This window comes from Desulfopila aestuarii DSM 18488 (assembly GCF_900143695.1).
In the GTDB taxonomy this organism is placed as follows: domain Bacteria; phylum Desulfobacterota; class Desulfobulbia; order Desulfobulbales; family Desulfocapsaceae; genus Desulfopila; species Desulfopila aestuarii.
Genome location: NZ_FRFE01000003.1, coordinates 1 through 57,671, shown reverse-complemented (window position 1 = coordinate 57,671; position 57,671 = coordinate 1). Strand labels below are relative to the sequence as shown.

Sequence of the window (57,671 nt, the reverse complement as noted above, 5' to 3'; positions counted from 1 at the left end):
ATCTGCTGCTGGCCAGTTGTGATGCGCTGATTGCTGCCCAGAATGCCGTGATTGCTGCCGAGTCGTTGGGGATCGGGTCCTGTTACATTGGCGACATCATGGAGAACTACGAAATCCACCGTGATATGTTCGATTTGCCGTCGCTGGTCTTTCCTGTAACCATGCTCTGTTTTGGTCATTACCGGCAGGTGCCCGATGCTCCTTCCGTGATTCCGCGCTTTGCTGAAAAGGCGATCCATTTCACCGATCGCTATCAACGTTTCTCCAATGAGGAGCTTGGGGAAATATTTGAAAATCGCTACGCCATACAGTTTGCAGCCGAAAAATATCTGCAGAACGCCACAAATATCGGGCAGCATTTTTATCTAAAAAAGACCGGATCCGACTTCTTTAAGGAGATGCGACGTTCGGTCGGGGTGGCGGTGGCAAACTGGTGTGGCAGGAGCGGGGAATAACATCGCCCGGCAACACATGCAGAAAGACCGATAATCCCGTATTATGCGGCCTTTCGTTTTGGCTGGGAAGGTGTTGTTGCCGGAGAATCGGGCGGCAGGTCTATCTCTTCAGTCGTCGCAACCGGTACGATTTCCAGATCAAGGATGAGTCCAACCTTGGCCAGTGCCTGATGGAGTGCCTCGTTGATTGGCATGCGCTGCGTGCCAAGGCTCGGGTGGATGGCGGTTATCGCAATGCCGTATGCATGAAAGAGAGGCATGGCCTCGCTCTCTATATCTTCTTGCGTTTTGCCTGATTCATCCTGAAGTGGCATATTTCTGCATCTGGCTAGCTGTGGTCGCCCATTGCGATCGATATTCCCGGCAAACCCGAACATTCGGCAGATCAGGGCGCGAAACGGATACTGGCTACAGCCTCCGCTCTCGGGAGAGCTGAGATCCGGCCGGAAAAGGATGCATTGGTGTGATCTGTGCTCTTTTTCAATCCGTTTTAATATGAGCTCGGCCTGACATGTTCGGAACAGGTGAAAGGCGAGGGGGACCATTTCCAGCACTGTCGCTTCAACTTTTTCCGAAAAGCAGCACTCTACGCAACCGCCGGGACAGTTCAGGCCTGTGGCTGCCTGATAGGCGGTTACGGCACGGTCTACCTCATGATACAACTCCAGAACCTGGAACTCCAACTCCTGCAGCATAAATCGCTATGATCTCAATGGTGAATTGTGAAAATTCGGTTGGCCCGGACGGGTCTGCCAGCCTGCAGAATGCAGGCGTCTGCGCTATATACGGTCGAAGTTGAAAAATTGCTATTGGAATTTGTCTGCCCCGTTGCATTTCTGTTGATCGCGAGAGGTTATCACTCGGCAAATATCTGTTCGACAGCCGTCAGCAACTGCTCTTCGGTTTTGGCCTTTTTCAGTTTTTTGAATGGTTTTTCCTTCCCCGGAAAAGAAGAGATGAGATACAACCACAGTTGCTTTGTTTTGCCGAGAAGATGGCCGGGGCCGGAGAGCCGCTGTCGATATGCCTCAAGCAGTTCGTCATGAAACGCGCGAATTCTGGCTTTTCGCTCTATCTGGTCGGTGGTCAACACACCTTTTAGCTCTTCGGCGAGAAAAGGGTCGGCCAGCACACCGCGGCCGATCATCCAGCGTTTAATGGAGGGAAAACGAAGGGCCAACGCATTGTAAACATCCCGTGAGATGATATCACCGTTATAGACTACCCGATGGCGGGTCAAGTCCAGGCAGGCGGCGAATCCATCCTGGTCGGTTGTCCCTTTATACATCTGCTTGCCAATACGGGGGTGGATGATAATTTCATCCAGGGGATAGTCGTTGAAGCGCGGCAGCAGATCGATACTTTCACCCTTGTCATGAAAGCCGAGGCGCATCTTGATGGAGAGGGTGGCGCTCAGCTGCGGGATGACGGTATCAAGCAGCCGGATGATGTCGTCAGGGAAGGGCAGAAAACCTGAGCCTCTGCCTTTGTTGGCCACCATGGGGGCCGGGCAGCCAAGGTTCCAGTTGATTGAGGTGTAACCAAGATCTTCCAGTCGTTTGGCGAGGTGGAGAAAATCTTCAGCGCGGTTGTCGAGCAGCTGGGGGATGACCGGAAGCGCTGTGTTCTCTTCGGGAAAGAGATCGGCCAGCATTTTTTTCTTGCCGCTTGGGCTGCGCTGGGGGTTGATAAAAGGGGCGACCGCCATATCGAATCCGCCGAAATGGCGGACAAAAACATTGCGGAACAGGACATCGGTGATGCCTCGTAATGGTGCGAGATAGAGAAAGGGCTGTTCGGTCATGGCTTCATGAAGGATCGGGAAATAGGGCTGTCGGTTTTGGTGCTGATGCCTTGCGAGTGGCTTGAGCCTTCCACAGGTCAAAGACTATCCTTATCGTGCTGACTATGGTATACTGTGAGGCTCACCGGCAGCAGGACCCGATCATACACTATTTCGTTGCGGCTGTGAATGGTGGAATGGCATGTCTGCTGTTGCTGGATGTCGAGTGAGGGAGAATGATCAGTGGAGAATTTGACGCAACATGAAATAGCAACGAGACAGAGCAATCTTCGCGGACTGATCTCCTGTTTTGTCCCGGAAATTGTCCGAGCGCTCATCAGTGTTGCGAAAAGACGGTCTGTTGAGCTGTATGTGGTCGGAGGAACGGTGCGTGACTGGCTGCTTGGCCGCTCCCCCAATGATCTTGATTTGACGGTTGCCACCGGTGCACAATCTATCTGTCGTGAGCTCATGAGTGAGCTGGGCGGTGGTGCCTTGGTACTCCTCGGTACAGAAGAGGAAGAGGCTGCGAGAGTGGTCTGGCAGGGGCAATGTGTTGACATTTCCGCCTTTCGCGGCGGTGTGCTAAGCATAAATGATGATCTTCGTTTGCGGGATTTTACGATTAACAGTCTGGCGCTACCGTTAGGGTCGCTCCTGGATGAAACCGTAACACCGCAACTGATTGATCCAATGAACGGGGCGACCGACCTGTTGAGTGGACTGCTGCGTCACTGCCCCCGCGCATTTATAGATGATCCCTTGCGCTTGGTCCGGACCTTTCGCTTCATGGCGACCTTGGGTTTTGAGCCGGTTGAGGCCACGCTGGCGGCTATCAGGGACAATGCACCAAAAATACAGAAGGTGGCTGCCGAGCGGTTAAATTATGAGCTTGATCTCATCATGCAGACGGATGCTGCGGCACCAGTTTTGTGGGAGATGCATCAGTCCGGCCTGCTGCTGCAGATTTTTCCTGAGTTATACGACGGTGAAGGTGTTGAGCAGCCTTCGTTTCATCATCTCGATGTCTTTAACCATAACTTTCAGGCATTACGAGAGATGGAGATGTTGCTCGCCGCTCCGGAAAAGTATTTCGGTGAAGGTGGATTGGCGGGAGATATCCCGGAATATCTTGCCGATAACCAGGCAAAAGTTTGGCTCAAGTGGGCGGCGCTTCTTCATGATGTGGGGAAACCGGCCGCGAAAGGCCAACCAGCCGCTAAAGACGGGCGGATCACCTTTTACGGACATGATGAGATTGGACGTAAACAGGTTGAGCGAATTGCCCGGCGCTTAAAATGGAGCAATACCCAGCGGGAACGGGTTGCAGACCTTATTGGAATGCACATGCATCCTTTTCACCTCTGTAATGTGCGCCGGGAACAACAACTCTCCGCCCGTGCTGCATTAAAGCTCTGCCGGCGAGCAGGTGAGGAGCTGCCCGGCCTTTTTCTCCTGGCCATGTCGGACAGTCTTGCCGGAAGCGGTGAACTGAAACCGGAAAATATGGAACAGGAGCTTGTTGACCTGTATCGTGAAGTGGTGACGATACAGCGGGAGCATATCCGTCCTGCGCTATCCGGCCCACCGCTCGTGAATGGCAGAGACCTGATCGAAGGGTTCGGCCTCACTCCAGGGCCAGTCTTTTCGATCATTCTCGATGAGCTGCTGGCGTTACAGGTTGAGGGTGCAATAACAACACGGGAAACGGCTTTGGCGTGGGTCGGCCGTTATCTGCAGGAAAAAAACCTCCAGGGGCGAACAGAGGGAAAGCGGTGAGGATTCACCGGGCCTTTTCGGGCTTGTCAAAGAATAGCAAATGGACTAAAAAGTGCGTAAAGTTAGAGATTATTATGCCCAAAAGGCAAAAAAGGACAAATATCCGGCACGTTCCATCTATAAGCTGGAAGAGGTTCAGAAGAGATACAACTTCTTGAAGCGGGGCGACAGTGTGCTGGATATAGGCTGCTTTCCCGGCAGCTGGTCGTTGTATGCTGCGGAAGTGGTAGGGCCCAAAGGTGTGGTGGTGGGTGTCGATCTGCAAGAGGCCGATCAGGCGCCGCGGGCCGACAGCGCCCTGATCCATTGGCTTTGCCAGGATATCCGGGAAGACGATTTTATTGCCAATGTTCGCAGGATCCGTCCGACTTTCCGGGTTCTCATTTCGGATATTGCTCCCAAAACCACCGGCAATCGTTGGGCCGATGCCCAGCAGTCACTCAATCTGGTGCGGGAGACCCTGCGTATCGCCGAGGTGCTGCTGTTGCCGAAGGGACATTACCTTGTCAAAGTGTTTCAGGGCGTTGATTTTCCCGATTTCGTCCAGGAGCTGAAGCAGCGGTTTGAAATGGTGAAGGTTCTGAAGCCGCAAAGCTCGAGGATTGAAAGTCGGGAAGTGTTTGTGCTGGGAATGGGTTTTAAAAAGCTCCCTCCTGCGGCGCCTGCACCGGAATAAATATCGCGTTTAGAAATTACGTTCGTACAATGCTCCAGGCCGGAGCTCCACACGGTCAACCTGTTGCCAAGGTAGCATGTTGGTTCCGGTGGTTTTATTTATCAACACAAAAGATACAGGAAAACATATGGCTGGCCATTCTAAATGGGCGAACATCAAGCACAGAAAAGGTGCTGCGGACGCCAAGAGAGGAAAAATATTTACCCGACTCATCAAGGAAATCACCGTTGCCGCCCGGATGGGCGGAGGCGATATTGATGGTAATCCGCGTCTTCGCGCCGCGGTTACTACGGCCAAGACCGTCAATATGCCAAAAGACAATATTGCCCGAGCCATTAAAAAGGGTACCGGTGAGATTGAAGGTGAAGTCTATGATGAGATCCTCTACGAAGGATATGGACCCGGTGGCGTGGCGGTGCTGGTTGAATGTATGACCGATAATCGCAACCGGACGGTTGCCGACATTCGTCATTTTTTTGCTAAATCGAACGGCAATCTCGGTGAATCCGGTTGTGTGGCCTGGATGTTTGACAAAAAAGGTACTATCCGAATCGAGAAATCGGATATCAGCGAGGAAGAGCTGATGGACCTTGCCCTGGAGGCGGGTGCCGAGGATGTGGTTGAAGAGGATAACGGCTTCCAGGTATTGACCGCACCGGAGGAATTCGAAACCGTGCGGGAAGCTTTAGAGCAGGCCGGCGTAACCATGGGTGACGCTGAAATCTCCATGGTGCCGAAGAACACCATTGAAGTAACCGACGAGAACGTTGCAAAGTCATTAATGAAGCTTCTTGAAAATCTTGAGGACCACGATGATGTGCAAAATGTCCATGCCAACTTCGACATGGATGATTCGCTGATGGAAAACATCTAATCAGCTATATCAACGAGGAGCCGCATGTCGGCTCCACAGGCCGCCGGATGGAACGTGTCATTGGTATTGATCCCGGTTCACGAGTAACGGGATATGGGGTTATCGACAGCGCTCCCGGCGGTTTGCATTTTGTTGCCTGCGGTACCATTAAAACCACGGTGAAAGCGCCATTTTCCCACCGGCTGAACGAGATCTTTGATGGGATCAACGAAGTAATTCAGCTGCATGGGCCGGCGGTTGCGGCGGTTGAGGATGTCTTTCTGGCCAGCAATCCCCGTTCGGCCCTCAAGCTTGGACATGCCCGGGGCGCGGCTGTGGTAGCGGCCATGCAGAACGGGCTGGTCGTACACGATTATAGTCCACGGGCGGTAAAACAGGCCGTGGCGGGCTATGGGCAGGCCGAAAAAAGCCAGGTGCAGCATATGGTGCGGGTTCTGCTTGCACTCTCCGCATCGCCCAGTAGTGATGCTGCCGATGCTCTTGCTGTAGCAATCTGCCATGCCAACCGGTTGTTCGTGTGAAATGGGCATGGCTTGTGGCGGTATTACCGTGTTAGTTCAATTTGTTGGCAAAATAGTTATGAGTCGATCATGATTGCGACGTTATCAGGAAAAGTACAGTTCATCCATCCCGACCGGGCTGTTATCGATGTCGGTGGCGTGGGCTACGAGGTGTTTCTTTCGGCGGACGGTATCTCCCGTTTGCCGGAGCGGGGTGGTGAGGCTTTTCTCCATATCCATACCCATGTACGGGAGGATGCCTTTATCCTGTTCGGTTTTCCTGAAGAAGACGAGAAAGAACTGTTTCTTATTTTGAAAACGGTCTCAGGTATCGGGCCGAGGCTGGCGCTCGCGATACTTTCCGGGATGCGGGTTCCCGATCTTTGTCAAGCAATTGGCGAGAACGATGTGAAGCGGCTCACCACCCTCCAGGGGGTTGGAAAGCGGACTGCCGAGAGGCTCTGTGTCGAATTAAAAGACAAGGTGTCGCATCTTGGCGGCGCTGTTGTCGCTAAAGGTGCAGCGCCTGTTTCAACCGTCAGCGGTTCGACGGTTATGGATGCAATCTCGGCACTCTATAACCTTGGCTATGCTGACCCCGTGGCTCGCGAGGCGCTCACTGTCGTCAAACGGCGCCTGGGGGATGAAGCTTTTGCGGCACTCTCTGTTTCTGAAATGATCAGGGAAGGATTGAAGGCACTCGCATGAATTATGAGGAAGATATCTCTTCAGGCCGTGACCGGCTGGTAGATCCCGAACCTGTACCGCGCGAAAACGTCAATGATAACGCGCTCAGACCTAAACGGCTGGGCGAATACATCGGCCAGGAACAGGTGCGAAAAAGCCTTGATATATTCATCAAAGCCGCGCTTGGACGCCGTGAGCCGCTGGACCATGTGTTGTTTCATGGTTTTCCGGGACTGGGCAAGACCACGCTTTCCTATATTATTGCCAATGAAATGGGGGCGGGCATCAAGGTGACCTCTGGCCCCGTTATCGAAAAACAGGGCGACCTCGCGGCAATTCTAACCAGCCTGCAAGAAGGTGATGTACTTTTTATCGACGAAATTCATCGGCTGAATCACGTGGTCGAGGAAGTACTCTACCCGGCCATGGAAGATTTCCAGCTCGATCTCATTATTGGCCAGGGACCCGGCGCTCGCTCCATAAAAATGGATCTGCCCAGGTTCACCCTTATTGGTGCCACCACCCGTACGGGGCTGCTGACCCCGCCCTTGCGTGACCGGTTTGGGGTGATTCTGCGCCTGGAGTTTTATTCGCCTGAAGAGCTGGTAGCGATTGTGCAACGTTCTGCCGCTATCCTCGGCATGACTATTGACCCATTGGGTGCACTCGAGCTGGGACGGCGATCGAGGGGGACACCTCGTATTGCCAACCGGTTGCTGCGGCGGGTCCGTGACTTCGCCGAGGTCGGGAACCATCCGGTGGTGACAGTGGAAGTTGCCGATGCGGCGCTCAATATGCTTGGGGTTGATCGTTTTGGCCTTGATGAGATGGACCGGCGGATTATGCTCACCATTATCGATAAATTCCAGGGCGGTCCAATCGGTCTGGAAACCCTGGCAACAGTGGTGTGTGAAGAAAAAAATACCCTTGAGGATGTCTACGAACCGTTCCTGATCCAGTCTGGATTCTTAAAACGGACTCCCAGGGGGAGGATGGCGACAGTGGTCGCTTATGAACATTTTGGGCGGAAATTCCCACGTTCCGGCACCATCCAGCCCAGTCTGTTTGGTGATGATGAGTAAGCCATCCAGGTGTTTGTTGAGGCTGGCGATTGATGGGAAGAGGTGTGCTCCAACGTTTCTGAATTCCATTTAAGGGAGTAGCCATGAAAAAGACGATTAAAGATTTCCTCTCGATGAAAGTCGATCGGGAACGGATCTCCATGTTGACTGCGTATGACGCTCCCATGGCTGGCCTGATGGCCGACTGTGGAGTCGATATGCTGTTGGTAGGTGATTCGCTGGGTATGGTAGTGCTAGGCTATGACTCGACCGTACCGGTAACTATGGAACAGATGCTCCATCATTGTGCTGCAGTGCGCCGTGGGGCCCCTGAAGCCTTTGTGATTGGCGACATGCCCTTTGGCTCCTACCAGACCGGGGTACGGGATGCGGTGAAAAACGGTATCCGGTTTGTCAAAGAGGCGGGCTGCGATGCGGTTAAGCTTGAGGGTGGCAGTGAGGTGCTTGAGGTGGTTGAAGCGCTGGTCGCAGCCGGGGTCTCGGTTATGGGGCATTTAGGACTGACACCGCAGACTGCCGCCCAGCTTGGCGGCTATAGGGTGCAGGGCAAGGATCTTGACGGTGCCCGCAAGATGCTGGCCGATGCCCGGGATCTCCAGGAGGCTGGGGCTTTTTCTCTGGTATTGGAATGTGTGCCGGCAGAGCTTGCTGGAATTATCTCAAGTGAACTGCGGATCCCCACCATCGGCATAGGCGCCGGAGCCGAATGTGACGGGCAGGTCCTGGTGATAAATGACATGCTCGGCATGTTTGAGCGATTTCTTCCAAAATTTGTTAAGCAATACCAGAATCTTGCGCCGATGATGCGGGAAGGCGTGAAAGGCTATGTGGCTGAGGTGAAATCTGGTGATTTTCCGGCTGCTGAACAGAGCTTTTTTACAAAGACAGATTACAGCACACTGCAGAGCGACTGATCTGTGGATTTGAATAGTGGATGTGAGAGCCGGTGGGGTTTTGCCCTGACCGGCTCTTTTTTTATCCAAGAGATGAAGAAAACGAATGCTGTTCCATTTTCACTGTCTGATATTTCAGTCAGAAAATTTCCAAATTTGCATGTTTTTACAATGAAATGAGCCGGTCCAGGCTCATTTAGTCAAAACCGCCTTTTCCCCACCTGGTAACCACTTCTCAATATATTTTCTTTCATTCCGGTATGTTAATCCAGTAGTTGTTAGACGCTTTTTTCTATTGAAGTTGTGGGGTTTCAACTGCTTTCAGTTTGTGTGTCGTAAAAGGCGATAAATGCCAAACGGCACATTATATTGTGCTGTTGCTGTTAAATGTTTCCATATGTTGTACACATGCTGCTTTGGTTTCTGAAGCTTAGGTACGCGATCTTACAGTTGTTTTTACTTGACATGGCTATCCCTGCTGTTATAAATGAAGACATGGTGGTGTAAAGTGGGGCCAGAGGGTGTAATGTGGTGTTGAGTGCCTGAGGGGGCAAAAATCAAGAACAGATTCCGCAGCAGATCTGATCACACGCTGGACGGTAAAGGGCGGCTGAATTTCCCAAGCCGTTTTCGTGACGTGTTGAGTCAGTATGAATCCGAGGTGCTGATGGTAGCACCCTGGGGCAGGACACATCTGCGCGCATTCCCCATCCCCGAGTGGGAATCTTTTGAGAATACCCTGATGACCGACGGGCGGAAGCAAAAAGGTATGGCTCGTCTGATGCGTTATATCGTCGGCAGTGTGGCGGAGTGTCCTCTCGACAAGCAGGGACGAATCCTCCTGCCGCAGCATCTGCGGGTGGAGGCAAACCTTCAGAAAGAGATAGTTCTGGTTGGCATGCTCAGTCATGTAGAGATCTGGGACAAGGATCTCTGGGCCGAGGAGAACCAGGCCACTAGTGAACATTTTGCCGAATTTGACGACCAGTTTGCCGAGATGGGGATCTTCTGATGGACTCCATCCGGTCGATCGAAAATATCCATCAGTCGGTTTTGCCGGCGGAGGTGTTGGCGTATCTGAATCCCCAGTCCGGCGGCATCTATATGGACGGGACACTCGGGCTCGGTGGACATAGTCTGGCAATTCTGGAGAAGTCATCACCGGACGGGCGGGTCATAGGTTTTGAGTGGGATGAAAATGCCATTCGCCTCAGTCGGGTTCGGCTGGAGTCGTTTGGAGAGCGGCTGACTATTGTTCGCCGCAACTTTGCCGAAATCGCCGAAGGACTGCAGGAGGCAGGGGTCGATAAACTGGATGGGATCCTGATCGACATCGGTCTTTCTTCCCTTCAGCTTGATATGGGCGAGCGGGGCTTCAGTTTTCAGCGTGATGAACCACTGGACATGCGTATGGACAATAGGCGTGAGATAACCGCAGCCTCCATCCTTGCAAAATGCAGTGAGGAGGAGCTGGCGGATATCTTTTTTTACTACGGCGAAGAACGGCAGGCCCGACGCATTGCCAATGAAATAGTTGAAAAACGAAAGAAAGAGACGATCCTGACCTCGAAACAGCTGGCGCTTCTGGTGGCAAAAGCAGTGCCTAGGCGTTTTCACCCTCAGAAGATTCATGTCGCGACCAAGGTTTTTCAGGCGCTCAGGATTGCCGTAAACACAGAATTGGAAAATCTGGCCCGCATCCTCGATGCGGCACCGTCGTTTCTCCAGCCGGGGGCCAGCTTTTGTGTGATCTCTTTCCATTCCCTTGAGGATCGGATGGTGAAGAGAAAGTTCCGCGATAATCGGGAACTTGAGGTTGTGACGCAGCGACCGGTTGCGGCGGGACCCGAAGAGATCGCAGTAAACCCGCGATCACGAAGCGCCAGGCTGCGGGTTGCCCGGCGCCGCTAAGGCAAAAGAGAGAACGAGCGTGGGTGTGCGTGAGGGTGGGGCGGAAAATCGCTTATCCGGCCAGCTGGTTCTCGACGCTCATGACGAGGCCAGCAGATAACAGAGACAGATCAGGAGGGAACAATGATTATACATAATTCGACAGAATCCTATACGCGTCCGGTGGTGAATATCGGTGTTCGGCAGCAGTCGGTACGGAGCAGCATCTGGGATATTCCCGGTGGATCAGTGCTTTGGAAGGCGATTGGCCGGTTGGCTGGTGGGGTATGTGCGGCCACAATCGCCATTCATCTGATGCTCGGCGCATACTCGAGCCATTTGAGCGAGAAGGTGACAGCATTTGAAGGGCAGCGACATCAGCTCATGGACCGGAACATCACCCTGCGGGCCACTCGGGCCGGAATGCTAACCAAGCAGGCGGTTGAGGCGGCGGCAGGCAAGGCACTTTCCCTTTACTCTCCCGGAAAAGGGCAGCGTTTCGTCTATAATCGCAACAAAGGATGGTTTGACAGCCTGTAATATTGAAAATGGCAATAGGAACCGGTCTGCGAAAAAAGCAGAAAAAGAAACGTGGACTGGCTGTCGTTCTTGTCATTTTGGTCTTGATAGGGATTGCCGCCGGTTGGCGGCTGTTTGATGTAAGCGGGGCTGTGGAAAAGCTCAAGGCGTACTTTCCCTCGGCTACGCCCAGTTCGGTGTCGGAAGAAAATGTCAGGGGGACGATTTACGACCGAACATATAAGGAGATGGCGGTTTCCCTGCCGAGAGTGTCGGTGTTCGCCCGCTCCCGGGAGATCAAGTCTGTTGAAACCGCAGCCGCAACCTTGGCACCGCTCCTTGGTGTTGATGATCAAAGCATCCTGGAAAAATTGAGGGGAGACGAACTGCGCACCTGGCTTGCCAGGGACATAAACCAGAAACAGGAAGCCGCGGTCAAGGCTGCCAGCATAGAGGGCGTTTACCTGCATACAGAATATTCACGATATTACCCTTTAAAAGAAGTGGCAGCCCATCTTGTGGGGTTCGTGCAGGATGATATTGGCCTTTCAGGTGTCGAGTATTATTATGACCGGTTGGTCCAGAAGATGCTTGGACAGTCCGGTTCCGCTGAGTTTCGAGGCAGTGCCGGCCAGAATGTGCTGCTGACCATCGACATGAAGGTGCAGAATATTCTGGAAAAACTTGTTGAGTCTATTTCGGAAGGCAGGCAGAATGTTCGAATCGGGGCCTATGCGATGGATGCCGGTTCAGGAGCATTGATTGCCTCGGTACAGAGCCCGTCATTTGATCCTAATAGATATCGTGTGTATTCCCAGGCACTTCTTGAAAATGTGATGGTGCGGCCTATGCTTTTGCCACCGCTCTTTCGTACCCTTCTCCGTGACAGTGCCGCTATCCAGAGTCAATATGAATTACGGGGACGGGTTCACCCCTGGAGTGTCAGTGCCCAACAGTTGAGCCTTGGCAGTGAATTGCGTTTATGGGAAAGACTTGGTTTTGCAGCGAGTGTGCCACAGGAGTTTGGTAACCATGCCGAACAGTCGTTGAAGGTTGCCGATTATTTTGTAGTGGCAGGACAGGCAAAAGAGGATTTTGGTACGGTTCCCGATTCTCTTTCACCGCTTGCCTTGCTTTCTGCTCTCAGTGCAATAACCAACGGCGGCGGCAAGGTTGAGCCCTATGTGGTGCAGGCGGTAACCGATCCGCACAGCGATGAAGAGTTTCAGCTGCATCCGGAACCGCATGGAAAATCAACTGTCGAGGTGATCAGCCCTGAAGCCTCCGCAGAAATTTCGAAAATGATCTCTGTGCTTGGCACAGCCACCAAACTTGGTGGAACAATCATCCAAGACGGGATTCAGGTGGAGGTTGGCAGCAGTGATGGGTTTTCCCATATGAGCAATGAACTCTATTTTGCTGCTGTACCCATTGCGCAGGCTGAGCTGACAGTACTGTTGACGATTCAGGGCGGGAGTCGGCATGTAGAGAAACAAAAGGGGTCGTCTCTCGTTGATCCGGCCAAGGAATTGGCTGGTGTGTTGCCGCGTATCGCTGTATTGCAGGAGGTCGGCAAAAGTATTATCGACGTTGCCGAGCCGGAAGAAGGGCAGAGCGGTAATTATCCGGTACGTCTTGATCGGGTGCGGGAAGTTGTCCGTTCATCGCTGAATCAGGACAATACCGAACTGGTAGATCCCGGCGATATGCCTGATTTGGTGGGGTTAAGTCTTCGTAAGAGTCTCCGCTTGCTGCAGCATGCCACTTGCAAAATCCTTATTTACGGCACCGGCAGGGTGGTATCGCAAAAGCCGACCTCCGGCACTTCACTTGTCGGAGTGAAGGAATGTGAAATTCGGATGCAGAAGCAGGAAGACGTATCGCTGGAAGCACTTGAAGAAAAAACATCGGAACGAAAATGAGCCACCATCACTCACCTAGAGAAGAGATTCAACCGCCGGGCGTCGGCGCCAGTATTACTGAGCTTTTAGCCGGTCTCAGCTATAGGATAGCCCAGCAGGGTGAGGCTGGGGATGAGACGATTATCGCTGGCGTGACTTGTGATTCACGTGCGGCTGCTGAGGGCATGGTATTTGTCGCGTTGCCTGGCACCGTGACAGATGGACATTGTCACGTCTGGGATGCAGGGCTTCGTGGATGTGCGGCGATTATTGTGCAGAAGGGCGCAGAGTGGAAGCTGATAGCGGAATGGCCTGGCTGCGTGGTCGAGGTTGACGATTGTCGAGAGGCGTATGCCCGAGTTGCGGAAAACTATTTTGGCCGGCCTGCTGAACGTTTGCAACTTGTCGGTATTACAGGAACCAACGGCAAAACCACTATTACCTATCTGTTGGAAGACGCTCTGACCCATATCGGCTATCGGGTCGGGGTTATTGGAACCGTAAATTACAGGTATGGAAGCGATGGTGGCAAGGTTGTTTTGCCATCGCCCTTTACTACGCCCGAGGCCATGCAGCTGCAGAAGTTGTTGTTTGAGATGGTGCAGGCGGGGGTTGAGTTAGTGATAATGGAAGTTTCATCCCACGCCCTCGCTCAGCAGCGAATTGGCAATGTGCGCTACGATGTTGCGGCATTCACCAACCTTTCCCGGGATCATCTTGATTACCATCAGACGATGGATGAGTATTTTCAGGCGAAACGGATATTGTTTGCCGATCATCTGAAGGATACCGGTAAGGCGGTCATCTCAACACCCCAGCAACCGGAAGGTGACACCGACTGGTCAAAGAAAATGGCAGACTCCTGCCGGGAAAGCTCAATCCAACTCACCTTATGCGGAAAAGACGAACAGGCAGATATTCGCCTTATCGAATATGTCTCGACGTTAAATGATACTCGGCTCAGGTTCAGAGCGGGGGGCAGTGATTATAGCCTCACAACACCGCTTGTTGGCCATTTCAATATGGACAACCTGTTGACGGCCTTTGGTATACTTTCTGCCCTTGGTCTCGATCCGGCAAAAACGATTGAACCGCTTTCTCACTCGGCCGGTGCTCCGGGACGGTTGCAGCGGGTGCAGGCCGACGATGGAACCGGCCAGGCTGGGCCCGTAGTTTTTGTCGATTACGCCCACACACCCGATGCCTTAAAGCAGGTGCTGGCAACTCTCGCTGCGCTGCCGCATCGAGAACTCTATTGCATTTTTGGTTGTGGCGGTGATCGTGATGCGGGTAAACGACCGGTAATGGGGAGTTTTGCCGCCACCTTTGCTGATGTGGTGGTTGTTACCGACGACAATCCGCGCACCGAGGATCCAGACAGGATTCGCAGTCAGATCGTGCCGGGTATTATCAAGGCAGGCCTCCTGGAAAAGGATGTGAACTGGCTTGCCGGGCGGGAAATTGGCGAGCGAGGTTTTGTCGCTATTGCTGGCAGAAGTGAAGCGATTGCCAGAGGTGTACGCAGCGCGGGTAGCGGTGATATTGTTCTGATTGCCGGTAAGGGTCATGAGAAATATCAGCTTTCCCTTGCCGGCAAACGTTTTTTTGATGATTGCCTTGAAGCTCAGTGCGCACTTTTAGCATGGAACCTGGAGGCGGTGGCTCGCGCTACAGGAGGGAGATTGGTTGCTCCTTCCCAGGCTCAACGCGTTCTTGGCGAAGTTTCAACTGACAGCAGGACAATACACGCCGGAGATATTTTTGTACCGTTAAAAGGAGAGAAGTTTGACGGTCATGCATTTCTCTCTACAGTTGCCGAGAAGGGTGCCGGTTGTCTGGTAGTTGAGAAATCCTCAACCTTTGTTCCGCCGGAAAATATTGCCAGAGTCGAAGTGGATGATACTCTGCGGGCGCTGGGGGATCTGGCTCGTTTTCGCCGACGGCTTGTAGCGACGATGCAGGATCAGGTTGTTATAGGTATTACTGGCAGCTGCGGAAAGACCACGGTGAAGGAAATGACCGCAGCTATCCTTAAGCGCAGATGGCCGGCAGGCCCTGATTACCCTGAGGGTGCAGTGCTCTATACCAAAGGTAATCTCAACAACCTTATCGGAATGCCGTTGTCATTACTGCCTATCACACCACGTCAGCGTGCAGCTGTACTCGAAATGGGTATGAATGCACCGGGTGAGATCCACGCCATGGCCTTGAGTGCAGAGCCAGACATCTGCTGCATTACCAACGTCCATGGGGTGCATTTGGCAGGACTCCACGATCTAGACGGTGTGGCCAAGGCCAAGGGCGAATTATTTGCAGCAGCGAAGGACAGCGCACTGCTGGTTGTGAATCTTGATGATGAGAGAATACGGGTGCTAGCTGATGGTATTCAGCGAAAAAAAATTACCTTTGCAACCGTCGATAGTGGTGCTGATATGTATGCGTCCGAGATCGAGGCTGAGCCGGGAGGAGTGATAACATTTCTCCTGCACAGAGGCAACGAGACGGTTCAGATCCATCTCTATACCGTTGGCCTGCATAATGTGACCAACGCCGTGACTGCTGCAGCCATTGGCGCGGCGGCCGGAGCAACTCTTGCCGAGATTGCGGCCGGTCTTGCCGATTTCAGGCCGGGTGACAGGCGTATGGTTCAATTACAAACTGCGACCGGCCTTGGGGTGTTAAACGATACATATAACGCCAACCCTGCCTCCATGGAAGCGGGATTGAAAACGCTTGCTCAGATGGGTGGTAAACGAACCGCGGCCCTTCTTGGTGATATGCTGGAACTCGGAGACAGTTCGGTTGCTGCTCATCACCAGCTTGGCCGGCAGGCGGCCGAACTGGGAGTCGATTTTCTCGGTGTAGTCGGAAGTTTCAAGGACAAAATTGCCAGTGGGGCGCTTGAATACGGAATGTTGCCTGACAGAGTGAGGCTGTTTGAGGAAAAGGCAGCAGCTGCTGCCTGGATAGAATCGCTGCAGGAAAGCGGAGAACTTACTGCCGGTGACTGGCTTCTTGTGAAGGCATCACGCGGCTTAAGAATGGAAACAATTGTGGAGCGGCTGACAGGAAACACTTGAGGAAAGATGTAAGGCGAGGTAGAAAGCCACCTCAAAGTCTTCCTTTCAACCCGCAACACATTATCCGAGATTGACAGATGCTGTATCATTTACTTTATCCGCTGCATACAACCTTTATTGGTTTTAACGTTTTTCGTTATATTACGGTGCGTTCCATCGGGGCGGCCGTCACCGCTTTTCTCGTCATGCTGATTTTTGGACCGATGTTTATCCGGGCTATAAAGCGAAGGCAAATCGGTCAGGTAGTTCGCGATGACGGGCCAGAAACCCACTTGAAAAAACAGGGTGTCCCCACCATGGGCGGCTTGTTGATTCTCTGCTCTATCTCGGCCTCGACCCTTTTGTGGGCCCGACTGGATAATCCGCTTGTCTGGCTGTTGCTCTTTGTAACGCTTTTCTATGGGATGATCGGTGCCTTTGACGATTACCGTAAAGTGAGCCGCAACAGCAGTGCCGGAATTTCCGCCCGGGCGAAACTCGCTTTACAGGTCCTGGGCGCCATGTCGGTCGGGCTCTTTTTATTGTCCCATCCAGGATATGACGGCCAGTTAAGCCTGCCTTTTTTCAAGAATATCCAGCCCGATCTCGGCTGGTTTTATGTGATTTTTGCAATCATAGTCATTGTCGGCTCGTCCAATGCTGTGAATCTCACAGATGGTCTCGACGGTCTGGCAGCCGGGCCAACGGTGGTCTCGGCGGCTGTTTATCTGGTGTTCAGCTATCTTGCCGGCCATGTGGTGCTGGCCGATTACCTGCAAATTCCCTATGTGAAAGGAAGCAGTGAGCTGGCCATTTTCTGTGGCGCGATCTTTGGAGGCTGTCTCGGCTTTCTCTGGTTTAACGCATATCCCGCCCAGATTTTCATGGGTGATACTGGCTCGCTGGCACTTGGCGGCGCCCTTGGTTCTATTGCTATCATTATTAAGCAGGAATTTCTGCTGGCCATTGTGGGCGGCATTTTTGTGATGGAAGCCTTGTCGGTGATCATGCAGGTCGGCTATTTCAAGATGACCAACGGCAAACGAATCTTCTTGATGGCTCCGTTTCATCACCATTTTGAGAAAAAGGGCTGGCACGAGCCGAAGGTCGTGGTCCGGTTCTGGATCGTCTCGATTATTCTTGGCCTCTTTGCCATAGCCACCCTGAAACTGCGCTGATGCAAAAAGAATCCAAGATATATAAGGGCATGACAGTAGCCGTAGTCGGACTGGGGATAACCGGCCAGGCGGCTGTGCATTATTGTCTTGAATGCGGAGCGCAGGTGATCGTATCGGACAGTCGCCCGCGCGCGCGCTTTCAAGAGGAGATGGCAGCTTTTCTTCAAAAAACCGGAGTGGAATGGGAGGCAGGCGGCCATACTTTCGAGTTTCTGAACAAGGCCGATTGCGTGATCGTCAGTCCCGGCATTCCGGAAAGCCATGAAGCAATCATCCGGCTGAAGGCCGCGGGAATACCTGTCGTCGGTGAGCTGGCCGTGGCCGCTCCCCATCTGAACATGCCGGTGGTGGCTGTGACAGGCACAAATGGCAAGACCACGGTGACCTCTCTTATCGGTGAGATTGTAAAAGAGGACGGGAGATCGGTCTTCGTCGGCGGCAATATAGGAACCCCTGTTTTTGAGTTTCTGCGAAAAAAAGACAAAGCCGATGTCATGGTGCTTGAGGTATCGAGCTTCCAGCTGATGGCTGCTGGAGACTTCGCTCCAGATGTCGGTGTGCTGTTGAACATTACCCCCGATCATATTGACCGGCATGGCTCCTTGAGTGAATATGCAGCAGCCAAAATGCGACTGTTCTGCCACCAGAAATCGGCCCATACTGCGGTCATGTGCAGCGATGATCCGGAGTGTATGGCCAGGGTCGGGCAGTTGCCCTCTCAATGTGTTACTTTCGGCAACGTTCCAGGCTCCACTGCCCGCATTGAAGGCCAGGTGGTGAGGAGTATGGTGGCTGGTCATGAAGTCGTTTATGACCTTACTGGAACTGCGTTTATTGGCCGTATCGGCGCAAGCAATGCGGCTGCGGCGATCCTGGCCTGTCAGGCTCTGGGAATTGCGCCTGATGTGATTATGGCGGCGTTGAAGAAGTTCCAGCCGGGTCCACATCGTATTGCGCTGGTAGGCGAGTTGCATGGTGTTCGTTTTATCAATGATTCAAAAGGGACCAATACCGGTGCGGTGATTGCCGCTTTGCAGCAGCTTGATGGTAAAGCATTGCTCATAGCCGGCGGGCGGGACAAAGGCGAAGATTACCGCCTGCTCCGGGAGCAGGTGCAGGAAAAAGCAAGAACCGTCATTGTGATTGGTGAGGCGGCCGCAAAGATCAGCGAGGCATTGCAAGGTTGCACCGAGCTGCGGTCAGCCGAAACGCTGGATGAAGCCGTGCGGTTGGGATACAGTCTGGCCGAGCCAGGTGATGCAGTGCTGCTTTCACCGGCCTGTTCCAGTTTCGACATGTTTACGAGTTATGCTCATCGTGGTGAAATGTTTGCCGCGGCAGTGCATAAACTGATCGCAGAGGATTCGGCTGGCGACGGAGGTGGGCGGTGAAAAACGCTACCGGAAGACCGATACGGCTCCTCATAACCGGCGGCGGCACCGGCGGACACCTTTTTCCAGCTGTGGCAGCTGCTCAGGCCCTTCGTTTACGCCAGCCGGAGAGTGAGGTGCTTTTTATCGGTACCCGTAGAAAAATTGATACTACCACCCTGGACGGGTACGGTTTTGCCAGCTGTTCAATACACAGCTATGGCTTAAAAGGCAAAAGTCCGCTGGAACTACTCAAGGCCATTGCGGCGTTGCCCGTGTCGATATTTCAGGCGGCAGTTCATATTCGACGCTTTCGCCCGGATGTGGCGCTCGGAGTTGGTGGCTATGTCACCGGTCCGGTAATGGTCGCGGCGAAACTGATGGGGGTGCCGACCATTATCCATGAGCAGAATTCGGTACCGGGTCTGGCGAATAGAAAACTGGGCACACTGGTGAATCGTATCTGTGTTTCCCTGCCGGGGAGTGAACGTTTTTTCCCACTGGAGAAAACGATCTTGACTGGTAATCCTGTCCGGCAGAATATCCTGGCGCTTGCCCGTGAGGAGAAAGACAAATCAGGGGTATTCACCATTATGATTCTGGGCGGCAGCCAGGGGGCACACGCCGTGAACCGGTTAGTGACCGAAGCACTCTGCGATTATGGCAAGGAAAATTTGCCGGAGTTTGCGGTCATACACCAGACGGGCCAAAAAGATGCAGAATGGGTTGAAAACCGTTATCGTGAAGCTGGAGTCAATGCGACAGTAGCACCATTTTTTCGCGATATGGCCGAGGTGTACAGTAAGGCTGATCTCTTGGTGTCGCGAGCCGGGGCTACCACCTTGACCGAACTGGCAGTACTGGGCAAGCCGGCAATCCTGGTGCCCTATCCCTTTGCTGCAGATGATCATCAGACAAAAAATGGCGCCTACTATGTCGATGGCGGAGGGGCTGTACAGTTCATAGAAAAGGATTTGCACAGTGAATTGCTCTTTCGTACCATTGAAGATTTAATGAAGAGCGGTGACCGTCGTGCGGTTATGGCCGAGGGAATGCGCGGGCTTGCCATTCCCGATGCAGCGGAAAAAATCGTCGATGTCTGCCTTCAGGCTGCAGGTGGAACAATGGAACCTGCCATTGATACCATGCGGGGAAATTAAGGATGTACAGAAAAAATAAACATATTCATTTTGTAGGAGTTGGTGGAATCGGCATGAGCGGTATTGCTGAGCTGCTCCTCAACCTCGGGTACACGGTTTCCGGTTCTGACCTGCACGGCTCTGCCATTACCGACCGATTGGCGAAACTCGGCGGTACCATCAGTATAGGCCATAAGGCGGAAAATATTGAGGGTGCCGACGTCGTGGTTACCTCTTCAGCTATTTCGGACAAAAATCCTGAAGTGGTAGAGGCCAGGCGTCAGCATATCCCGGTTATTCAGCGGGCAGAGATGCTGGCAGAACTGATGCGGCTCAAGAAATACGGCATCGCCATTGCCGGGAGCCATGGTAAAACCTCCACGACCTCTATGGTCAGCTGGATGATGGCAGAGGCAAACTTTGATCCAACAATCGTGGTTGGCGGCAAGGTTGATAGTCTTGGAGGCAATGCGAAACTGGGGCAGGGTGAATTTCTGGTCGCCGAAGCGGATGAGAGTGACGGCTCTTTCTTAAAACTCTCGCCGGTGCTCGAGGTTGTAACCAATATCGATTTGGAGCATCTCGACTACTATCGAGATATCGAGCACATCAAAGAGACCTTTCTGGCGTTTATCGATAAGATCCCATTTTACGGTGCCGCTATTGTCTGTCTCGACGATCCCAACGTTGCTGACATTCTGCCTTTGATCAGTAGACGCAAAATCACATATGGGTTGACACCTCAGGCGGATATGCATGCGGAGAATATCCGTTTCGAAAATGGCAGGGTTCTTTTCACCGTGCACCGCCAGGATGAATACCTGGGCGATATTGATCTGGCGCCGCCGGGTATGCATAATGTCTATAACGCCCTGGCCGTCATCTGTGTGGGGTTGGAGTTGGAGATTCCCTTTCCTGTCATTGCCAAGGGACTGCAGAGTTACCAAGGTGTCCAGCGTCGTATGCAGAAAAAAGGTGAGGTGCGGGGCATAACAGTTGTGGACGATTATGGCCACCACCCCACTGAAATCCGCGCGACTCTTTCCGCAATCAAGACCGCCTGGCCCGAAAAGAGGCTGGTGGTACTGTTCCAGCCGCATCGCTATAGCCGGACCAAAGGACTGTTTAAAGATTTTCTCACCGCTTTTCATCAGGCGGACTATCTCATCCTGACTGATATCTATGCGGCCAGTGAGGAACCAATCGAAGGCGTCAGCAGTCAGGCGTTGTTGGCAGAAATCGAACAGCACGGTCAGCGCTATACCCATTATATTGCCTCTGTTGATGCGATGGCTGAAGAAGTGATGGGGCTGGTTGGTGAAAACGATCTTGTGCTGACGCTTGGTGCAGGCAATATTGTACGGGTCGGTGAGGAGCTTTTAACGCTTCTTGAGAAGCAGGTGTAGAATAGTAGCGCAAACTCTATTATAGTATGCTGCGTGATTTTGAGGAGCGGGATAAAGACGAGCTACTGCAAAAAATGGATATGGGCGGAACAAAACTGAAAGCTCTGAAACTACAGCACAGAGCACGTGCAACCGGGATTTTTCTGCGACAGTGTTTGCGAGAGCTGTCCGGTAAAGGCCGGAAACGTACGACGCGCAACAGCGACTTGCGGCAGCACAGTTTTGCCTCCATGCCCGAGCCGGCAAAGAAGAGCAGAAAACGGCTCTCTTTGAGCAGGGTGCGCAATAAAATACGGCAGAATCAGAGGGTCCGAAAGGATACCTTTGATACGCAATTGAACAAACGGCCATTTCCGGTGCGAATATTTCCGCTGGCCTTGACGGCCTTGGCCATATCGATGTTTTTCACCTTTGACGGTGAAAAGATGATCGGGAGGCTATTCAATGACATCTCGATCTTCAAGGTACGGGAACTCGATTTTATCGGCTGCGAATCCACCTCGAAGGATCGACTGCGTCTGCTAACAGGAATAAATCTCTACCAGACCAGTTTGCTGGGGCTTGATACCGATATTGTTGCAACCAATGTCGAGCAGGATCCGTGGGTGAGCAGGGCGGTGGTCAAGCGTAACTGGCCGAGCGAGATCGTGATTGAGGTTGTGGAGCATCAGCCGGTGGCGATGATCAACAGGAGTACTACTTCTCAACCGCAACTCTTTTATGTTGATAAGACCGGCACCGCATTTTTAGAGGTCAATCCTGGACAGGATGTCGACTATCCTGTTATTACCGGTCTCGATCGCTTTGCAGAAGAAGAACAGCGTCAGGCAATCTTTGCAGATATTTATTCCTTCCTCAGATATGCTGGCAGGAATAATCCAAACTTGCCGGCCCAGTCGGTTTCGGAAATTCATATCAACGAGCAAGGTGAGATGGTGATCTATCTCGTGGATCACACTTTCCCAATCTTTTTTGGTAAAGGTGATATTTATGAGAAATACATCCGGCTGGTGAAGGTACTTGAGGCGCTGTACAAAGAAAAACGAAAAGGAATGCTGATTTCCGGAGTTGAATATATCCGGATGGATTATTTGAACGACAAGGTGCTGGTTGCACAAAGTGAGTCTGGTTGACGGATATGGATGAAATGATTGAGATAGAGCCTGAAGAGGAACAGGAAACTGGTGAGCATGAACCCGGTGAACTTGTCGTGGGCCTCGATATTGGTACCACCAAAATCTGCTGTATCGTTGGCGAGGTCTTTGAGGATCGGGTCAATGTGATCGGTACCGGCACCGTACCATCCAACGGGCTTCGAAAAGGGGTGGTTGTCAATATCGAGAGTACTGTCAGCTCCATCAAGCAGGCGGTTAAGCTGGCTGAGGAGTCGGCTGGTTGCGACCTCAGTTCCAGCTATGTGTATGTCGGCATAGCCGGTAATCACATAAAGGGATTCAACAGTCCCGGTATCCTGGCGATTAACAACCGGGAGATTAAACAGGCCGATATTGACGATGTGATCAATGCGGCCCGTACCGTCAAGATCACCGAAAACCAGCGGGTTATTCATGTGATGCCGCAGGAATACATGGTTGACGATCATACCGGTATCCAGAACCCCTTGGGGATGACCGGAGTGCGTCTGGTGACAAATGTCCATATCGTTACCGCCGATATCGGCGCTGTCCATAATCTTGTGACATGCTGCAATAAAGCAGGTCTGGAGGTGGCTGAACTGGTCTTGGAATCCATTGCTTCGGCCAACGCGGTACTGAGTCCGGATGAGATGGAACTTGGGGTGGCGCTGGTGGATATCGGCGGCGGCACCACTGATTTAGCCGTATTTTGTGATGGCACTATTCGCCATACCCGGGAAATCGGGCTGGGCGGACACAATCTCACCAACGATCTATCTGTCGGCCTCAGAACACCTCTGCAGGAAGCGGAACGACTCAAAGAGGATTACGGCGGGGCTATTTCCTCGGTGATCAAGCCCAACCTGGTGGTTGATGTACCGACCGTGGGCGATCGTGAACCGCGGAAGGTGACCCAGAAGATTTTGGTGGATATTCTTGAGGCTCGAATGATCGAGATTCTTGAGATGATTGACCGGGAACTCGTGGCAAGCGGCCAGAAGAACAAGATCAACGGTGGTGTCGTCATCACTGGTGGTACGGCGTTACTTGCCAATCTTGTAGATTTGGCCGAGCAGATTTTTGATTTGCCGGTGCGAATTGGTTATCCCACCGGTGTTGGCGGCAAGCTGGAAGAGATCTACAGCCCCCGTTGTACCACCGCTACGGGACTGGTGCTTTTTGGCAGAAATAAGAGCCGGGAAAACCAGAACCGTGAGCCATCCGCATTGGATAAGTTAAGGGGATGGATCAAAAAAATTATGTAAGACCCCAGATATTTTTGTTTATGGGGCAATGGGCAGATGATATATTTGCAGGAATTGAATGTTCAGCCGGCGGGTCCGCAGGGGATGCCGGTTTAATATAGCAGCAGGGAGAATGGTATGCCGTTTAGAATGGCAGAATCAGAGGGCGTGGCGGTTGTCAGGGTGATTGGAGTCGGCGGCGGTGGCGGTAATGCCATCAACACCATGGTAGCCAATCGATTGCAAGGGGTCGAATTTATCGCGGCGAATACCGATAAACAAGCGCTGTTGCAGTCTCAAGCTGATATTTGCCTGCAGCTCGGTCCCAGCGTGACCAAAGGTCTTGGTGCCGGAGCGACACCTGAAACCGGTGAACAGGCGGCTATTGAATCTCTTGAGGAGATCAAAGAAGCCCTAAAAGGCAGCGATATGGTCTTTGTCACCGCCGGTCTAGGCGGCGGTACCGGTACCGGTGCTGCTCCTGTGGTTGCCAAAGCCTGTAAGGAACTTGGCGCACTGACTGTTGCAGTTGTCACCAAGCCCTTTAGTTTTGAAGGCAAGTTTCGGATGCGCAACGCCGAGTACGGCTGGGAGCAGCTGCAGAAATATGCCGATACCATTATAACCGTGCCCAATGATCGCCTGCTGTCACTCATGCAGAAAAACAGTAAGTTGGCCGATATGCTGACAATGGCCGACAACGTACTTTTGCAGGCTGTAAAAGGTATCACAGACCTGATAAATGTTCCCGGACTGATTAATGCCGACTTTGCCGATCTTCGCACTGTCATGCGTGAAGTCGGGCCAGCTATCATGGGTAGCGGCAGCGCTGTCGGGGAAAACAGGGCGGTCGAAGCGGCCAGGAAGGCTATCGACAATCAATTGCTTGAGGATTTCGGAATCGATGGTGCCCGTGGTCTGTTGATCAATATTTCCGCTTCCGAAGAGACTTTTGCCATGTCTGAGTTCATGGAGGCTTCTTCACTCATTCAGGAACGGGTGGATGAGGACGCCAAGGTGGTCATCGGCGCCCTCTATGACAATTCCCTGGAGGATGAGCTCAAGGTTACCGTTATTGCTACGGGTGTTGGTGATATTGCGAGCAAGAGAGAGGCTATCTCCCAGGTTAATGATCTCTACCGTAAACGACCGGAGACTGAAAACGGTAGGAATCGCGAACGTGAGCGTGAACGTGAGAGTGATCCTGTCAATTCAGCCAAGCAGGCCCCGGTCAACAGACAACCGAAGGTGACTCGCCTGCCGAATTCGAATTTTGAGACGCTGGATCACTTTGGTGGCAATTCCGGCGATAACGACGGCAGAAAACGCGATCTGCCAACCTGGCACGAGGATCATCTGGAAACCCCGGCCTACCTGCGCAAGAAGGCCAACTAACCAGCAAGGCTGGACCACATTGGCCGGCCACAACGAAACATGAAAGGTGTGTGGGCCGGTGTGGTATTGCCGCGGAACCAACCTTTTTCATATAAAAGGGGTCCGTAATCAGGAAGCAGCACAGAACATCATCCGGCTTGGTCGGTAAGGTTACCTCCAGGCTGGATACGGAAAAAGGCAGTTATCTCAAAAAGTGGACCGGGCGTCTACCCGTGGCGTTACTCTATCCCAATACGTATGGGGTGGGGATGTCAAGTCTCGGATTCCAGCTGGTGTACGCCATGCTGGGCAATGAAGACAGCCTGGTCTGCGAGAGATTTTTTCTCCCGGAAAAAAAAGAACCATTGCGTTCTGTCGAATCGCAGCGGCCGCTTACCGATTTTCCCATCATTTTTATCTCCATCAGTTTCGAGCACGATTATCCCCACCTGGTGCAATTGCTCCGGATGGCAGGGATTGCTCCCTTCAGCTCCGACCGCGATTCTGCTATAGCACCCGCCCAGCCACTGGTTATCTGTGGCGGGGTGGCTACTTTCATGAATCCTGAGCCGCTTGCGCCGTTTGTCGACCTTTTTGTCCTAGGTGAAGCCGAGCCGGTTCTGCCCAGCCTCGTTGCATCATTGTTGCAAGACCACGACCGGTTGGCGCGAAGCGATTTGCTGCTGCATTTGAGCCGGAACCTGAATGGCTGCTACGCACCGTGTTTTTATACCCCGGAATATGATAATGAAGGCGAGCTGCGATGCTATCGTGCAAGCCACGATCTGCCGGAGAGGGTGGTGAAATCGGTGCTTCACCATTCTCCCGTTGCTGCTCATTCACAGCTGTTGACCCCGGAAGCCGAGTTTGCCGAGATGCATCTGACCGAGCTTGGCCGCGGTTGCTCACGTGGCTGCCGATTTTGCGCGGCAGGCTTTATTTATCGTCCCCCGCGTCTCTGGGATGGGGACGCTGTGGTGGAGGGTCTCAAGGCCCGTTTTACCGGTATTGACCGGGTTGGCCTTCTCGGTATGGAGATGGCCGATAGCGCAGCGCTGGAGCAAATCAGCACGTATCTCAAGGAAAGCGGCTGTGCCCTCTCTTTCTCCTCGCTACGGGCCGATCGGCTCAGTGATCATCTAATCGACCTGCTTGGCGCCAGTGAACTGAAAAGTGTGGCCATTGCTCCTGATGGGAGTTCTGAGAGGTTACGAAGGGTCATCAATAAGGGACTGGATGAGACTGACCTGCTGGAGGCTGCCGAGCGGCTGGTAGCGGCTGGTATTTTCAAACTCAAGCTCTACCTCATGATTGGTCTGCCCTCTGAAGCAGATGAGGATCTGCTGGAGGCGGTTACCTTAGTTGGCAAAATAAAAGAACGTATCGATCGTATTGGAAAGGTGCGGGGACGGCTTACGGAAATCGTCATTTCCGTGAACTGCTTTGCTCCGAAACCTTGGACGCCCTTCCAGTTCCACCCGTTTGGCATGAGTTTTTCGCCTGAATCAAATAAAGAGGGAAGTGCTAAAGAAGCCGTAAATGAGCTGAAGCGACGGCAGAAAGTGTTGCGTAACGGTCTCTCTTCGCTGGCTAATGTGCATCTGCAGTTCGATAAACCCGAGAGTGTTCTTTTTCAGGCGGTTTTGTCGCGAGGCGACAGGCGACTTGCCGAGGTGCTGCTTACCATGGCAGACACCGGCTGTAGTTGGAAACAGGCGATGAAGCAGCACCATCTCACCGCTGAAGAGTATGCAGTTCGTGCTTTTCGTCAGACAAGCTGGTTTCCCTGGTATGTGATCGACCACGGTATCGATCACGATTATCTCTGGCAGGAATACCAGCGGGCATTCGACGAGAAGTTGACTCTGGCCTGTGACACCTCCATCTGCAGGCGATGCGGGGTCTGTCATGGTTAAATTGCGAAAGGGTGGCAAAAAAACGCAGGATCTCGTCCAGCAGCAGAAGCTGGACGCCGGTCTGCAACCCTTCAAGCTGGTAAAATATTTTACATTCACCAGTCTTGCAGTCATCCTTATCTTCACCCTGTTTCTTTCCTGGGCTATCTCCCAGAATGCCAAAAAGGTGATGTTGAAACAAAGTGAAGAGTATTCGATGGTCCTTGCCGAAAATCTCAATCAGCAGGTATTTCGCCGTTTTGTTCTGCCAACAGTGGTACGTTTCGGCAATATTGCGCTCAGTAATCCCGAGCAGTTTGGGACGCTTGACGCGGTGGTGAAGAGTGTTATTCAGGGTATGAAGATCGAATCGGTAACTATTTATGATTCGAGCATGAATATTGTGTCTTATTCGACGGTTGACGATATTGTTGGCATAAAAGATCTGGGTGGAGTGGAGTATGAACTGGCGCTTTCAGGTGTTGCCAATTCACGACTACTGTACAGCGGTTCGGTGGTCAACCTCCTGCCGGAGACCAAATCGCTCAGCTGTGAACTGCGCACATTCATTCCGTTTCGTCAGGTTCGCGATACCGGCGAACCCAGCGATCTTATCATGGGGGTCATCGAGATCCAGAAAGACCTCTCGAAAGAATATGAAAATATTATTCGTTTGCAGGGATCGATTATTGCCGTCTCTGGTACAGTGATGGCCGTCCTCTTTCTGGTGTTGCGGACTATCGTTTCCAGGGCTGGCCGGATTATGGAAGGAAAGGCGCTCGAGCGTCTGCGTCTGGAGGAGCAGCTTAATCAGGCAGAGCGACTGGCCCATCTCGGCACCATGGTGGCAACCGTTTCCCATGAGATTAAAAGTCCGCTTGGTATTGTGAGAAGCACTGCAGAAATACTGGAAAAACGTATAAAAAAAGTTGCACCTGGCAGTGAACACCTGGCCCGCATTATCGTTGATGAAACCAGTCGCTTGAATGACATTGTCATGGAGTTTCTTGATTTTGCCCGTCCTCAGGAGACGAAGCTGCAGCCCGGCAACATCAATGAGCTGGTTGAAAAGGCGTTAATCTTTATTGCCCATAAGCTTGAAGAGCAACATATCGAGCTGGTCAAGGAGCTTCAAGCCGACCTGCCGCTGGTTCATCTCGATCCGGAACAGCTTTACCGAGCTCTTCTCAATATTCTGGTGAATGGCATTCAGGCCATGCCGGATGGAGGTAGCCTGAAGGTGCGGACCCAGATCGGCAGCAAAGGGAAGGTTGTGCTGGCCATCAGCGATAACGGGATTGGTATGAACGAAGAGACGGCCGAGCAGATTTTTAAACCCTTTTTTACCGATAAGCATAAAGGCACCGGTTTGGGATTGTCGATAACCAAGAATATCATCGATGGTCATAACGGCGAAATACACATCGAGAGCGCCATCAATGCAGGAACAACCTTCTTTATTAGTCTCCCAACAGCCTAAGCCCGTCTTGCTAGACGTTACTAACGTCGCTTTTCTCACAAAAGGCCCATACAGCTTTTCCGTGGCTGCAGGTGAATGTGTCGGTCTGAGTGGCAGGTCTGGGATTGGCAAAACCCAGTTGCTGCGGGCTATGGCTGATCTTATCCCCTGCACTGGCAATGTTGTGCTAAATGGCATTGATGCACAGAAGATCCCGGCGCCTCGTTGGCGGCAGATGGTCGGTATGGTCCCCGCTGATCCACAGTGGTGGTTTGATCTGGTTGGTGATCATTTCCCGAAGAATGAACAGATGGATACGCTGCTGCCAACCCTTGAGCGGCTCGGTTTTGCCATGGATGTACTGAACTGGGAGGTGAGTCGACTCTCTACCGGCGAACGACAGCGTCTTGCCCTGATAAGAGCACTGGTACCTGAACCGATAGTACTCTTGCTTGATGAGCCGAGCTCGGCCCTTGATGCCACGCACACGAATAGCCTCGAAGAGCTGCTTGCAGAGCTGAGGCAAAGCAAAGAACTTGGCATTGTCTGGGTGAGCCATGACCCGGCTCAGCTGAGAAGGGTCGCTAACCGGATTTTTACGTTGGAAGAGCACACCCTTCTCGAGATAGTGACCAACAGAACCAACATGCTGCCGGAACGGTTGTCGCAGGCGTAGTCTAACACTACTTCTATTACTCAAATCGTATGAACGTTATTTCTCTAACCACTTTCGATCTGGCCATTGCCGCTTTGCTGCTGCTCGTCCTGGCAGGAGTCAGCATGGCGCTGAGTCTTGGTCTTGAGAAAAAGATCATCATCTTCAGCGGTCGTATGATAGCCCAACTGCTCTTTATCGGGCTTGTGCTGCGGTATCTTTTCGCCAACGCCGACGGTTGGCTGATTCTCCTGATGTCGCTGGTGATGCTGGGAGCCGCGGGACGAGAAGTGCAGGCGCGGCAGAAGCGCCGGATACGAGGTGTTGCCGGTTACTTGATCGGTACCGGCGCCATGTTTATCTCCTCATTTTCGGTTACGCTGCTGGCGTTGGTAGTCATAATTGGGGTTGAGCCCTGGTACACACCACAATACGCTATCCCCCTGCTTGGGATGCTGCTTGGCAACACCATGACCGGTATATCACTTGCTGCGGACCGGCTGAGCAGTCAGTTTTATGAGCAGCGCAATGTAATTGAGCAGCGGTTGATGCTTGGGCAGAGCTGGCAGGAGGCCAGTTCTGATATCAGGCGCGACTGTATGCGGACGGGTATGATGCCGATCATCAATTCCATGGCTGCAGCAGGTATCGTCAGCCTACCGGGTATGATGACCGGTCAGATTCTGGGAGGTACTCCGCCGGTTGAGGCGGTCAAATACCAGATCCTTATTATCTTGCTGATCGCCGCTGGTACAGGATTCGGGGTTATTACTGCGATCTGGATGACTGGACGTCATCTCTTTGACCAGCGTCACCGTTTGCGGCTTGATTGCCTGCTCGGAAAACGGTAGGTTAGATCCCCGAATGATGAATTCGTATAATGACTGCATAATGGGGACCAGCGGTTCCCAATAAAATGAAATATTTCGAGTAACTCTCTACGCTGCTGAAGTGCTGCGGCAGAGGCTTGAAGGAGGCGAAAATGGGTAAGAAAATAGTGATAATCGGTGGGGTTGCGGCAGGTCCTAAGGCCGCAGTCCGGGTAAAACGGTTGATGCAGGACGCAGAAGTTACCCTGGTTGATCAAGACAGTCTGATTTCGTATGGAGGTTGCGGTATTCCTTACTACGTCTCAGGTGATGTGGCGGATGAAAAAGAACTGCGGTCGACCAGTTTTCATATGCTCCGGGATGAGTTCTTTTTTGAGAAGGCCAAGGGGGTCAGAACGCTGACCTCAACCAGGGCCATTGCTATAGATAGAACCAATAAAACCGTCACTGTCGAAAATGTGCAGAGCGGCGAGCAGGGCAAGCTCGAATATGACCAGTTGCTGCTGGCGACCGGCAGTCAACCTGTGATCCTGCCGATACCCGGCAACAGCCTTGACGGTGTTTTTACCATTAGCGATCTGCATAAGGCGATTGAGATAAAGGAGCGCATAGCCAAAGGGCAGGTGGGCAAGGCGGTTATCATCGGTGGTGGGGCTATCGGACTTGAGATGGCCGAAGCCTTTACCGACCTGTGGGGGGTGGAGACCACGGTGGTTGAGTTTATGGATCAGCTGCTCCCCAAAGCGGTTGGCTGGACCATGGCAACGATTTTGACGAAACATCTCCGGGAGAAGAATGTCGAAGTGTTCCTGGGGGAGGCGGCTGAAGAAATCCTTGGTGAGGATGGTCGGGTCGTCGGTCTCAAGACCAGCAAGCGTACTATTGAGGCCGATCTGATTGTGATGGCCGCTGGTGTCAGACCCCGTGCACAGTTGGCGGTAGAGGCGGGACTGCATGTTATCCCAAACGGCGGCATTGTCGTCAACGAACGCATGCAGACCTCCGACCCTGCGATCTTTGCAGCGGGTGATTGCGTTGAGATTGTCCATCTGCTTACGGGCAAGCGGTTCTGTGCACCTTTCGGCAGCCTGGCAAACAAAGAAGGGAGAGTGGCGGCTGACAATATGGCGGGTATCCCATCGACATTCAAGGGTGGGGTGGGCAGCTTTATCATGAAGGCTTTTGATATCTCCATCGGTGCCGTCGGACTGACCCTAAAGGCGGCTCTGGCAGAGGGCTTTGATGCGGATGTGTCGTTGACTTCGCCTTCAGATCGGGCCCATTTCTTTCCTGGTCAGGATATCGTCTGTTTTGAAATGGTTTTTGACCGGAGGAGCCGGAGAGTTTTGGGATTGCAGGGGGTCGGTCCCATGAACGACGCTCTTTCCGCCAGACTTGATGCTGCTGCCGTGGCCCTGGCCAATAGTGCGACTATTGAGGATTTTAGCAATATAGAGATGTGTTACGCGCCGCCGTTCTCGGCAGCTATCGATGCCATTAACGCCGCCGGTTATGTGGCAGAAAATCTCTGTGACGGCAGGATGCGGCAGATCGGCATGGCCGATTTCTACAGCTGGATGGATGACTATTCTAGCCAGCCGGACTGGCAAGTGCTCGATGTGCGCCATCCCAAGCAGGCCGATCCCCTGGTTGAGGCTCTTGGGGAACAGATCTGGATGTCTCTGCCCTACGAACAGGTGCGTGATCGTTATGAGGAACTGCCCGACGATCGCACCCTGATCATCTTTTGCAATGCCGGCTCACGTTCTTACGAGATACAGGTCTTTTTGGATTCGGTCGGCAGGAAAAATACCCTCGTTCTTCCGGGTGGCTATAATGTAATTCGGAGAATGGGCGCTTCATGGCTGCCGTAAACTGTTAGAGGCGACTTGAGCTTGAGAATTTGTTGATATCTGGCTTAGACAAATTTCACTCAGCTGTGATAGTATGGAGACGTGATGAGTTTTCGGGATGATTATCCCAATGTGAATGTATTGAAGAGGTTGATATGGTTGAGTTGAATTCGCAGCACATGATTGAAGAAATTCAGGCAAATGTGCAGACTGGGGATATCATGAAATCGCGTCTGGTGTTATCTCACATCAGTGAGGTGGACATCAAGACCCGCAACAGGATGATCTATGAACTCTCCAGAGGAAAGGTGGACTTTGTGGTGCCTCTCCTCACCTATCTTCTGGCGGAACAGCCGGAAGCGGCTGAGGGGATGCCGGTCATACGGGAGACGCTTCTTTCAAGCCTGCTGGCGTATCCCGAAACACTGCCGAAATTTCTTACTTCAAACGCTGTCGAACATAAGTCGGAACTGATTCGACTGGTGGGTGAACTGCATTATACAGATGCAACCCCGGCATTGCTCGAGATTGCCGCCACCGCCAATGATGACGCCATGATCCTGCTCATCATCGAGACCCTAGGCCAGCTGGGGGATCCGGATGCCATTAATATGTTGACCGACTATCTCTATTCGGCCAATCGTGAGTTGATCATGGCCTCGGTGCATTCTCTTGGACAGCTGGGGACGCCCACCGCCATGCACCGGCTGGCCGAACGGATGGGGACCGACAACGATATCGATTTCATGATTCTCTCGATCTTTGCTGAGGTGCAGGACCAGATTTCGTTGGAAAAACTGAGCGATACCTTGCGTTCGAGTCATGCCCATATGCGCAGTTATGCCAAGAAGGAGCTGGTGAACATCGGTCCCAAGGCGGTACCGCTGCTTATTGACAATCTAGGCAACCATGACCCTGATCTCTTGATCCATACCTTGAATGTCCTCGGTGATATTGGCGATGAGTCAGCCATTTCGCCCATCCGTAAGTTGCTTGATACTGTACCGCGAAGTGCCAATGTGCGCTTTGCGGCCTATGAGGCCCTTGCTCTTCTGCCGCTCAAAAAAGGTGCATACACCTTGACTGCCGGGCTTACCGATGGTGAAGATCATGTCTGTATCGCCGCTGCCCGTGCCATTGACCGCAATTTCTCGTCTATTCTTGCGGCAGGGATTAAGAACCTGTTGCGGGGGCCGGAAGAAGATGCCCGGCACATTGCTAAGATCATTGTCAATGCTCAGGTTGATCAGGTTTTTTTGAGTCTTGCCGATGATGAGATGTTCCAGGAGCTGGCTCTGGTTTATCTCCCGCACACCCATAAGGATATCCGGGAGCACTATAGCAATTTACTGAAAAAGGAAGGCAAGAAAGCGTTTGCCACACGATTTGAAGGGCGCGAGGAGCAGGTCTCACGACCGAAGGTCGTGGCGGTGGACGATTCACGTATGATTCTCAATATCTACAAGGCGACCCTGCATGAGCTGGGATACGAACCGGTGCTGTTCGAGTTCCCAGCTTCGGCACTCGAATGGCTGGCGGGGGAAAAACCGCTGATGGTGTTGACCGATCTCAACATGCCGGATATCACAGGGGTTCAACTGACTCAAAAGATCCGTGAATTGTATTCAGCCGAACAACTGCCAGTGATCATGGTGACCACCCAGAATGAAGCGACCGATAACGAAGCGGCTCGGACGGCAGGAGTCAGCGATATTCTGCAGAAGCCGTTCAATGCCAAATCGCTCGGCGCCGCTATGGACAAACTGCTGAAGTAATATAGTCGCGAAGGTTATGAAAGAATCTGCCGACATCCTCCGGTCGGTGGGCGTCAGAGCCCGCCACCAGGGGAATGTCGTGGCCGATGGCCATGGCCAGGAACTTACGGGCCGGAAACGGCTCTCCCCGCATGGTGAAACCTGAGGTGTTGATCTCGATGGCCATGCCTTTTTCTTTTACCGTGGTGAGAAGATCGTCGATCTGTTGAAGATGCTCTTTGGTAAAGGAGATTCCAGGCACGTGTCGCAGCGCCGCATCGAGATGGCAAAGTACGGTTCCAGGCAGTTCGGCGACCGCTTCATGCAAGGTGTCAAAATAGCATGACAGAAGCTGATCGACACCTGCCTGCCTGGCGATATCGATATTCTGCTGTTGGCGGCTTAAAAGATTGATATGCTGGCCGGTGTCACCAATGGGCAGGAAATGGCACGAAATACCCACCCGCTCCCAGGGATAGGCACCAATTTTCTTTTTCAGCTCATCTTTGCCTTGCCGATTGTAGCCAACTTCTACCCCGAGCCCCACCTCTATTTGCTCGCGATAGAGTATCTGTAGCCGCATTCCTTCGCGAAAATATTCCTCGAAGTCCTCTTCTGTCAGCCAGGTACGATCGAAATAGTTGATGCCCGCTTCCAGGTGCTCGAGAAAGATCATCTTGTCGAGACCTCTGTCAATGCCTGCAAGAACATACTCTTCCATTTCGCCGGTGGCATGGCGACAGAGCCGGGTATGGACGTGACCATCGGTAGAAATGTCGATAGCAGTTTGCGGGGAGGTCATTTCAACCTCATCTGAAAGAGTGATGCAGGATCAGGCGTTGCCGCGAGGAAAGAAGTGAACTGTACCGTCAATTTCGGAATTGTCACAGATATGACCCATCTCATAACCGAGTTCAATATATTCCTCGATTCCATCGACCTGGACGGTAAGCGTCGGTCCGCCAGGAACATGATAGATAATTGTGTTTGCAGCGGATAAATCAACTGGAGATAAAAAGACCTTCATAAACAACCAAACCTTGGTGAAAACGACAACGTTCCTGGTAGACAGAACGGATAATGCTCGCGAGTATAGACAGTCTGATATACGAACAATAAAGAAAAACTGCAAGTCTAAAGGCGAGCTGGAGAGTTAACCCTTGATCCTGGTAAAGGATCTTTTTGCTATCTGCCCGAATTGCCGAAGTCTGCTCCTGCTATTGCCAAGGATTGGGTTTGACACATCACGGTATGACGTTTATTATGCAATGCTGCTGCATCCTTTGCATAATGCGAGGTCATGTTCGTCTTAGCGAGGACCGCGACAATGAGCCTTCAGGAACAAAGGCCGTTCATGCACTGTGTATATCTTTCGATGGTTTTCAATTGTACCAATAGATGCAATTTCGTGGAGTTTTCAACCCATATTCAATATCAGGTGATGTAATGAGTAAAGATCAGTTGAGTGCCAAAGAGCAGAGTCTTTTTGGCAAAAGCAAAAATCCTTCCAACATTATGCCGCAGAAGCTTACCTTGAACAGCAGGATCAAGTTTCGCTGTCATCCCGGTGTCAGTTGTTTTACGGCGTGCTGCGGTGGCATTAAGATCGTTCTGACCCCTTATGACATACTTATTCTGACCAAGCGGCTCGGTATTCCGGCCCATGATTTCCTGCATCTTTATACGCTGCCGACCTATCTGGAGCAGACCGATATGCCAGGGGTCATGATCAAAATGCGTGAAGAGGACAATAAATGTCCTTTCGTTACCCCTGAAGGGTGCACTGTCTATTCAGACCGTCCCTCGGCTTGTCGTTATTATCCGGTAGGCATGGCTGATTTCCATGAGGCCGGCCACAAGGAAGAGGGTGGTGGTGAGGTATCAGGTGCTGATGATAAGTTCTATTTCGTGGTGAAAGAAGATTACTGCAAAGGCCACGAAGAGGACAAGGAATGGACTGTAGCGGAATGGCGTGCGGATCAGGGTGTCGACCTGCGCGACGATATGAACCGTGAATGGTTGCGCCTTGTCATGCGCCGCAAATCCCATGGCCAGCAGGCGCAGCTTTCAGAGCAGGCCAAGCGGATGTTCTTTATGGCCTCGACCGACCTGTCCCATTTTAAACGGTTTATTTTCGAGAGTTCGTTTTTGCAGACCTATGATGTTGATCCAGAGATTATCGAGAAGATCAAGGAAGACGATGTCGAACTTTTACACTTCTCATATCGCTACCTCGCTTCAAGCCTCTTTGGTGTACAGGACCCCGGCTTCAGGATAAAAGAAGAGAAAATTCAGGCTAAGGTTTCTGTAATGAAGCAGGAGCAGGATGAATCGGTACTGCAGGCTATTCGCCAGTATGAGGCTCTGAAAGCCGATATGGATGAACTGAAGTTGAAAAAATAGATCTCCTGGATCATGGAAGAGCGCCGATTTTGGCGCCTTTCCTATGAAGACAACAAAAAAGGGGCGGTGGAATCAATCCATCGCCCCTTTTTTGTTGTCAACTCGCTGCAAATCACCCCCGGCCGACTGCAGCCGAGGGTGATCGATATGGTAGAGACCGAATTATTCCTCAGTCTTTTCCGGCTCAAGAGCGGCAGCGCGACCTTTCAGGAACTTCCATGACTTCATAGCGTCTTTCTCTGCCTGGGCGATGAGAGCATCGGCCTCGGAAGGATTAATACGCTTGAGCGCCTTGTAACGGTTTTCGCTCAGGATGTAGTCAGTGAAGTTGAGGGTCGGCTCTTTGGAGTCGATGATGAGCGGGTTTTTACCTTCCGCTTCCAGATCCGGGTTGTAGCGGTACAGCGGCCAGTGGCCACAGGCTACGGCCTTCTTCTGCTGCTCAAGACCATTGGCCATGTTGATGCCATGGTTGATGCAGTGTGCATAGGCGATGATCAGAGACGGTCCGTCATAGGCCTCTGCCTCGGCGATGGCTTTCGCAGTCTGGGCTGGGTTGGCGCCCATGGCGATGTGAGCCACATAGACGTTGCCGTAGGTCGAGAAGATCATGCCAATGTCTTTCTTCGGAGATTTCTTGCCGCCGAAAGCGAACTGTGCGGTTGCCGCACGTGGGGTGGACTTGGACATCTGACCACCGGTGTTGGAGTAGACCTCGGTGTCAAGCAGCAGGACGTTGACGTTTTCACCGGAGGCAAGGACATGGTCGAGACCGCCATATCCGATATCGTAGGCCCAGCCGTCACCACCGATGATCCAGACGGACTTCTTGACGATATAGTCACAGATTGGCAGGAGGCGTTTGGCTAAGACATTGTTGCTACCTTTGAGAGCTGCTTTCAGCTCAGCAACATTGGCGCGCTGTGCCTCAATGTCCATCTGAGTGACCTGCGGCTGGCTCTTGATCTTCTCAGCAAGATCTGCAGAGATAAGCCCGGCCTCAACAAGTTTCGGCAACAGCTCAAGAGACTGTTTGCAAAGCTTGTCTGCGGTGAAACGCATACCAAGACCAAATTCGGCATTGTCCTCGAACAGTGAGTTGGCCCAAGCCGGTCCGCGACCGTCTGCACGTTTGCAGTACGGGGTGGTCGGAAGGTTGCCGCCGTAGATAGAGGAGCAGCCGGTGGCATTGGCTACAACCATTCTATCACCGAACAGCTGTGAAACGAGTTTAACATACGGAGTCTCGCCACAACCAGCGCAAGCACCGGAGAACTCGAACAGCGGGCGGAGTAGCTGGCTGCCCTTCACTGTGGACGGGCTGATGAGCGCCGGGTCGATCTCAGGCAGACTGAGGAAGTAATCAACCTTGGCAGCTTCGGTAACCCGAACTTCTTCGCTGTTCGGCATCATCTCGAGAGCCTTGGTCTTGGCCGGGCAAGCGGAGACGCAGAGGGTACAGCCGCAACAATCCTGGGTGAAGACCTGGATAACGAATTTCTGACCTTTAAAGTTTTTGCCTACCGCGTCGAGAGAGACAATGCCGTCTTTGACCTCGGGAACAATCTTGGTACGGATAGCGGCGTGCGGGCAAACCAGTGAGCACTGACCACACTGGATGCAGTTCTCGGAGAGCCACTTCGGTACGTTGACCGCGATGTTACGCTTTTCGTACTGGGTGGTAGCCGTCGGCCAGGTACCGTCGTCAGGAAGCTCGGAAACTTTCAGCTTGTCGCCCTTGCCTTCGATGATCTTCGCCGTAACTTTCTTGACGAAATCAGGAGCATTCTCCGGAACGGTCGGCGGCAGAGCATGACCAGTGACAGCGCCACCCACGGTGACTTCGACAATGTTCTTGATAGCCGTATCGACCGCGTCGTAGTTCATCTGGACAACTTTTTCACCTTTGTTGCCGTAGGTCTTCTTGATGGCTTTCTTGATGGCGGCGACAGCTTCTTCCGGGGTAAGGATGCCGGAAATCATGAAGAACGCGGTCTGCATGATCATATTGATGCGGGCGCCAAGGCCCAGAGCCTGGGCAAGCGAGATTGCGTCGATCACGTAGAACTTCGCTTTCTTCTCGATCAGGTCGCGCTGGACACGATCAGGCAATTTGTCCCAGACTTCATCTTTTCCAAAAGAGCTGGTCAAAAGGAAGGTACCGCCTTCCTCAAGGTTGCAGAGCATGTCGTAAGAGTCAAGGAAGGTGAAGTTGTGGCAGGCAACGAAGTTGGCTTTGTTGATCAGGTAGGGAGCTGCGATCTTGTTGTCACCGAAACGCAGATGCGAGGTGGTGATGGAACCGGACTTCTTGGAGTCGTAGACGAAGTAGCCTTGAGCGGAGTTCTCTGTCTCGGAACCGATGATCTTGATGGTATTCTTGTTGGCGCCAACGGTACCGTCTGCACCCAGACCGTAGAACAGGGCGCGGAAAACGTCCTTGCTCTCGATGTTGAAGGATGAGTCGTAATCAAGGCTGGTGAAGGCGACGTCATCGTGAGGACCGACGCAGAACTTCTTCTTGGGGGCCATGCTTGCCATGTTGTCGAAAACAGCCTTGACCATGGCCGGGGTGAACTCGGCAGAGCCCAGACCGTAACGGCCTGCGTAAATGACCGGTGGAATAGCGGTGGGATTAGACTCAACAGCTTCGGTTACGGCAGCGCGTACATCAAGATAGAGCGGCTCGCCAATGGAACCCGGCTCTTTGGTACGGTCGAGTACGGTGATGCGTACGACTGAATTCGGCAGGGCGTTGACCATGGCAGCAGCGTCGAACGGACGGTAGAGGCGAACGATAACCATACCGACTCTCTCACCCTGGGCCACCATGTAATCGATGGTGGCGGCGGCAGTTTCGCAGCCGGAACCCATCATGACGATGACGTCTTCGGCATCCTCGGCGCCGTAGTAGTCGAACAGGTGGTACTGGCGGCCGGTGAGGGTTGCCAGTTTGTCCATGGTCTCCTGTACGATGGCCGGGGTAGCATTATAGTATTTGTTGACGGTCTCACGGCCGGTAAAGTTGACGTCCGGGTTCTGGGCGGTGCCACGGATGGACGGACAATCAGGGGTCAGAGCACGGGTACGGTGAGCAGCGATGAGATCCTCGTCAATGACAGCGCGCATATCATCAAAGGTCAGTTCCTCGATCTTCTGTACTTCGTGTGAGGTACGGAAACCGTCAAAGAAATGCATAAACGGGATTCTGGACTTCAGGGTGGACTGGGTGGCGATGAGTGCCATATCCATACATTCCTGAACGTTCTGGGCACACAGCATAGCCCAGCCGGTCTGACGGGCTGAGTAAATGTCGCTGTGGTCACCGAAGATGGACAGACCCTGGTAGGCAAGAGCACGAGCCGAGATGTGGAAAACGGTCGGGGTGAGCTCACCGGCGATCTTGTACATGTTGGGGATCATCAGCAAAAGCCCCTGGGACGCGGTGAAGGTGGTACACAGTGCACCGGTGGTAAGGGAGCCGTGTACTGCACCGGCAACACCAGCCTCCGATTGCATCTGGGTGACAACTGGAACGGTACCCCAGATATTTTCCTGGCCACCTGCTGCTTTGGCGTCGGAATCGGCTGCCATTGGCGAGGAAGGGGTGATTGGGTAAATGGTGATGATCTCGCTGGTGGCGTAGGCGACATGGGTACATGCCTGGTTGCCATCTAATGTTACCATTTTACGCGACATTTGCTGTTCTCCTTTAAGATGTCTCTAAGTTGTGTATGTTCCATTTTCATGGAAACAGACAGGTGGCTGTACCGCCAAATAAAAGCTGGGTTTGTCACCGAAGGGGCTCCGCTGGGGAAAACCGCCGGTGACGTACTGAATAGTCTGACCCCTTGAGCGCAGTAGGTGGGGGAGGATGCGCCGGATGGGGGACAGCTTCGTGCACGTTGTTTTGCCGACAAAGGCCAAAATATCTGGCTTTTCTACCAGTGAACCGATTCAGGCCATGTCGGTCATGTGGGAAAAAGCCGTTGACAACTGTCGGTGGAGCAATGTTATTAGTTGTCCTTGGTCGATTAGGGTCTCGCAAAAGTCTCAGCAACAGCAGAACGATCCTGGCACATTATTCATTTACCAAGGTTCATCGTTTGCTGTCATGGTTTTTTACGAAACCAACAGTCGTTATCATTAGACATAGTGGCCCGAGCTGCCTTAAAGGTACCAATTTCCTTGCGCTCTTCGGCCATGTCCGATCTGTATCGTGTTGAATATGTGTTCATGGAGCCGAAAAAGGAAACACCTTTATCTTCTTCAAACTGACCAGGCATTATATGGTATTTATATTGGGCATGCAAGAAAGGAATTGGTCTAAAACCTGAGATTTTCGTCGTCTGGTTTTGCCCATGTATCTTTTTTCGCAATCATTTCGAGATATAGGTATGATGGTGGGACCAAGAGTGAAACGCGGTTTCTGGAGATGTATATGTATATTGTTTCAAACATGTTGTTGGAAAGGTTGTTGGGCCATTTTGCACAAACCGAACAATTTGCTTTTTTTGACACTGCTAAGCCGTGTCAGGAAAACTGTTCCAGCTACCTGTTTGAATCGCCGATTGCACGGCTACAGTGTGGTGGGGAGGATGATCCGGAGCAATTTCTGGAAATGGTGCAGAAATGGTTGGAGCGAGGCTATTACATAGCAGGTTGGGTTGGATATGAGTTCGGAGGCATGCTGGTCAGAAAAGCCCGTGGTCTAACCAGTGTGCCGCAAAAAAAATCGGGGACGGTTGCTGACCTCTCCGTGTATGAGAAACCACTCCAGTTCGACCATAAAAATGGAAACTGCGATTTCCCGCAAGAAACACCGTTGGAATTTGGTGATTACGAGATTTCGGGAATTCGACCAAATGTGACGGAAGATGAGTACCTTGAGGCTCTTGATGCTGTGCTTGAGTATATCCGGGCCGGGGATACCTACCAGGTAAACTATACGCTCAAATTGCTCTTTTCGCTCAGTGGTTCACATGATGCGCTGTATCGTGTCTTGCGACGCAATCAGTCTGTGGCCTATGGAGCCTATCTTCGTTGGGGTGATCGGCGAGTGATGTCTTTTTCGCCCGAACTGTTTTTCCGGCGACACGCTGATGGGCTCACCGTGCGACCAATGAAAGGGACCTTGAAGCGTGGCCGCAATCCCGAGGAGGATGCTGCAGCCAGGGCTTTTCTTTACCAAGACCAGAAGAATCGCAGCGAGAACGTGATGATTGTTGACCTTTTAAGAAATGACCTCGGACGAGTTATGCATGATGCCGGTGGTGGGGAGGTGAAGGTCAGATCGCTCTTTGATGTGGAAGCCTATGAGAGCCTGTTGCAGATGACCTCCACCATTGACGGTAAGACGGAGGAGGGGGCCGTCAATAGTGTATCGCTTGTCTCTCTTTTTCAGGCACTGTTTCCCTGTGGTTCAGTAACCGGGGCACCTAAGATCCGTACCATGGAAATTATTGACGAACTGGAAAAGGAATCACGCGGGGTCTATACTGGTGCTATCGGTTTTCTTTCCCCGGAGGGCGAGGCGGTGTTCAATGTGCCAATCAGGACACTGGTGTTTGATGGCAATTCCGGTGAGATGGGTATTGGTGGCGGTATTACCCACGACTCGGATCCTCATGACGAATGGAAAGAATGTTTGTTGAAAGGGCGTTTTTTGACAAGTCCCAGTCCGGATTTCCAGCTGATTGAGACCCTGTTGTGGCGGCCAGGGTTGGGCTACTGGCTTATGGACGAGCATCTTGAACGGCTTGCCGCCTCTGCGGAGTACTTCTATTTTTCCTATGATCGTGATCAGCTGATACAACAACTCGAAACACAGGCATTGACGTTCGAGGACGTGCGACGGGTGCGGCTGACTCTTGCCAAAGACGGTGTTGTCACCATCACATCGCAACCCTGTGAGTTGCCGAAGCACACTCGACTGCCCGATCGTCCCGATTTGTCGTCTTACGCGACTCTTCCGACGGTGGCTTTTTCCACGCTGGCCACCGATGCGAGTCAGTGCTGGCTGATGCACAAGACTACCCGGCGAAAAATCTACGACCAAGGTTTTGCTGCTGCCCAGAAGGCGGGATATTTTGATCAGATCTTTGTAAACGACAAGGGGGAGGTGACGGAAGGCTCTATCACCAATGTAGTGATCTATCGAGAAGGCTCTTATCTGACGCCCCCTGTCTCCTGCGGTTTGCTGGCAGGAGTTATGCGTAAGCAACTGCTGGCCGATCCGTCGGTGAAGGTGGAAGAACGGATTCTTTTTCCCACCGATATTTTTCAGGCTGAGGCAGTTTTCCTGGTTAATTCTGTTCGGGGGGTGGTGCAGGTCAAAATCGAAAAATGATATAAGTGGCCACTCAATGAATGGTGCTATCTTCTTCCGGGGTGATCTGCACTGGGGCGATAATGAGGCCGTGCTGCTCGCCCAGACCACGTACCAGGGTCATAAAGGTCGAAGGCATTGGTACAGGACGATCCACGATCAGGATCCCCAGTTTATTGGCCTGGGTCAGGATGTGGGTGGAATCGAGGCCTTCCTGGTTGTCACAGAGCGAGAGAATGCGCAGGGTATCGGTGAGGGCGGGCAGCAGTGTTGTCTGGTGCTCCTTTACGCTCAATAATTCCTGTTCGATAATTGCACGGTTCTCGTTTCTAAAGGAGACAAACCGTTCTTCCATATTGGGCGATGCAAAGATTTCATTGACCAGTGTCCCTGTCAGCATCGCGATAAATGTTGGTTCTCTGTCCGGGTGATGGGTGGCGAGCTGCTTTCGTAACTCTTTGAAAAGGATCATCTGCACCACACTCACCCCTTCTCGCAGGACGTTGATGAGTTGGGACTGTTTTTCGGGATTGTCTTGGGTCATGGTATTTTGGGAACGAGTTACTATTGGTAAACTTAGAGGACGATTTTTACCGCCGGGTGGCTCTTCAGAAGTTCGTAAATCTGCAGACGCATCTCTTCGCTTTCAACAAGTAGTACGGCATTTAAGCTGTGATATTTACCGCCTGAGCTGGAATTTGAATGAGTGATGCTCACATTTGCTGGGGCGCAGGCGGTGACAATCAGCTCTTTCAAGATCTGGATGTCTTCTCCGATAACTTTATATACCCAGTTACACGGGTAATCGATTTCCGGCTTCTCCGGGCGTGGTGTTGGTGTGGTCTTTTCTGTCATGTCAAATGGTGTTGCTGAAGGTAAATGCAGGTTGAAACGGTCTGAACGTGGCAGTCCAGAGCAGCGCCAAAAGTAATACCGGTTCATTCGCCAAGAGTCAAGAAAAAGGGGGGAAAGGTATTTCCGCCCCATAAACCCATTGTAATGGTGGGCGTAACCAGCTAGATTTACCGGTTGCTGCGTAAAATGGCGTGGTCCTGAAAATAGGTGTACAAAAGGCTGTAGAGAGTTATGACAAAAACGACAGTATCGAAAAATACAGGCAATTTCCATTCGGACGTTGAAGCGTCACAACGGGCTGGAGATGCGGCTCACCTTGATGTACCGGCATGGGAAATGCTTGACCTGCTTGGGGTGCCCAGCTTTTTTATCGATAGAGACGGCAGCTTCCGGGTTGGCAACAGGGCATTTTACACGCTGCTTGGCGGTAACGCTGACACGTATCTCGGAAGGGGGATTTATAACCTGTTAATCCGTGACGATGCTAACGAGTTTTGCGCAGAAGATCGTCGTCTTCTTGAGGTCGGCGGATCTGTGTCCAGGCCTGCAGAGATTTTCCTGGCGTCTGGTGAAAGCCGCCGTGTAGTATTGAAAAAAACGGTCGTTCCCGATACTCCGCAAGGCATGGGGGGCATTCTTGTCGCCATGGCCGATCTTTCCGAACTGGCAGAGGTGAAAGATGCCCTCCATGTCAGCGAATCGGAAAAACACGCTATCCTTGAGGGCTTTCCTGGTATTGTCTGTCTCTTTGACATCAATGAAAAGGTTGTCTGGGCCAACGACCGGGTCCGAGACCTGCACCCGAACCCTGTGGGGAAGACCTGTCATCAGATATTCTGTCAAAAAGAGCAATCCTGCAACTCTTGTGCGGTGCCCGCAAGTCTGGAAACTGGCAATGTCCAGTCGACTATCCGACAGTTTGAAATGTGTACCTCGACTGGCGAGGAACGCGTGTACGAGCTGACCAGTACCCCAGTTAAAGACAGTTCCGGTAAAGTGACTTCAGCAGTGGTCATCGGTCGTGACGTCACCGAAACCACCAATCTTGAGAGACAGCTTCGCCACAGTCAGAAGATGGAAGCCATAGGCACCCTTGCCGGAGGTATAGCCCATGACTTTAACAACGTGTTGACGCCGATCATGGGGTATTCGGAAATCTTGCGTTTCAAGCTCATGCAAAGCGGGGAGGCTGATAAGGCGAACCTGGAATTTGTCGAAGGTATACTTAAAGCGGCCAAACGTGCCAAAAAGCTGGTGGAGCAGATTCTTACCTTTTCCCGTTCCAGCGAGCAGAAGGCGAGTCTCCAGTATATCCATCCCATCGTCAAAGAGGTGATGAAGCTGATGCGGGTGACTCTGCCCTCTACCATTACCATCAAGGAACAGATCGATGAACAGTGCGGCATCGTTTCGGTCGATCCTGTCCAGATTCATCAAATTCTCATCAATCTTTGTACCAACAGTGCCCATGCCATGGCTGGTGGTCACGGTACACTCTCGGTTACCCTGGCTTCGGGTGGCAAGGATCAGGACGGCCAGGAGTGGCTTCGACTCAGCATTGCCGATACCGGCTGCGGCATCCAGCCCGAGCTGCTTGACAGAATCTTCGAACCTTACTTTACCACCAAAGAAAAGAGTCACGGCACCGGAATGGGCTTGGCCATGGTGCACGGTATTATCAGCAGGCAGGGTGGAAGAATAGAAGTGAGCAGTGAGGTTGGTGTCGGGACGACGTTTGACGTGTATCTGCCAGTAACCGTTGCCCCGACTAGGATCGATCAGGTTGTGTCTACTTCCGATCTGCAGCGTGGGAGCGGTCGAATCCTTCTCGTCGACGACGAGGCACAGGTCGTCCAGGTGACCGGCGAGTTGCTGACCAGTCTCGGATATGAGGTGACCGGCAGGACTTCTCCTGTGGCGGCGCTGTCCTTGGTTGCTGAAAACCCTGAAGGGTATGACCTTGTGCTCACTGATCTGACCATGCCGGAGCTGACTGGCGTGGAGTTGTCACGAAAGATCAGGAACGTGCGGAAGGACCTGCCGGTTGTCCTTTTTACAGGGTACTCTGACTCTGTATCCCGGGAAGATGCAGAAGAGGCGGGCATCAAACAATACTGCATGAAACCCGTCTCCTTGCGGGAGCTGTCAAAAGTAATCTACACCACCCTGCATATGAAGGGTTAAGACGGCGGTGCCGGAGTTAGCTTCGTGCTCTTGCACCGTTGAGTAAGCTGATCTGATCGTTCATGGTCCAGAGATCGTAAATCACACCTATAAGGAAAAATCCCCCGGTAAGCAGGTAGAGGATACCGCTCAGCCATTTCCCCATGTACATCCGGTGTACACCAAACACGCCGAGAAAGGCCAGCAGCAGCCAGGCGATATTGTAGTCGATGTCACCCTCAATAAAGCGGATATCCGCCTCGCGGTCCATCTTTGGGATCAAGAAAAGATCGACGATCCAGCCGATAAACAACAGGCCCAGGGTAAAGAAGTAGATGGTCCCGGAAATCGGTTTGCCGTAGTAGAAACGGTGCATTCCCAAAAAACCGAAAATCCAGAGGAGATAGCCAAAAAGAACGGAATGTGTCTGTTGTTTGCCCATGTCGTTTTCTGTAAAATAGTGTGTTTGAGGTTGCCGAACATTTTGAAAATGATCGATACCCTTCATTTTCGGAAGTGTCCGACATTGCAGTAATGCAAACCGATTGAAAAACTTTGTCTATGATATCTGGATTGTAATCAGAATTTTGCTGAAAACAAGCAGTGTTTATCTCAATGCGGTTCCACAGTAAGGGAGCGTTTGAACTTCTCCACTCGTTCCAGGGCCGCCGTGAGGGTCTCCTCAGTAATGGTGCCGTGGCGAAGGCCTTTTATAATGGCTCTGATGGCTTTGTTGGTGATGTCGGGATCGTAATCAAGGTTGTTGCCGAAAATGAGCAGGTCGATGCCCGCATTGATCGCTCGGCATACCGCCTCCTCAAGGCCGTAATGACTGGTGATGGCCCGCATCTGCATGTCATCGGAAAGGACTACCCCGTCATAATTCAGTTCAGCACGTAGCAGGCCGCTGACAGTTTGGTGCGAAAGTGTTGCCGGAAAGTCCTGGTCGAGGGTTCGATTATAGAGGTGCCCGGTCATGACCGCATCGACCATGTCGCGATCTATGAGATTTTGATATGGAATGATCTCGTCGTTGTGCCAGTGGTTGCTGATATCGACAAAACCGAGATGTGAATCAGCGTGGGCACTGCCATGGCCCGGAAAATGTTTGATACAGGTCTTTACCCTGTGTTGCCGGTGAGCGGTGATCCAGGCCATGGCGTGGGCGGTCACCTCGGCAGGATCGCTGGAAAAGCTGCGCTGGTGTCGGCCGATGATGGGGTTGTCCGGAAAGATGTCGAGATCCACCACTGGCGCCAGGTTGAGGTTGATACCGAGGCTGGCCAGCATTGCTGCGGTCTGTTCCGCCGCAATTGTCGTCTGCTCAGTGCCCGTCGTCTGTCCCAGTTTACCCGCCGTAGGCGTAACCGGAAAACCCCGTTCTGCTTTGAATCGATTTACCCTCCCTCCCTCCTGATCAACAGCTATCAGTAACGGCCTCTCGGCGTTATCCCGCAGATCGTGTACCAGCTTTTTCACCTGTTGGTGGGAAATGATATTGTTATCCGGTTGTTTTTCGTGGAGGAACCGGTCAAACAGGATTACTCCACCGAGGTTTCTGGTGTGAATATCACGGATGATGGGGCTATTGGTGGTGACAAGGGGGCCCTGCATGCCGACAATCAGGAGCTGGCCTATTTGTTTTTCAAGATGCATTACACAATGTGTGAGGATTTCAGGGGATTGAGAAAGTACCCAAATCGTTCGACGGTTGGCTGTCGTTATCTTTTCCAGGTAAATGATTACTACAGAAGTGGCGGAGAGGAAAGGGATTTTAATGTTCGATGATTGCTCAGGAGGATACGTGGCAAAGGATACAGTGTAGTACATGTCCGGATGATAGCGGCATGTTGGAAAAATATCTCGTAATGATAGAATTTTGTATTGAGTACTAGCATCTTCAAGACATTCAGCCAGAACAATTTTCAAAAAAAGCAGTAAAGATTTTGAGCCGATTGGTCGATAAAGGGCTATATGAAAAAAAACCTCTGTAACCACGAAAATTGTAAGGGATGGATATGAGTGCTACTACAAATGAAACAGGATTCTTGTCATCACGGCCCGAGTTGGTCGAAATCGACAAGGTTTTATTTGAGCTCGATATTCTGAAGCGGCAGTCACAGCGTCTCGACCTGATGAACCAGTTACATGGCCGGATGGCGGGAGTTCTCAGTATCACCGGAATGATTGAGGCCTATTCTATCTGGTTAATGCCGCTTGTTGAGCATGAACTGATCGGGTATAGCAATGCCGCCCGCAACAAAAAGCATCTGTTCTGTTCCGGTCACGGGCCAAGCAGGCGTAAAGCCATTGCCTTTGCCGAAGAACTTATCCAGCAGGAAAAGCTTACCGACGGCGAATGTGTCAGTAACGACGGTCACTTCGCTCATAAATGGCTGTTTGAGGCCATTGATGATGCTGGAATTCTACTGATTTTGAAAGAAGGTCGGCAGCTTGCCACCGATGAACTGAACCTCATCAACGATTCTCTTGATGTTCTGGCTGATTCGCTCCAGCGTGGTCTGCAGTATGAGGACCTGTTTGAGCGTGCCTCGAATGATCCCCTTACCGGTCTTTATAATAGACGCGTTTTTGAGGATCGCATTAACGGCATGATCGAGAGTTCGCGCCGGTACAATCGGCCCCTGACAATCATCACCATGGATCTTGACCGCTTCAAGCAGATCAACGATAACCTTGGTCATCAGGCCGGCGACGAAGTGTTGAAGATGGTAGCCCGGGAGTTTAAAAGTGCTGTCCGTTCAACCGATCTGCTGGTGCGGATGGGTGGTGATGAGTTTCTGGCTGTCCTGGAAGATACCGATAAGAAAAATGCAAGATATCTGGCCGAACGGCTCTGTGCCGCGGTGGACGGACTGAATGTCTACGCTGACAAGAATACCAAGCTTGGCGTGAGCATCGGCCTTGCCGAACTGCAGGATGGTGAAAGCCTTAATGTCTGGCTGGAGCGCGCTGATGATATTCTGTACCATGCAAAAGCCGAAGGCCGTTCACGAGTGGCAATAAAATAGCCTCTCGTTTTGCAGGCAAAGATACAAGAGCCGGCTCCCGATATCGGGAGCCGGCTCTTTTGCGTTACGCTGTTTGGAATTTTCAGGTTTGCGAAAGAAATGGGTTGAAAATCAATGTTCCAGGCTGATCTTAATCGGGATCACATGAAGTGAACGGCCACGCTGCTCGGTATAACCCAGTGACCAGTCCTTACAACTGACGGTGTCACCCAGCAGTGTGTCGATCTCTTTGACGAGTCCGTTGACATTAATGATCGGGTGACGAGAAAAGACCTGCGGCAGGCCGTGGGTTAAATTGCAGGCCAGGCATCGTCCCGGTCGTTCGTGCAGCTGAAGTTCCATTATGAGGGTGTTGTGGTCCGCGCTGCGATAGCCAAGCGAGATGTCGTAGGCGCCTTCACTGGCGTCTCCGAAAAGTGCATCGAAAAATTCATCGGCTCGTTCACGCGGAAAAAGCTTCAGCAGGGTATCGGGGGTGAAGACGTTTTCAAAAGAATCCGGTGCCATGTAAATATCCAGTTGAGGTCATCTAAGGTCAGAGAAATGCAGGGCTCCCCTGCTACCTATGGTAAGTCCAGCCTACTATACAAACGGTGCGCCATTTGTCAACCGGCGTTGCCAGTGGTGGGAGGCTGTGGTAAGGTGCCGCCATAAGAAAAGATGGGTTTATCGAAAGCCCAAAAAAATGCAGGATGCTTAGGAAACTTCAATGACCCAAAAGGCCCAACCATCGCTTTTCGCACCTTTCAGCGAAACCGATGACAACGAACTGGTGCCGGGATATCGGCGACCGGCGACAGTCGGCGTCAATCTCGATGATCTTAATGAAGCGCAGTATCAGGCGGTAACCACCATAGACGGACCAGTACTGGTCATTGCCGGTGCCGGCAGCGGCAAAACCCGGACCCTCGTGTATCGGGTTGCCCACCTTATCGAGAATGGGGTGGCGCCGGAGTCGATTTTGTTGCTCACCTTTACCCGGAAAGCAAGCCAGGAAATGCTGTGGCGAGCCGGCCGACTGCTCAATGAATCCTGTAGTCGGGTCACGGGCGGTACCTTTCACAGCGTGGCCAATCTATTGCTCAGACGCTATGGCGGCCATATTGGCTATGGTTCGAGCTTTACCATTATCGATCGCGCCGACGCTGAAGGTATTGTCAATCTTCTGAAGTCCTCACTGGGTTTTACCGGCAAGAATAAACAGTTTCCCTCAAAGCGGGTTATCCTTAATATGATCAGCGGCTCGATCAACAAGTCGCTGAAACTCGAGGACCTCGTCACCGAACAGTACGCCCATCTCACTGATCATCTCGATGATATCGTCAAACTGGAGCAACACTACCAGACGTTCAAATATGATCATGGCCTGATGGACTATGATGACCTGCTGGTCAACTGGAAGCGACTCCTTGAAGAGGCACCTGACGTGCGCGAGACGATTTCCCGCCGCTTCTCCCATATCATGGTCGACGAATATCAGGATACGAACCTTATTCAGGCGGATATTGTCCGGCTCTGTGCGCACACCCATAATAACGTAATGGTGGTGGGGGACGACTCCCAGTCGATTTACGCGTTTCGCGGCGCGGACTTCTATAATATCATGCGCTTTCCCAAGGTATTTCCGGACTGCCGTATCGTAAAGCTCGAAGAGAATTATCGGTCCTGCCAGCCGATTTTGTCGCTTACCAACGACATCATCAACAACGCCACCGAAAAGTACACCAAGACCCTGTTCACCCGTATTGCAGGTGATTTAAAGCCCAGAGTCTGCGGTGTGCGGGACGAGCGGGATGAGGCGCGGTTTGTCGTGCGGAAAATCAACGAACTGCGTCGAAGCGGCACACCGCTTGAAGAGATCGCAGTCCTGTTTCGCTCCGGCTTCCATTCCTACAAACTGGAGATGGAGCTAAACACCGAAGGACTCGACTTTGAAAAGCGCGGAGGCCTGAAACTGACCGAATCGGCGCACATGAAGGATGTTCTTGCGTTTTTACGGCTCCTGGTCAACCCGCAGGACAACCTTTCCTGGAACAGGATTTTCCTGCAACTCGATAAGGTCGGTCCAAAAACGGCCCAGAAAATCACTGCCGCCATTGCCACTGCCGCGAATCCCTTTGAGGCTCTTCGTAAATATCCGGCCGGCGGCAGTTCGAAGCAGGGGATAGCAAAGCTCAGTCAGCTCTTTATTGACCTGCATGACAGTGGCCAGAGTCCATCCGGGCTCTATGAGATCGTCATGGGCTATTATGAGCCCATCTTCCAGCACCTCTATGCCGACGATTTTCCCAAGCGGCAGAAGGATCTCGATCAACTCAAGTCGATCATGGCGGGCTATAGTGAATTACAGTCTTTTATTGACGATACAGCCCTTGACCCGCCCGATGACAGCACTGTCGAAGGAGACAGCGGCGGCGAGAAAGTGATCCTTTCCACCATCCATTCGGCCAAGGGGCTTGAATTCGATGCAGTATTTGTGATCGGTCTTGCCGATGGCCGTTTCCCGCATGGTTCTGCTGCTCAGGGGGAGCAGTGGGAAGAGGAACGACGGCTACTCTATGTGGCGGCGACCCGGGCACGGCAGCATCTCTATCTTACCTACCCGAGAGAGCTCATGACCCCGGACCGGCAGTTCCGGCGGGTCGGTATGTCACCGTTTCTGGCTGAGATCAGCCCGGGATTGTATGAGAGGGTGGAGAGCGGTGGTGACACATCCGGCTATTACCGGCCGGCGACCCGTTATGAACCACCGGTGCTCTCCAATAGACCTAAGCGTGAGAAGAAGCTGACGCTCAAGGATCTGCCTGTAGGAACGAAGGTGCAGCATCCGTTTTTTGGTATCGGTACGGTCAAGAAAACATCTGCGCCAAGTTCGCTTGATGTGTTGTTTGACCGGCACGGCATTAAAACCTTGCATCTTGATTATGCGAAACTGAAAATCATGTAAAGTGTGCGCAGAAGACATTCTATCAATTCGAGGCAGGCGTCCATGGCGTCTGCTTCGCCTGTTTTTAACCCAAGGTTGTGAGTTACGAATTGACCTATGACAATGAACTATCAAGAAACACTCACCTTTTTGAATAACCTGCAAATGCACAAGATCAAGCTCGGTCTTGAGGCGATGCGCGATTTTCTCGCCAAAATCGGCCAGCCTGAGCAGCGGTTGAAGATCATTCATGTCGCCGGTACCAACGGAAAGGGTTCCGTAAGCGCATCGATGCTGGAGGTCCTTGGACGGGCCGGTTATCGGGTCGGACTCTTTACCTCACCGCATTTAAGCTCTGTGCGTGAACGCTTCCGCACAAGCGACGGCTTTATCTCCGAAGAAGAGTTTGCCCGTTTAAGTGAGCGCCTTATTGCTGCGCTCGGTGAGGATCAGATTACCTATTTCGAGTTCACCACCGCATTGGCGTTTCTCTGGTTTGCCGAATCAAATCTCGATCTGGTGATTCTTGAAACGGGTCTTGGCGGTCGACTCGACGCGACGAATGTGGTGACGCCGCTGGTGTCTGTAATTACCAGTATCAGTATGGACCATGAGGCCTATCTCGGTGACACCCTGTCTGCAGTGGCAGGCGAGAAGGCAGGCATTATCAAGCCGGGTGTTCCGGTAGTGGCTACAGGCGGGCAGACCGAAGTTGTTCAGGTTCTACAGACGACGGCCAAAGACCTTGGTAGTGCGTTGTACCTGCTGGAGCGCGATTTTAACTATGCCGGTGAGTCCAATGACGACTGGTGCTGGCAGGGGAAAATTGATTCGGCAGAAACCGTTATTGACCGGTTGCAATGTTCCATGCGTGGTGCCTACCAACGGGAGAACGCATCGCTTGTGATTGCTGTCCTGGAACTGCTGAAACAGTACGGCTACAGTGTTCCGGAAAATAGTTTACGAGAGGGACTTGCCTCAGTGGCTTGGCCGGGCCGCTTGGAGTACATTGTACTTGATCGTGATTCTCGTCAGCGCTTTGCAACTGCAAGTGAAGGTGGTGACAACGTAGTTCGCTATCTGTTGGACGGGGCCCACAACCCAGCTGGCGTAAAGAATCTGGCGATGACTCTTTCAGAAGAGTACGACTATCGAAAGTTGATCATGGTCTGGGGCGCGATGATCGATAAAGATATCGCCGCAGGCTTAAACAGCATGCTGCCGCTGGTGGATACGTTTATTCTCACCCGGCCTGATGGTGAGCGCTCTGCAGAACCGGAGCAACTGCTGGCCTGTCTTCCTGAATCGGCCCGTGACAAGGGTGTGCTGGTCAGGGATGTGGCAGAGGCTTTGCGCGAGGCGGAAAAAAGAGCAGCCCGAGAGGATATGGTTGTCGTGGCCGGCTCGCTCTATCTTGTGGGGGCAGTGCGAAAATTGCTAGTTGGTGAGATCGTGGGGGACTGATGGAGTATTTCGATATGGACGGTGTGGATGATGCAACAATCCGCACAGAACGTGCTAAAGCCCGAGAACTCAGGAAAAGCCGCTGGTGGCAGCAGAAAACCTCCAGCGGGCTTTGCTATTATTGTGGCCGCAAGTTTCCCTATAAACAGCTGACAATGGATCATCTTATCCCCCTGGCTCGTGGTGGGCGCAGTACCAAGGACAATCTTGTTCCGTCATGTAAAGAGTGCAATACCCAGAAGAATAGTCTTTTGCCTCTCGAATGGGAGGAGTACCTGGATAAACTGAAACAAGGGCTACTCTAAACGCCTGAAAACGAGCATGAGCGTCTCGCCAAAAAAGTGCTCTGAAAGTGGATTTTTCTTGCAGCGTATACGTTTTATGGTAATCTATTCTGCTCTCCAGATATGACTCATTATGTATTCAGGACGGGTAGCTCAGCTGGATAGAGTGTTGGCCTCCGAAGCCAAAGGTCATGGGTTCGAATCCCATCTCGTCCACCAGTAATATCAAGGGCTTGCGTGAAAACGCAAGCCCTTTCTTGTTTCAAAGCCCTTCCGAAGATCCCTCACAGTTGCTCTTTGTAGTTTGTTGCCTGTTGAAGCCAAATTGGCTCTCGCCATAACCTGCGTATTTTCGGTATTATAATTATGTTATAATCCAAATATATTATAGATTTACAGTCTTGGGCGTGTTAGGCTGTGGAGAGTTTGCAATTTCTTATACATTGATCTTTCTCCAAAATGGTGGACAGGGGGGAAACCACAGCTTCTTTGCTTTTAGGATTCACACGTTGAGCCAAGGTAAAAAGACTTGTCTGGTCAACCAATATAACCATACTTGCATTGACACCATGCACAAGGTCACTCTTCCAATCTCCGAGACGCGATCTTTGTTCGAAAACCTCGGGTCTGGAGCTTATATCTAAACGATTAGGGACGATTGCCACTCCGGCATTTCTGTGGTGTTTGCTGCTTTTCAAGCGTTTCTTCCCAAAGCGTGGCAAACTGGGTGTAGAGCACTTGGAGTATACTGGTTTCGCTAAGCCGACCCCAAATAGTTTTTGGTTGAACTGTAGCGTTGTGAGAAGAATGAGCCGACCTACAGAAATATGAATAGTGAGACGGGAGACGACTGGCTATGAAAAATATAGATACTGGAGTAATTAAGGAACTTATCTATGGTATTGTTGTTGCTGCAGTATGTTTTGGTGCTCCCACATTCATGAAGTATATGTTTCCTAACCCCACGGTAATACATGATGTTGTTGATAGTATGCCGTTGCTCGGCAGTATGATTATTGGTGTAACAATAATCAGGCTGTTGCAGCGTAAAAAGAGTCGTAAGAATCACACATAAAGCTATTCTTTGAGCAATGAGCGAGATTGGCTCAGCAACGAAGAATCTATCTTAGAAAATCGACATCTTTGTTCTGGTGGTAAATAGCTCAAGAGCCTTCATTGCCAGACAGGAGTTGCCCTTGGCGTTCAGTCTTGGACTCCAGGCGGCGATACTGTATTTTCCAGGATGAACAGCCATGATCCCGCCGCCGACCCCACTTTTTCCTGGCAGGCCGACCTTGAAGGAAAACTCTCCGGCTTCATCATAGAAACCACATAGCTGCATAATCGTGTTGATTCGTTTTGCCTTACTACTGCTGACGACTTGTTGCCGTGTGAGCGGGTTGACTCCACTATTGGCAAGAAACGAGGCCGCTTGGGCAAGTTCCCTACAGGTCATCTCGATCGAGCAGATGAAGAAATAGAGATCAAGTACCAGCTCAAGGTCGTTGGTGATATTCCCATATGATTTCATTAGGTTTATCAGGGCACGGTTCCGATAGCTGTGAGCTTTTTCAGATTCATAAACCCGCTGATTGAAACCGATGAGCGGGTTGCCCGCTAAGGTTCTGAAAAAGCCCATCATCGTCTGTTTCGGCATGGAGCAGTGGCTGATCAGGTGGTCGCAGATTACCAGAGCGCCGGCGTTGATAAACGGATTACGTGGGATTCCTGCTTCGTATTCCAACTGGGAAAGTGAGTTGAACGGGTTGCCGGAGGGCTCGACCCCCACGCGTTGCCAGAGGCGTTCACCTTCCCGCTCAAAAACGAGGGCCAGCGAAAAAACCTTGGAAATGCTCTGAATGGAGAACTTTTCCTCTGTATCACCGTAAGCGAAATGCTCGCTTGCCAGTGTGGTGAGATGGATGCCGAACTTATCCGGATTGACATTGCCAAGTTCAGGGATATAGTCGGCAACGTTCCCTTCACCTTTGCACGATTCCAGTTCCCTGCCGATTTCCAGGAGCACAGCCTGTAGTGGCGTTTGGTCGCAAACATCCATGTTCTGTTTCCTCGTCAGGTAAAAAATCCTGTATCGACCGATGATTAAATATTCAGGAGAACATATAGAATTGGCAGGCAATAGAGCAACATCAGCAGTACTTTTGATTCGGCAAAACGTTTGAAAAAGATAACGATGAACAGGCCTGCGAATACTGTTGATCCCCGAAGTCCCATTGACATGTAGCTCCATTTGAGGATGGTTGAATCAAGGCCCGTGAAAACGAGCATTGAGGCAAGCACAAGTACGGCGCATGTTGACATCCGGATGAGGCGGATCGGTCTGATCCGCTGGAGCATTCCAGCCCGACCTTGAAGGAAATCATGAAAAAGGTTGGTGGTCACACCCAATACCAGGCCGGCACCGGTGCCGAGAACCACCAGTAGGATGCCAGCGGAGAATAATGCTGCAATAACTGGTGGAAAACACTGATGAAGAAAATAGGGGAGTGCTTGAGCTGGATTTGCCGAAATCTCTGGATGATTGGCCCGCAGATACAGTCCTACGACAATGCCGAAAACTCCGATTGGTGGGATTATGACCGCGCTTAAAAAAGCACCGTTTCGAGCTTCCCGGATATTCCTGGCAGAAAAAATCGCTTGGAGATAAATCTGGGTTGAGAGAACGCCAACTATCATTGAGAACATATCAACAGTGGCGGTTTTTATGCCATAATCGGCAAAGCCAAGCATATCTATATCCTGGGGCAGCTGCGAGAGTATTTTCGGCAGGCCGCCACCATTGTAGAGCGCTACGCCGGCGCTGATGATCATGATGAGATACAGCATGAAAAACTTTATCTTCCCGATCAGTCCCGCCCCGGCAATGCCGCCGGAGATGACGAAAATGCCGATGAGCAGCATGGTGAGCAGAACCGACAAGGTGTCGCCTAGAGCAAACACTGCCTGCAATATGGCGATAGAGGCAAGAAACTGACCGACTACGTGAATGAACATCCCCAGGGAGTTGATAGCACTACTGTAATATCTGAAATTACGACCAAAGAATTTTCCCAGGTATTCAGAGACGGTCACAACACCTTCTTCCCGCAGGGCTTTTGCAAAGAAGCAACCGAGTAAAAAACAGGAGACACCGCTGCCGAAGGTGAAAATGGCGGCGGATATGCCGTGGGTGTAGGCGGTTTGGACTGTGCCGATAGTAGAAACCCCGCCAACCAGGGTGCCGATGATGATCCAGGAGACTCCTGGAGCGTTGAGTGTTCGGCCGGCAACTGCGAAATCATCCGTCGATGCCACTTGCATCGACTTTCTGATGGCAAGAATGCTGATGCTGACAAAAGTGACGATGAACGTCATTTGATAGATGAATGATTCCATTGATTCTGGCCGATACGGCTTAGTTTGCCTGTAAAAGCTCCGATTTTGTCATTGGTTGTGGCTGGCCTATGCTCCAGGCGTGCTGATTCAGCAAAACAGCGAATAGATGTATCTACACAATGTACTTCCACGATGCACGGAAAACTCGTTCAGGGGAGGACGACGGGACACATTTCTGGTCCCTTGCCACATCTTGTTGGAGGCTGTTTGTGATTACTTTTCCAGAACCTGCCGTATCTGTTCTTTGCGTTCAATGTCTGTCAGGTAAGGCTGCATACGAATATCAAGAATCTTCATTTGACGTTCATGCCTTCTTGCCGCCGCCTTTTCAACTGTGGCGATAAGCGTCTCAAAGTCACATGGCTTGGTAAGGAAATCAGTGGCACCATGTTTTATCGCTTCGACCGCCGAATGCACCGTGGCTTGACCGGTGAGCATGATCACCTCGACAAGAGGGTGTTGGCTCTTGATCTGCTGTAACGTCGTCAGGCCATTTTGGCCTGGCATGGCGATGTCAAGAAGAACAACATCGATACTCTTCTCCTTGCTTAAATAAAGTAGAGCATCCGGTCCTGAAAATGCACAGTCTGTAACTATGCCTCTTTGGTGTAATCGGACTCCAAGCGTTTCGATATAGTCTTTTTCATCATCTACAAGCAGGATAGAAACTCCGGTCATAGTTTTTTCCCTCATTGATAACATCCGGGTGGTGTTGATCCTCAATGGGAAGGCCCGGGTCACGGTACAGTGTATGGCTGGATTATCCGGAAATATACCATGAACAGGGACCAGATGTGTAAGGGGGATTCTCAAGATATCCTTGAAACTGGTGAGAGTACGAAAGGAGTAACGGGATTGATTAAAGAAAAACATCGAGAAATTCTTTTGGCGGATAGATGTACAGCAGTGGCTAGCTTTTTAAAGGGGTTATATCGTACAAATCGATTGATACCTGTAAGAATCTGCGACAATTCGTCAGTATTGCGGTTCAAGTTGACAGTTTGACATATCTGGGGAAAAGCCTGTGATGAGTAAGTATCCACCGGCAAAGCCGGTGGCTTTAGATTTTGGACCGCTCAAAGCGGTATGTTAAACAAATTTACTGACCACCATTGAGGGCGTTCAAAATTTTGTGTCAGTTAACAAGAGCTGATATATACAGCTGACAAAGGAGACTGACATGACAGAAGATCAACCAGAATTCGATTTTAACCGTGCCCTTAAAGACCTCCAGGAGGGCAAGGCTCTCATGGGTAAGGAGGGTATCCTTACTCCGCTGATCAAACAGCTCACCGAGGCAGCTCTTGAAGCAGAACTGGATTCCCACCTCAAACAGGATATCACCGCAAACCGCCGTAATGGTAAAAGCAAAAAGACTATCAAATCCATGAATGGCAGCTTTGAGCTAAATACTCCTCGGGATCGTGAA

Annotated in this window: 48 protein-coding genes and 1 tRNA gene (1 of these 49 running past the window's edge); 36 read left to right on the top strand and 13 right to left on the bottom strand. The window is 51.8% G+C overall.

Annotated features, from left to right (window positions below):
• Positions 1–455 carry the 3' portion of a nitroreductase family protein gene (locus tag BUF15_RS03740; RefSeq protein ID WP_073612123.1) on the top strand. The gene continues 337 nt to the left of window position 1, outside the view, so 455 of the gene's 792 nt are visible here — the last part of the coding sequence; the start codon falls outside the window, past its left edge; its stop codon occupies positions 453–455.
• Between the two features lie 41 nt (positions 456–496).
• Here BUF15_RS03740 and BUF15_RS03735 read toward each other — a convergent pair whose 3' ends face one another.
• Complete coding sequence (locus BUF15_RS03735) at positions 497–1,150, bottom strand: YkgJ family cysteine cluster protein (RefSeq protein WP_073612122.1); 654 nt, start codon at positions 1,148–1,150, stop codon at positions 497–499.
• Positions 1,151–1,311: 161 nt separating this feature from the next.
• Positions 1,312–2,340 (bottom strand): tRNA dihydrouridine synthase, encoded by a 1,029-nt coding sequence (locus BUF15_RS03730; protein ID WP_234981101.1) that lies wholly within the window; start codon positions 2,338–2,340, stop codon positions 1,312–1,314.
• Positions 2,341–2,481: 141 nt separating this feature from the next.
• Here BUF15_RS03730 and BUF15_RS03725 point away from each other — a divergent pair, with 141 nt between their 5' ends.
• The 25 genes from BUF15_RS03725 (at position 2,482) to BUF15_RS03605 (ending at position 33,412) form a co-directional block, all read left to right on the top strand.
• Positions 2,482–4,017 (top strand): CCA tRNA nucleotidyltransferase, encoded by a 1,536-nt coding sequence (locus tag BUF15_RS03725; protein ID WP_084553460.1) that lies wholly within the window; start codon positions 2,482–2,484, stop codon positions 4,015–4,017.
• 52 nt (positions 4,018–4,069) lie between these two features.
• Positions 4,070–4,693, top strand: a complete 624-nt coding sequence (locus BUF15_RS03720; RefSeq protein ID WP_073612121.1) for an SAM-dependent methyltransferase — start codon at positions 4,070–4,072, stop codon at positions 4,691–4,693.
• A gap of 127 nt (positions 4,694–4,820) precedes the next feature.
• Positions 4,821–5,567, top strand: a complete 747-nt coding sequence (locus BUF15_RS03715) for a YebC/PmpR family DNA-binding transcriptional regulator (protein ID WP_073612355.1) — start codon at positions 4,821–4,823, stop codon at positions 5,565–5,567.
• Positions 5,568–5,614: 47 nt separating this feature from the next.
• Positions 5,615–6,088, top strand: coding sequence for a crossover junction endodeoxyribonuclease RuvC (gene ruvC, locus BUF15_RS03710; protein ID WP_073612120.1), 474 nt, complete (start codon positions 5,615–5,617; stop codon positions 6,086–6,088).
• 69 nt (positions 6,089–6,157) lie between these two features.
• Entirely contained in the window at positions 6,158–6,775 is a 618-nt protein-coding gene (gene ruvA / locus BUF15_RS03705; RefSeq protein ID WP_073612119.1) for a Holliday junction branch migration protein RuvA, read from the top strand.
• Positions 6,772–7,836, top strand: a complete 1,065-nt coding sequence (gene ruvB, locus BUF15_RS03700; RefSeq protein WP_073612118.1) for a Holliday junction branch migration DNA helicase RuvB — start codon at positions 6,772–6,774, stop codon at positions 7,834–7,836. Before ruvA ends, ruvB begins: the two co-directional genes overlap by 4 nt.
• 83 nt (positions 7,837–7,919) lie before the next feature.
• The gene (gene panB / locus BUF15_RS03695; RefSeq protein WP_073612117.1) at positions 7,920–8,750 is read left to right on the top strand and encodes a 3-methyl-2-oxobutanoate hydroxymethyltransferase; all 831 of its coding nucleotides are present in this window, start codon (positions 7,920–7,922) and stop codon (positions 8,748–8,750) included.
• 517 nt (positions 8,751–9,267) lie between these two features.
• Complete coding sequence (gene mraZ, locus BUF15_RS03690; RefSeq protein ID WP_073612116.1) at positions 9,268–9,741, top strand: division/cell wall cluster transcriptional repressor MraZ; 474 nt, start codon at positions 9,268–9,270, stop codon at positions 9,739–9,741.
• The gene (gene rsmH, locus BUF15_RS03685) at positions 9,741–10,640 is read left to right on the top strand and encodes a 16S rRNA (cytosine(1402)-N(4))-methyltransferase RsmH (RefSeq protein WP_073612115.1); all 900 of its coding nucleotides are present in this window, start codon (positions 9,741–9,743) and stop codon (positions 10,638–10,640) included. The genes mraZ and rsmH overlap by 1 nt, the downstream gene beginning before the upstream one ends.
• Positions 10,641–10,763: 123 nt before the next feature.
• Entirely contained in the window at positions 10,764–11,159 is a 396-nt protein-coding gene (locus BUF15_RS03680) for a hypothetical protein (RefSeq protein ID WP_073612114.1), read from the top strand.
• Between the two features lie 8 nt (positions 11,160–11,167).
• Positions 11,168–13,060, top strand: coding sequence for a penicillin-binding transpeptidase domain-containing protein (locus BUF15_RS03675; RefSeq protein WP_073612113.1), 1,893 nt, complete (start codon positions 11,168–11,170; stop codon positions 13,058–13,060).
• On the top strand, positions 13,057–16,119 hold the full coding sequence (locus BUF15_RS03670; protein ID WP_073612112.1) for a UDP-N-acetylmuramoyl-L-alanyl-D-glutamate--2,6-diaminopimelate ligase: 3,063 nt from the start codon (positions 13,057–13,059) through the stop codon (positions 16,117–16,119). Before BUF15_RS03675 ends, BUF15_RS03670 begins: the two co-directional genes overlap by 4 nt.
• Positions 16,120–16,196: 77 nt before the next feature.
• Complete coding sequence (gene mraY, locus BUF15_RS03665; protein ID WP_073612111.1) at positions 16,197–17,276, top strand: phospho-N-acetylmuramoyl-pentapeptide-transferase; 1,080 nt, start codon at positions 16,197–16,199, stop codon at positions 17,274–17,276.
• Between the two features lie 29 nt (positions 17,277–17,305).
• The gene (murD, locus tag BUF15_RS03660) at positions 17,306–18,667 is read left to right on the top strand and encodes a UDP-N-acetylmuramoyl-L-alanine--D-glutamate ligase (protein WP_159441215.1); all 1,362 of its coding nucleotides are present in this window, start codon (positions 17,306–17,308) and stop codon (positions 18,665–18,667) included.
• Complete coding sequence (gene murG, locus BUF15_RS03655; protein WP_073612109.1) at positions 18,664–19,806, top strand: undecaprenyldiphospho-muramoylpentapeptide beta-N-acetylglucosaminyltransferase; 1,143 nt, start codon at positions 18,664–18,666, stop codon at positions 19,804–19,806. The genes murD and murG overlap by 4 nt, the downstream gene beginning before the upstream one ends.
• Positions 19,807–19,808: 2 nt before the next feature.
• Positions 19,809–21,191, top strand: a complete 1,383-nt coding sequence (gene murC / locus BUF15_RS03650; protein WP_073612108.1) for a UDP-N-acetylmuramate--L-alanine ligase — start codon at positions 19,809–19,811, stop codon at positions 21,189–21,191.
• 26 nt (positions 21,192–21,217) lie between these two features.
• Positions 21,218–22,324 carry a cell division protein FtsQ/DivIB gene (locus BUF15_RS03645; protein WP_073612107.1) on the top strand — a complete coding sequence of 369 codons (1,107 nt, stop codon included), beginning with the start codon at positions 21,218–21,220 and terminating at the stop codon, positions 22,322–22,324.
• Positions 22,325–22,338: 14 nt separating this feature from the next.
• A complete protein-coding gene (gene ftsA / locus BUF15_RS03640; protein ID WP_073612354.1) occupies positions 22,339–23,592 on the top strand; it encodes a cell division protein FtsA in 1,254 nt (417 codons plus the stop codon).
• Between the two features lie 117 nt (positions 23,593–23,709).
• Positions 23,710–24,966 carry a cell division protein FtsZ gene (ftsZ, locus tag BUF15_RS03635; protein ID WP_073612106.1) on the top strand — a complete coding sequence of 419 codons (1,257 nt, stop codon included), beginning with the start codon at positions 23,710–23,712 and terminating at the stop codon, positions 24,964–24,966.
• 212 nt (positions 24,967–25,178) lie between these two features.
• A complete protein-coding gene (locus tag BUF15_RS03630; protein WP_234981100.1) occupies positions 25,179–26,861 on the top strand; it encodes a radical SAM protein in 1,683 nt (560 codons plus the stop codon).
• Positions 26,854–28,320, top strand: coding sequence for a two-component system sensor histidine kinase NtrB (locus tag BUF15_RS03625; RefSeq protein WP_073612104.1), 1,467 nt, complete (start codon positions 26,854–26,856; stop codon positions 28,318–28,320). Before BUF15_RS03630 ends, BUF15_RS03625 begins: the two co-directional genes overlap by 8 nt.
• 7 nt (positions 28,321–28,327) lie before the next feature.
• The gene (locus tag BUF15_RS03620; protein WP_234981099.1) at positions 28,328–28,975 is read left to right on the top strand and encodes an ABC transporter ATP-binding protein; all 648 of its coding nucleotides are present in this window, start codon (positions 28,328–28,330) and stop codon (positions 28,973–28,975) included.
• A gap of 29 nt (positions 28,976–29,004) precedes the next feature.
• Positions 29,005–29,805, top strand: a complete 801-nt coding sequence (locus BUF15_RS03615) for an ABC transporter permease (RefSeq protein ID WP_073612102.1) — start codon at positions 29,005–29,007, stop codon at positions 29,803–29,805.
• 131 nt (positions 29,806–29,936) lie between these two features.
• Positions 29,937–31,658, top strand: a complete 1,722-nt coding sequence (locus tag BUF15_RS03610; protein WP_073612101.1) for an FAD-dependent oxidoreductase — start codon at positions 29,937–29,939, stop codon at positions 31,656–31,658.
• A 134-nt stretch (positions 31,659–31,792) separates the two neighbouring features.
• Positions 31,793–33,412: a HEAT repeat domain-containing protein gene (locus BUF15_RS03605; RefSeq protein WP_073612100.1), complete on the top strand. Its 1,620-nt coding sequence runs from the start codon at positions 31,793–31,795 to the stop codon at positions 33,410–33,412.
• Here BUF15_RS03605 and BUF15_RS03600 read toward each other — a convergent pair.
• Positions 33,390–34,193 carry a histidinol-phosphatase gene (locus BUF15_RS03600; RefSeq protein WP_073612099.1) on the bottom strand — a complete coding sequence of 268 codons (804 nt, stop codon included), beginning with the start codon at positions 34,191–34,193 and terminating at the stop codon, positions 33,390–33,392. The two genes, BUF15_RS03605 and BUF15_RS03600, sit on opposite strands and share 23 nt — an antisense overlap.
• A gap of 30 nt (positions 34,194–34,223) precedes the next feature.
• On the bottom strand, positions 34,224–34,418 hold the full coding sequence (locus tag BUF15_RS03595; protein WP_073612098.1) for a hypothetical protein: 195 nt from the start codon (positions 34,416–34,418) through the stop codon (positions 34,224–34,226).
• 419 nt (positions 34,419–34,837) lie between these two features.
• Between BUF15_RS03595 and BUF15_RS03590 the strand changes: the two genes are divergently transcribed.
• A complete protein-coding gene (locus BUF15_RS03590) occupies positions 34,838–35,794 on the top strand; it encodes a YkgJ family cysteine cluster protein (protein ID WP_073612097.1) in 957 nt (318 codons plus the stop codon).
• A gap of 162 nt (positions 35,795–35,956) precedes the next feature.
• Here the strand turns inward: BUF15_RS03590 and nifJ are convergent, their stop codons facing one another.
• Complete coding sequence (nifJ, locus tag BUF15_RS03585; RefSeq protein WP_073612096.1) at positions 35,957–39,493, bottom strand: pyruvate:ferredoxin (flavodoxin) oxidoreductase; 3,537 nt, start codon at positions 39,491–39,493, stop codon at positions 35,957–35,959.
• A 742-nt stretch (positions 39,494–40,235) separates the two neighbouring features.
• Between nifJ and pabB the strand changes: the two genes are divergently transcribed.
• Positions 40,236–42,143, top strand: a complete 1,908-nt coding sequence (gene pabB, locus BUF15_RS03575; RefSeq protein WP_159441214.1) for an aminodeoxychorismate synthase component I — start codon at positions 40,236–40,238, stop codon at positions 42,141–42,143.
• Positions 42,144–42,156: 13 nt separating this feature from the next.
• On the opposite strand, the gene BUF15_RS03570 is transcribed toward pabB, so the two are convergent.
• Positions 42,157–42,666: a hypothetical protein gene (locus tag BUF15_RS03570; protein WP_073612094.1), complete on the bottom strand. Its 510-nt coding sequence runs from the start codon at positions 42,664–42,666 to the stop codon at positions 42,157–42,159.
• Positions 42,667–42,698: 32 nt separating this feature from the next.
• The gene (locus tag BUF15_RS27010; protein WP_073612093.1) at positions 42,699–42,977 is read right to left on the bottom strand and encodes an HP0495 family protein; all 279 of its coding nucleotides are present in this window, start codon (positions 42,975–42,977) and stop codon (positions 42,699–42,701) included.
• Positions 42,978–43,208: 231 nt separating this feature from the next.
• Here BUF15_RS27010 and BUF15_RS03560 point away from each other — a divergent pair, with 231 nt between their 5' ends.
• Positions 43,209–45,161, top strand: a complete 1,953-nt coding sequence (locus BUF15_RS03560) for a hybrid sensor histidine kinase/response regulator (RefSeq protein WP_084553452.1) — start codon at positions 43,209–43,211, stop codon at positions 45,159–45,161.
• 16 nt (positions 45,162–45,177) lie between these two features.
• Here the strand turns inward: BUF15_RS03560 and BUF15_RS03555 are convergent, their stop codons facing one another.
• Together BUF15_RS03555 and BUF15_RS03550 are read right to left on the bottom strand one after the other, a co-directional pair.
• The gene (locus BUF15_RS03555; RefSeq protein ID WP_073612091.1) at positions 45,178–45,582 is read right to left on the bottom strand and encodes an NINE protein; all 405 of its coding nucleotides are present in this window, start codon (positions 45,580–45,582) and stop codon (positions 45,178–45,180) included.
• Between the two features lie 170 nt (positions 45,583–45,752).
• Complete coding sequence (locus BUF15_RS03550) at positions 45,753–46,796, bottom strand: glycoside hydrolase family 3 protein (protein WP_073612090.1); 1,044 nt, start codon at positions 46,794–46,796, stop codon at positions 45,753–45,755.
• Between the two features lie 362 nt (positions 46,797–47,158).
• Here BUF15_RS03550 and BUF15_RS03545 point away from each other — a divergent pair, with 362 nt between their 5' ends.
• Positions 47,159–48,172 carry a GGDEF domain-containing protein gene (locus BUF15_RS03545; protein WP_143170627.1) on the top strand — a complete coding sequence of 338 codons (1,014 nt, stop codon included), beginning with the start codon at positions 47,159–47,161 and terminating at the stop codon, positions 48,170–48,172.
• Positions 48,173–48,283: 111 nt separating this feature from the next.
• Here the strand turns inward: BUF15_RS03545 and BUF15_RS03540 are convergent, their stop codons facing one another.
• Positions 48,284–48,679: a pancreas/duodenum homeobox protein 1 gene (locus BUF15_RS03540; RefSeq protein WP_073612088.1), complete on the bottom strand. Its 396-nt coding sequence runs from the start codon at positions 48,677–48,679 to the stop codon at positions 48,284–48,286.
• 202 nt (positions 48,680–48,881) lie between these two features.
• On the opposite strand from BUF15_RS03540, the gene BUF15_RS03535 reads away from it, so the two are divergent.
• The 5 genes from BUF15_RS03535 (at position 48,882) to BUF15_RS03515 (ending at position 53,921) form a co-directional block, all read left to right on the top strand.
• Positions 48,882–51,119 carry an ATP-dependent helicase gene (locus BUF15_RS03535; RefSeq protein WP_084553448.1) on the top strand — a complete coding sequence of 746 codons (2,238 nt, stop codon included), beginning with the start codon at positions 48,882–48,884 and terminating at the stop codon, positions 51,117–51,119.
• Between the two features lie 96 nt (positions 51,120–51,215).
• Complete coding sequence (locus BUF15_RS03530; protein WP_234981098.1) at positions 51,216–52,562, top strand: bifunctional folylpolyglutamate synthase/dihydrofolate synthase; 1,347 nt, start codon at positions 51,216–51,218, stop codon at positions 52,560–52,562.
• Positions 52,562–52,867: an HNH endonuclease gene (locus BUF15_RS03525; protein WP_073612087.1), complete on the top strand. Its 306-nt coding sequence runs from the start codon at positions 52,562–52,564 to the stop codon at positions 52,865–52,867. The genes BUF15_RS03530 and BUF15_RS03525 overlap by 1 nt, the downstream gene beginning before the upstream one ends.
• Positions 52,868–52,988: 121 nt before the next feature.
• Positions 52,989–53,065: transfer RNA gene (locus BUF15_RS03520), tRNA-Arg, on the top strand.
• A 637-nt stretch (positions 53,066–53,702) separates the two neighbouring features.
• On the top strand, positions 53,703–53,921 hold the full coding sequence (locus BUF15_RS03515) for a hypothetical protein (protein ID WP_073612086.1): 219 nt from the start codon (positions 53,703–53,705) through the stop codon (positions 53,919–53,921).
• Positions 53,922–53,972: 51 nt separating this feature from the next.
• On the opposite strand, the gene BUF15_RS03510 is transcribed toward BUF15_RS03515, so the two are convergent.
• From BUF15_RS03510 to BUF15_RS03500, 3 genes are all read right to left on the bottom strand, one after another.
• On the bottom strand, positions 53,973–54,905 hold the full coding sequence (locus BUF15_RS03510) for a glutaminase (RefSeq protein ID WP_073612085.1): 933 nt from the start codon (positions 54,903–54,905) through the stop codon (positions 53,973–53,975).
• Between the two features lie 44 nt (positions 54,906–54,949).
• Positions 54,950–56,242 carry a sodium:solute symporter family protein gene (locus BUF15_RS03505; protein WP_073612084.1) on the bottom strand — a complete coding sequence of 431 codons (1,293 nt, stop codon included), beginning with the start codon at positions 56,240–56,242 and terminating at the stop codon, positions 54,950–54,952.
• 213 nt (positions 56,243–56,455) lie between these two features.
• Positions 56,456–56,935, bottom strand: coding sequence for a response regulator (locus tag BUF15_RS03500; RefSeq protein WP_234981097.1), 480 nt, complete (start codon positions 56,933–56,935; stop codon positions 56,456–56,458).
• 487 nt (positions 56,936–57,422) lie between these two features.
• Here BUF15_RS03500 and BUF15_RS03495 point away from each other — a divergent pair.
• Positions 57,423–57,671: transposase (locus tag BUF15_RS03495; protein ID WP_200802324.1), on the top strand; the 249-nt coding region annotated here is incomplete at its 3' end.

Excerpts from the sequence above, each read along its gene's own strand:
- BUF15_RS03735 (WP_073612122.1), bottom strand. The coding sequence starts at position 1,150 with ATGCTGCAGGAGTTGGAGTTCCAGGTTCTGGAGTTGTATCATGAGGTA.
- BUF15_RS03715 (WP_073612355.1), top strand. The coding sequence starts at position 4,821 with ATGGCTGGCCATTCTAAATGGGCGAACATCAAGCACAGAAAAGGTGCT.
- ruvC (WP_073612120.1), top strand. The coding sequence starts at position 5,615 with ATGGAACGTGTCATTGGTATTGATCCCGGTTCACGAGTAACGGGATAT.
- ruvA (WP_073612119.1), top strand. The coding sequence starts at position 6,158 with ATGATTGCGACGTTATCAGGAAAAGTACAGTTCATCCATCCCGACCGG.
- ruvB (WP_073612118.1), top strand. The coding sequence starts at position 6,772 with ATGAATTATGAGGAAGATATCTCTTCAGGCCGTGACCGGCTGGTAGAT.
- panB (WP_073612117.1), top strand. The coding sequence starts at position 7,920 with ATGAAAAAGACGATTAAAGATTTCCTCTCGATGAAAGTCGATCGGGAA.
- rsmH (WP_073612115.1), top strand. The coding sequence starts at position 9,741 with ATGGACTCCATCCGGTCGATCGAAAATATCCATCAGTCGGTTTTGCCG.
- BUF15_RS03680 (WP_073612114.1), top strand. The coding sequence starts at position 10,764 with ATGATTATACATAATTCGACAGAATCCTATACGCGTCCGGTGGTGAAT.
- BUF15_RS03675 (WP_073612113.1), top strand. The coding sequence starts at position 11,168 with ATGGCAATAGGAACCGGTCTGCGAAAAAAGCAGAAAAAGAAACGTGGA.
- BUF15_RS03670 (WP_073612112.1), top strand. The coding sequence starts at position 13,057 with ATGAGCCACCATCACTCACCTAGAGAAGAGATTCAACCGCCGGGCGTC.
- mraY (WP_073612111.1), top strand. The coding sequence starts at position 16,197 with ATGCTGTATCATTTACTTTATCCGCTGCATACAACCTTTATTGGTTTT.
- murD (WP_159441215.1), top strand. The coding sequence starts at position 17,306 with ATGACAGTAGCCGTAGTCGGACTGGGGATAACCGGCCAGGCGGCTGTG.
- murC (WP_073612108.1), top strand. The coding sequence starts at position 19,809 with ATGTACAGAAAAAATAAACATATTCATTTTGTAGGAGTTGGTGGAATC.
- BUF15_RS03645 (WP_073612107.1), top strand. The coding sequence starts at position 21,218 with ATGCTGCGTGATTTTGAGGAGCGGGATAAAGACGAGCTACTGCAAAAA.
- ftsA (WP_073612354.1), top strand. The coding sequence starts at position 22,339 with ATGATTGAGATAGAGCCTGAAGAGGAACAGGAAACTGGTGAGCATGAA.
- ftsZ (WP_073612106.1), top strand. The coding sequence starts at position 23,710 with ATGCCGTTTAGAATGGCAGAATCAGAGGGCGTGGCGGTTGTCAGGGTG.
- BUF15_RS03625 (WP_073612104.1), top strand. The coding sequence starts at position 26,854 with ATGGTTAAATTGCGAAAGGGTGGCAAAAAAACGCAGGATCTCGTCCAG.
- BUF15_RS03615 (WP_073612102.1), top strand. The coding sequence starts at position 29,005 with ATGAACGTTATTTCTCTAACCACTTTCGATCTGGCCATTGCCGCTTTG.
- BUF15_RS03610 (WP_073612101.1), top strand. The coding sequence starts at position 29,937 with ATGGGTAAGAAAATAGTGATAATCGGTGGGGTTGCGGCAGGTCCTAAG.
- BUF15_RS03605 (WP_073612100.1), top strand. The coding sequence starts at position 31,793 with ATGGTTGAGTTGAATTCGCAGCACATGATTGAAGAAATTCAGGCAAAT.
- BUF15_RS03600 (WP_073612099.1), bottom strand. The coding sequence starts at position 34,193 with ATGACCTCCCCGCAAACTGCTATCGACATTTCTACCGATGGTCACGTC.
- BUF15_RS03595 (WP_073612098.1), bottom strand. The coding sequence starts at position 34,418 with ATGAAGGTCTTTTTATCTCCAGTTGATTTATCCGCTGCAAACACAATT.
- BUF15_RS03590 (WP_073612097.1), top strand. The coding sequence starts at position 34,838 with ATGAGTAAAGATCAGTTGAGTGCCAAAGAGCAGAGTCTTTTTGGCAAA.
- nifJ (WP_073612096.1), bottom strand. The coding sequence starts at position 39,493 with ATGTCGCGTAAAATGGTAACATTAGATGGCAACCAGGCATGTACCCAT.
- pabB (WP_159441214.1), top strand. The coding sequence starts at position 40,236 with ATGTATATTGTTTCAAACATGTTGTTGGAAAGGTTGTTGGGCCATTTT.
- BUF15_RS03570 (WP_073612094.1), bottom strand. The coding sequence starts at position 42,666 with ATGACCCAAGACAATCCCGAAAAACAGTCCCAACTCATCAACGTCCTG.
- BUF15_RS27010 (WP_073612093.1), bottom strand. The coding sequence starts at position 42,977 with ATGACAGAAAAGACCACACCAACACCACGCCCGGAGAAGCCGGAAATC.
- BUF15_RS03560 (WP_084553452.1), top strand. The coding sequence starts at position 43,209 with ATGACAAAAACGACAGTATCGAAAAATACAGGCAATTTCCATTCGGAC.
- BUF15_RS03555 (WP_073612091.1), bottom strand. The coding sequence starts at position 45,582 with ATGGGCAAACAACAGACACATTCCGTTCTTTTTGGCTATCTCCTCTGG.
- BUF15_RS03550 (WP_073612090.1), bottom strand. The coding sequence starts at position 46,796 with ATGCATCTTGAAAAACAAATAGGCCAGCTCCTGATTGTCGGCATGCAG.
- BUF15_RS03545 (WP_143170627.1), top strand. The coding sequence starts at position 47,159 with ATGAGTGCTACTACAAATGAAACAGGATTCTTGTCATCACGGCCCGAG.
- BUF15_RS03540 (WP_073612088.1), bottom strand. The coding sequence starts at position 48,679 with ATGGCACCGGATTCTTTTGAAAACGTCTTCACCCCCGATACCCTGCTG.
- BUF15_RS03535 (WP_084553448.1), top strand. The coding sequence starts at position 48,882 with ATGACCCAAAAGGCCCAACCATCGCTTTTCGCACCTTTCAGCGAAACC.
- BUF15_RS03530 (WP_234981098.1), top strand. The coding sequence starts at position 51,216 with ATGACAATGAACTATCAAGAAACACTCACCTTTTTGAATAACCTGCAA.
- BUF15_RS03525 (WP_073612087.1), top strand. The coding sequence starts at position 52,562 with ATGGAGTATTTCGATATGGACGGTGTGGATGATGCAACAATCCGCACA.
- BUF15_RS03515 (WP_073612086.1), top strand. The coding sequence starts at position 53,703 with ATGAAAAATATAGATACTGGAGTAATTAAGGAACTTATCTATGGTATT.
- BUF15_RS03510 (WP_073612085.1), bottom strand. The coding sequence starts at position 54,905 with ATGGATGTTTGCGACCAAACGCCACTACAGGCTGTGCTCCTGGAAATC.
- BUF15_RS03505 (WP_073612084.1), bottom strand. The coding sequence starts at position 56,242 with ATGGAATCATTCATCTATCAAATGACGTTCATCGTCACTTTTGTCAGC.
- BUF15_RS03500 (WP_234981097.1), bottom strand. The coding sequence starts at position 56,935 with ATGAGGGAAAAAACTATGACCGGAGTTTCTATCCTGCTTGTAGATGAT.